This window comes from Methylobacterium sp. J-072 (assembly GCF_022829425.1).
Lineage (GTDB): Bacteria > Pseudomonadota > Alphaproteobacteria > Rhizobiales > Beijerinckiaceae > Methylobacterium.
Map to the genome: position 1 here is coordinate 1 of NZ_JAKSYK010000192.1, position 54832 is coordinate 54832.

Here is a 54832-nt window from a genome sequence, read left to right on the forward strand (position 1 = left end):
CCGCGGCCGGATCGCCCTCGACGGGATCGACCTCACCCGCCTGTCCCCCGACCGGCGCGCCCGTGCGGGGCTCGCCTACGTGCCCCAAGGCCGCGAGATCTTTCCCGACCTGACGGTCGCCGAGAACCTGCGGGTCGCAGCGCGGGCCCACGGGCTCGATCGCACTGACGCGATCGACGAGGCGGCCGCTCTGTTTCCGGCTTTGCGCGGCCTCTGGCACCGCCCGGGCGGCAACCTCTCGGGCGGCCAGCAGCAGCAGCTCGCCATCGCCCGGGCGCTGGCCACCCGGCCCCGCGCCCTCCTGCTCGACGAGCCGACAGAAGGCATCCAGCCGTCGATCGTCGCCGCCATCGAGACGGTGATCGCCGGCCTGAAGGGGCGGATCACGGTGCTGCTCGTGGAGCAGTATCTCGACTTCGCGCTCCGGGTGGCTGACGCGGTGGTGGTGCTGTCCCGGGGCAGCGTCGTCGAGCGCGGAGACGCCGGGTCGTTGAACCACGAAACCCTCACCCGTCACATCGTCGTCTGACAAAAACCCGAGGAGACGCCGTGCCCACCCATCACGAGATTCCCGCGACGCCCGAGACGATGGTGCTCGGCTACTTCGACGCGGCGCTGCCGCCGGTGCTCACGGTCGAGTCTGGCGACACCGTCACCATGCACTCGCATCCGGCGGGCGGGCGCGAGTCACTCCACCCCGACCCGGCCCGGGTGCCGGCCGACCTGCTCCATGCCCTCGACACGCTGGAGCGCGGCCCCGGACCGCACTTCGTCACCGGCCCGGTCCACGTGACAGGTGCCGAGCCCGGCGACATGCTGCAGATCGACATCCTCGATCTCAAGTTCCGCCTCGACTGGGGCTTCGTGGCGATCCTGCCGCTGCTCGGCACCCTGCCGGACGAGTTCACAGAGTACGAGACCATCCACGCCGACATCGACACGGCCAGCGGCCTCTGCCGCCTGCCCTGGGGGACGGAACTCCCCCTCGATCCGTTCTTCGGCATCATGGGCACCGCCCCGCCCGCCGTTTGGGGCCGGGTCGGCACGCCGGTGCCCCGCGCCTTTGGCGGCAACATGGATAACAAGGAGATGCGCGTCGGCACGACGCTATATCTGCCGGTTTTCAACCCCGGCGGCGGCTTCTATGCGGGCGACGGCCATGGCGTGCAAGGCGACGGCGAAGTCTGCATCACCGCCCTGGAGACCGGGCTCACCGGCACCTTCCGGCTCACCGTGCGCAAGGATCTTCCCGGCGCCTGGCCCTTCGCCGAGACCCCCACCGACCTGATGTCGATCGGCCTGCACGAGAGCCTTGACGAAGCGATGCGCCAGGCGGTGCGCGAAATGGTGCGCTTGGTCTGCGCCCGTACCAGCCTCACCCGCAACCAAGCCTACATGCTGTGCTCGCTGGCCGGAAACCTGCGCATCACCCAGACGGTGGACGGCAACAAGGGCGTACACATGCTTATGCCCAAGGCTGCTCTCGAGATGGCTGCATCCAAGTCTGTCTGAGGCTGCGGGATACGGCAGATCAGTTCGCGCTTCGCACGAAGGCGTAGCGGCCGACACAGGCTGCCGCGCCACGATGGCGCGGCCCTTGGGGTGGGGTTGGGCGTTCGGTCCCGGCCGTCCGGATCGGATCCGCCCGCAACGGCTGCAGGAGCAGGGCTGCCCGGAGCCGCTGCACCTCTGCCCGGAGGCCGGCATTCTCTCGCTCGACCTGATCGAGCCGGGCCACACCCGCGGGCTTCAGGCCGCCGAGCCGCCGGCGCCAGCGGTAGTAGGTGCCGAGTGAGACATGAGCGCTCGCACAAATCTCGGCGACCGGGATGCCGCGATCGGCCTCCGCAAGCAGGAACGCGATCTCCTCGTCAGTGTGCAGGGATCGGCGCATTCAAAATCTCTTAGTTCGGTGGTCCCGTATCGAACCTCGTGTTCGAAGCGAGCAAGAAGCGGACCGGCAGCAGGCCGCTGTGCCTGGCTCCAGCCTTGTCACGGATGCGGCGTCATGCCGGAGCTTGCGGCGGGCCACTGAGTTTTTGGGATCGGTCCAAGGCTGGACCGTTTTCTCCTCATTTCGTCCACAGTCAGTTACATCGCCTAAGCCTACGCCTTGGCTGCTTTGCATCCGACTTCGCTGCGCATCGCGGAGGGAAACCGATGTAGAGAAGCGAAACAGCTGACACAGCGCTGGAAATCGTTTGACCCTCAGCTGTGAGACCCAACCATCAATTCACAGTGGGCAGGGGAACCAGATCAAGCGAACATGGCGCCTATCTATCGATACCGTCGTTATGATATACGACGTCTATCGATAGGAGTGATGCGTGATGCGTCTCGAACTTTGGCATCAGAGCGTGTTTCTCGGCTCGACTGTTCGCTGCGGCGTGTGCGTCCACGCCTATGATGCGAACGGCGCGCCTGTCGGGACCTTCACGGATTCAGACGCTGCCGCTGCTGCGCTTCTCCGTCGCTCGCCGGTGGCGGCATGATCCTCCGTGGCATCGCTGAGGTCGCGGACGAGCTCGACCTCCCCCAGCATGTCCTTCGCTTCTGGGAAAAGGAGTTCGGACACCTGCGGCCGATGCGCAGTGGTCGCCGGCGGTATTATCGGCCGGAAGACGTCGATGCTCTTCGTGGGATCCGCGCGCTGCTGCATGACAGGGGTCTGACGCTCGACGGTCTACGCCGAGTGTTCCAGGAACGGGGGCCCACCTTCGTGCGCGCAGTCGGTCGCAGCCAGGTAGCTGGTGATCCCATTGACGCGCTGGCTGCGGGTCTCGCTTTCGCCCACCTCTCTCCAGAACGGCGTGACGCGCTGATCGAGACGCTGGCAGATCCCACTGCTTGTCGCGCCCTGGTCGACATGGCGGTCGCGCACGTTTCGCATCGAGGCGTCTCATGACGCCGAACCCGGCACCGCACTCGCCACCCCCTCTTCCGCCCGGGATAGGGTCAGGGCATTCGTTCATTCGGCCCGCGGATGCATGGGGGCCGTTCGCGTCTGACCTCGAACCCGGGGAGCGCGTGGCGCGCCTGCGCATACTGCGAGCCGTCACGCATTTGCTGCTCGGGCCCCGCGGTCTCGATCTCCAGGATGCCATCCGGGCCGCCGAGCAGCACCGTACGATGGGCCGCCTATCCGATGTGCTCAGCGAGATCGTCGCCCTGGCCGCCAAGGACCGGCGGAACGTCCTGGCCAGCTACGCCGCGGTGACTCGGCCGTGACCGGAGGAGCCCCGTCCAGACCTGACCGGATCATCGGCGAGATCCCAAAGAGCGCTCGCGAGAGCATCAGGGTGAGCCTGCGCGAGAAGGGCGGCACCCTCGGTTGCGATCCGCGCGTGGCCACTGCCGCCGTCGCCGGTCGTGGCCCTATGCGCGAGACGCCAAAGGGTATCAGGATACCGATCGCGCGTTTGGCCGATGTCATTTGCGTATTGGAGGAAGCCCGGCGACTCGCCGAGAAACTCTAGCAGTTAGAAGCTGGTGCCTGTGGGACCCGGCAAGAGCCACGGCCGGCGGTTGCGCTGCCCATTTAGTCGAGATCTCGATAAGTAAGCGCTCAAAGGTTTATTGCGCTCAGCCACACACATCGGGCATGTTCTTGGCGCGGACCTGCCGATAGTAGTCCCCGGGATGCCGCACAATTATTACTGATCTGTGCCGCATTGAAGGTTGCCACTTTTAGCTCCCGTCATAATGCTGTTTCGTTGCAGCTTGGGGCCGAGCGACAGCTATTAGGCGCCGGATCAGGAGCGCTTGAAGCGCCCGCGAAAAGCCGCCGTCTATCAGCCTATTGCCGGTTCAGAATTTCAATATGTCGCATATTTGAACTGTTTTCGATCTGATGCATTTAGCTGCTTATGCTGAGGAACATCCCATTCACCACGCGGGAATTGCAACCCCTGGGCGTATCCCGACACCTCTCGATCGTAGAGAGGGCCGAATATCCCTCAACCTTCACCGTTATTTCGCTCTCCTGTTTGTCCACGCTCGTACTGCTCGCTGCAGGTACTGCTTGGCTTGGATCGCCAGGTGATTGGCTTCCTCAAAAGGCTTTCGACAGCTCCGTCAGAACGGCTCCTTCGGCGATATTCCCATCATGGGTGGAGGTCCCACATCTCACAGGCCCTCTTGCTCAGCAGGATGATGCCACTGGTTTGATCACTGCGGACGGGCAAAGGTCATTTTTGGACCCCAACCCTTCCGACGCGACGGAGCAGCCGGTGTTTCTTGCTCCGCGCATCAATCCACGCGTTCCGCTCATTGGGCTCGCACCGCTTGATACTGCACGTCTGTCACGCGAACAGCTCCCGGCCTGGGATGAGCATACAGGACACTCCCCAGCCCATACGGAGACGCCCACCCCTCTCACTGAGGTGCCGCCGCTCAGCACGGGCATTCTGCAGCCGACAGAAATCCGAACCGAGATTGCCCAGACGCGAACAGGTCCGCCGAACTCAGCAATTATTACCGCTCCGCCGGCAGTCCCAGAGATAGCGCCTTCCCCGTCCGCGGTAGTCATGCGCCCGACATCGCAAGCCGAGGCATCTTCGTCGTCCAAGCTTGAAGAGGCTATCGGCCCGGGGGTTGCGCAGAAAGCAATCGATCAATCCGCGGAGGCCCAGCCGTCGCACCGAGATGTTTTAGTCCCATCGAAATTGAAGCTTGTCCCCACAAAGCAGGTCCGATCTTTCAGGCGGCCGCAGCCCGTGGCAACGATCAATCGGGGTAGAATCCCCTATCGCGATACCGAGGAGACAGCGAGCATCGTCAGCTCGTCGAGGCATACACGGTCCCGGATCGACGTAGGCGCTGTCCCATATAGCTCTACGCACCGCGTATCAGCTGGGAACACAAGCTTCACCGCTCCGATACCAGCCTCGTCTCCACAGTGGATGTTGCCCTCAGTTTTGGCGCGAACGCCTTAGCTCGCCGCAGCGATCCGCGGTTTATCATTTTGAAAACGGAGAGACGTGATGTTCAAGCTTTCAATCTGCGCGACTGCCATCGTATCATTCATCGCTATACCTGCATCGGCACAGGAGGCGCCTGCAGTGCCTAGCAACTCTCCTTCCTCTTGGGAGAAGCCTTGGCATTTGCTGCCGATGGGACCTGATTCGATGCCTTCCAATGAGCAAAACATCCTGTCGATGGTGCCAGGCACGGGACTGGTGATGGGTACATCTGCCGCGCTGGATAACATCGGACAACCTTTGGCCGCAGCGCCTGGGCGCAACCGTACTGTTGAGGCCTGCCGCAACACCATCATGAGCAAAGCGAGCAAGGACGGTATGAAGGATGTCGAGGCGGTCTCAGTCGGTGAAGACAAAGTGGACCGGAAGGGCGATTATTTTGCACCCGTCCGGTTTCGCATCACCTACGAGCAACCCATGATGTATGAGGTGCGCGAAGCAACGATGATTTGTATTGTGAGCCGCAAAGGCGAGATCGTTGACGCTTACGTTCCAGCCGCCGATGAAGCACCGAAGGCCTGGACGTCGCTCCACCCATGAGCCGCGTGTCGTAACCGCCATATCCCGTTGAGCTATTTCTTGCCGAGGCTTCGAATTGGCAGGACCCGGCGTAAAGGCGGACGAGCACCACTTACCAGGTATCACATGTGGGCGTTGGCCCTCGTCATGAGCCGCAGGTGATCCGTCATGGAAGTCAGCGACATGAAGAACCCGCCGTTCTGCGTGTTCACCTACCGTGGCGGCCAGCAGGTCCTGGCGGAGGATGTGGAGACCGAGATCGCCGCGCGTACCCGCTTCGCTTCGGCGATCGACCTCTGCAAGACGCGGGACGATGGCCACGCCCACCGCGTCGAACTGCGGGTCGGTTCAGACCTATTGGACTTCTGGCCTCCGAGCTCGAAAGACGCCGCTTGATCCGAGACACGGTTTCACGATACGTTCTCGTGTCGCCATCGGCCTAAGCCGACGCTGCGACATGCCATAGGGCCACCCGAGACAGGGTTGGCCGCGGGCCCTTCGATCCGGATCAACCGGTGGAGCCCGCCCGCATGTCGCCCGAGACCGCAATCAGACAGAAGCCCGGTCGCAAGAGCACCATCGCCACGCACCCGCAGCGTGAGGCGATCGAAGCCGCCTGTGCTGCCGATATCAGCCTTCGCAGGGTGGCCATTCGATTCAACGTCGGTATCATGGCCGTCCATCGTTATTGGAATGGCCTCGCCTTCGAATACCGAATGGCGCTTTCCGCCGTGGTGTCCAATCTGGACGATGCCCGGTGGCGCGAGGTGGCGACCGGTCTCGCAGCCATCGCCCGTCGCCATCCCGATGCCCGAGCCGATCTCGACGCATTGGTCCAGCGCATCAGTATGCCAATTGCCGCCTCGGACATTGGAGGCCGCGCTCATGCCGCATGAAGCCATCGCCGATCGCCCGAATGCCGAAAGGGATAGGGGGCCTCGATTAAGGAATCCAATCGAGGGAGCGGCAACCGCATGGGAAGCCTTTTCCCGAGAAACGCCGCGAAAAAAAATTCGCGGTGAAATAGCCCTGGGCCGCGCCTTCAATCGCGATCCGATGATCCTGGTCGGAGGCTTCTGATGGCCGCCGCCGAACAGCACGTCGACGAATACGTCTTCCGGTACACCACCGAGGGCGTGGATCAGTCGAAGGCGAAGGTCGATGCCCTCGGCACGTCGCTCGACAAGCTGACCACTTCGCAGGACCGGTCCGCGGCGAGCAACGATAAGGGCAGCGCCGCGAGTGATCGCGCGGCCCGGGCCACGGCCATGCGGGAGGCGGCGGCAGCCAAGGCGCAGCGGCAGCTGGACATGGAGGCCCGCGCCCTTGCGCAGGTGCAGATGGCGCAGGACGCGGTCGCCGCATCAGCCGGTGGCCTTACGGCCGCGCAGGAGCGGGCGGCATCCTCCGCGGCTGCTGTACAGAAGGCCGCTAACGACAATTCAGCCGCCCTCGGCAAGCAGAGCAGCGTTTATGCGGAGGTCGGGAAGGCTGCCGCCGCTCATCCGATCTTGGTGCTGGCCACCAGTGTGGCGGCGGCACGTGCCTTAGCCGGCCTCGCCACCTCAGCCGCTGGGTATCTGGGGATCGCATCGGCAGCCATTGCCGCCTTCGCTGAGGGCAGCACCGCGATGGGCGGCGCGGTGGCGGCTGGTGGCGCTCTGGCCGCGCGCGGGCTCGCCGTAGCAGGCGAGGCGGCGACTGTCGTAGCCGGCGGTCTGGCTGCCTACGCCGCGAAGGTGGAAGGAGCGACAACTGGTGTCGGCCTGCTCGTCGGCGCCCTTCGGCTCATCCCTCCCGCATTCGTGCCGATCGCCGCCGCCTTCGCCGCCTTCCAGCTGGCCTCCGCGGTCATCGGCAAGGCCTACGATGATCTTCAGAAGCTGATCGACCTCGGAACAAAAGCGCAAGCCCTCGACATCGGTGCACCGTTCCTGAAGAGCTTCGAAGCGGTCGGCTCGAAGATCGGAGCCACCACCGATCAGATCGATACGGCGATTTCGAAAGCGTCCAGCTTCCTGAAAATGAATTGGGGGCAGGACAACAACAGCCTGTCGAAGGTGTTCAACGACATCACGGCCACCGGCGCCGCGGGCGCGGATGGCCTGAAGTCGACTGCCCTAGCTGACACCGCGGCCACCACGCAGGATCGCATCAAGGCCGCCATCGCCGGGATGAAGGAGCTTGATGACCTGGGTCTTCACCTTGCGAGCATCCAGGTCGGTGAGAAGGTGTTCGGTCCCGAGTTCGTTGAGCGGCTCCGGATCAGCAATACGAGCGCGGAGCAGCTATCCACCGCCCTGGAAGCGGCCGCCGAGAAAGAGGTGCTTAAGCAGGAGCAGGTCGACCGCGCTCTCGCGCTTAACAAGAACATCTCGGACACGAAGCAAGCCATCGCGGATGCTTGGGCCGTGAACATCGATTTCAGCGCGGCCGCCACGCTGTTGAACCAGATCTGGCTCAGCATCCTCCAAGCCGTGCTGTCGGTTGTGCAGGCGATGAACACCGCGATCGAGGCGGCCGAAGCATTTGGAGCGAAGGTTCTATCAGCGGTCGGAGGGGCATTCAGCGCCGTGGCCGGTCAGGTATCCGGCCTACTTCAGCAGCTTGGTGTCATCTCCAAACAGTCGGAGCAGGCGAAGCAGGACGTCGTAGCTTCCCCGCCGACGACCACCGAGCCGAAGATCACCGGCCGGGATCTGGGCTACATCTCCACGGTCGTCGATGGCCGGAAGCCTGACACGGCCGGCGCCAAGCAGGCGAAGCAGGCCGCTCAGGAGGCGGTCTCCTCCTACGACACCCTGATCAAGCGCACCCAGGACCATATCGACGAGCTCAACCTCGAGGCGGATTCGGTCGGCAAGGACGCCGGTGCCGTCATCAAGCTGAAGCGCGCGCACGACCTCGCCCGGGCGGCTCAGAAGGACGGCACCGAGGTCACCGCGGAGATGCGCGCGGAGTGGGACAAGCTGGGGGACACCCTCGCCACCAGCACGATCAACCTGCAGAAGTCGAAGCTCGCCTTCGAGGGCATCAAGGACGGGCAGCGGGAGCTCGCGAGCGACTTCACCTCCTTCATCGAGGACATCACGGTCGGCGGCCAGAAGATGGACGAGGCGTTTAAGAGCCTCGCCAAGACGCTCAGCAGCAGCGCGCTGAAGGCCATCATCTCTGGCGAAGGTCCGCTGGCCGGCATCCTCGGGACGGCCTCGGACACCAGGGGGCAGCTCGGCGGCCTGCTGGGCGGCAATTTCAATCTCAGCAGCCTGTTCGGTGGCGGATCGAACGCGGCAGGCTCGCCGCTACCCGGCGCGCAGGGTCCGTCGCTGCCGAGCAGCAGCCTGTTCGGCGGGTTGTTCGATGGCGACAAGATCAGCAGCGCGCTCGGCCTCGGCGCAGAGTCCGGCATCGGCAAGGCGCTCGGCGACGCCCTGAAGCCACAAAAGGCCGGTGGCGGGATCCTGTCGTCGCAGCTCGGGCAGGGCCTCGTGTCGGTCGGAGCCGGTGCCTCCATTGGCTACTCGTCGCAGTCGCCGCTCATGGGCGCCCTCGGTGGTGGCCTCGCGGGGCTCGCCAGCGGCGACCCGATCCTGGCCATCGCCGGTGCAGGCGCCGGCGCGATCGGCAGCATTCCCTCCAGCAAGAAGGATCGGCGGCATGTCGCTCGTCAACGTCTTCGCGACCTCGCGTAGGGTCGTCGTCCTCACCGACACGTCGCTGTACGACGCGACAGGCCGGATCCTCGGCTTCGAGCAGAAGACCTTTGGCATCTCGTCCTGGACCGGCGCGCTCACCTTCCGCGGCAACGCCTGGGGCATCTGTGCCGGGTTGGAATTGGCCGAGCGCTACGGCAGCTTCGACGAGTTCATGGCACGCAGCCCCAGCGCGTTCGAACGTGATCACAAGGCTGCGCTCGCAGGTGGGCTCCTGTCGGGACAGACGTTGATCGAGATCCACGTCGCCGGTTGGTCAGAGCGAGAGGACCGCGCCCGCGCCTTTGTCCTACGCTCTCCCGGCGCCCTGGGGGACGAGGCCCCGCCCTATACCTGGGTCGAGATCGAAGGCGCGTGGCACGATGACTTCGACCTGATGGCGCTGAGCCGGTTGCACCGACAGGGTGCCGAACCGGAAGTCGACTGGACGCCCGAGACCTTCGAGGCGATCACGCACGGCATTCCCCTCGCGGAAGAGCAGCGCCGAAAGGGCGCAGCGGCCTGGACCGAGTTCGCCGGCAGGCACGTGATCGGCGGCGAGCTATGGCTGACGGTGGTCGACCGAGACGGCGCGCGCCTGGGCGTCATCTACGAATGGCCGGACGTTGCCGGCGAGCCGATCCAACCGGCGCCATTCGACGAGAGTCTGTGGCCCGAGGCGGTGCCGCTGGGCCTTCCTTGGTCCTACGCGATGTTCCTCGACGCGCTGAAGAGCGGTGCGCTGGACAATGAAACGTTCGAGATGAACGACGAGAAGATGGCGGCCCTGCAGCGCGCGTACGCCCCGGCAGTGAACATGACGCGAAAGCAGCGCCGTACAGCCCAGACGCAGGCCAGGAAAGTGCACGCCCATGCCCGCTGAGCGCACGGTGCTGCTCGTGTTCGCCGACGCCACCGAGCACGCCACCTTCAACCGGCTGTTGGCTGAGCGGCCCGAGCTGCAAGGCTTTGTGCAGGGTCAGATCGAAGCCGTCATCGAGAGCTTCGTGCCGAGGATGCACGCAGGTGCCTGGGGGCTGACGGTCGGCGAGATCGATCGGGCCATCGCGGTCACGTGCGCGGACGCCGATTGGCGCAACGCCACCGCACCGAAGGCGCAGCGCCTCGATGACGACGAGCGCCTCATGTGCCGGCTTGCCTACCAGGCCGCATGCCGGAGCGCGCGTAACGACTTCCTCGCCGCGCTGTCCGAGCACGAGCCCGCCGCGAAGGCGCTCATTGCGCTGGCCGCCTACGGCAGAGCCGTCGCTGACGGGATGGACACCCTGCGCGCCGCGATGCCGCCTCACGCCCTGGCAGCCCAACCGCCGGCCCACCGCCGGCTTCGGCCGGAAGACTTCGGAGCGCTGCCACAAGGGCGTCGCTCTGCCAGCATGCCTTGGGCGGACCGGGTTCGGCGAACTGCGGATCATCCGAGCCGCGGTGTCGGACGGATACACGGAACAGGCGAGCCGCCCGCAGCGGACGTCTAACGAGGCGCGCCGGCCGACGACGGCGCGTGTTAGCCCTGGCCGCTGCCCGACACGGCGGCCGGGGCTGCGCAGGAGGTGTCCGATGCTTATTGCCCTCGCTACAGCGGCCAGCGTCGCAGCGGTGTTCACGCTGGGCGGCTTCGCAATCACCCGGGCGGGCCAATACGCGGGCCAGGCCACCGTGATCCTATTCACAGTCGCGACGGGGCTTGGAATGCTGGCTCTGATCGGTGGGCTCGCCCAGCTCGATGCCCGCGGGCCAGCGGTCTCTCGCGCCGAGGCCCGCCCCGATTACGGGATGAGCTGGCGACCGCTGGCGCAAGGCCCTGCGGAACGCTGAAGGCTCGGCATTGACGCGCAGCACAGCGCGAGGTCGTAATCACCAGCGGATATTTAGCGAGCCCAGCGTCCGAGGCGCCGCTTCCACCGTTCGCCCGGTGCAAGGTTCGAGGCCGGCTTGATCTGGAGACCGCGAAGCGCTGGAGCCGTAGCCACCACAGGGTGATCCACATCCGCCTGAAAAGCAGCAGCGAGTTCAGGCGTCGGCACAGGCGCGACGTCGACAAGGTCTTCGAATGACGCGCACGGGGCGGGGGCGGTCTTCCGAGGCCGGCCGCGCGGACGCTTCATGCGGATCTCATCAGCGACCGGCACCAGCTCAACCTCGATCTCGGCCGCCTCGGGTACGATGAGGCTGGGCAGGACGCGACGCTGCTCTGGGACCGGTGCTGGCGGTTCGGGAGAGACGGCCGTGCTGAACCACGGCGAGGTGACTGCTGGCGGAGTCGAGCGCCGAGGGATGATGGTCGCATGCCGACGATCGGTGGACTTGATCTCGACGGTGAACGAGCGCCGTGAATCTCTGCGCATATGGATCCAAAATTGTCACGCCGATCCAATTCGGCTGTCGCGGCAGGCTGACCATACGACGCTTAACGAAGCGATACGGCCGCTCATGGAAGCGGCGGCGGATCGGACGAATCGCCGATCACTGTCTGGATTGAAGTGTGGGCAGCATTCGCTCGCCGCCCACGTCCTGGATCCGCCTGCAGTTTGGATCGATAGGCTGTAGGCGCCGAGCACCCTCACTCGGCCGCGACGGCCGCTGAAGCCTTCTTGCGGCCCTTGGTCGGCTTCGCTGCCGGCTCCGCAGCCTTCTTCGATCGGCCAGCCTTCTTCGGCGTCTCGGTGATGGTCTCGTCGGTGTGGGCAGTCTTCGCCGCTGCCTTCCGCCGCTGCTGACCCAGACCAAGGCTCTTGGCGAGCGCAGAGCGCTGCGCCGAGTAGCTCGCAGCCGTGGAGGGGTAATCCTTCGGCAGGCCGAAGCGCTCGCGGTACTGCTCGATCGTCATGCCGTTGCCGCTGAGGTGCCGCTTCAGCGTCTTGTAGGGCTTGCCGTCGATGAAGCTCACCAGTGCGTCGTCCTTCACGGACTTGCGGATCTGTGCAGGCGTAGGCTTCTCGACCGCCGATGTCTCCGGGGCGCCACCCTGGCCGAGCCCGGACAGAGCGGAGTAGACCCCGGAAAGCAGGGCCGGCAGTTCGGCGACCGGAACGCTGTTGTTCGACACGTATGCCGCCACGATATCGGCGCTCAGTTCGATATGGTTATTCTGCGGGGTGGGTGTATTCTCGGACACGTTGTGATCCTTTCATGCTCATGCACACAAACGATCCCAACCGCATTGAGAGTCAAGAGATCGGTACGCCATATCTGATCCAAGGCCCGTTTTATTCAGGCACTTTCCCAATTGGATCGCCAGAGAGCGTTTTTCCCATTTCTTGGTTTGCGCATTCTGCTGCGCCCAACGCTGAGGTTATTTTAACCCTGGCGATTTGTCGTTGCACAGCAGGCGCCACAGCTGGCGGCAGCGTCAGGTCGTTTGTCAGCGACGCTGCTGCGACTTCGCGCCGGTCGGTTTCTTCGACGACGTCAGGATCAACATTGGGCTGACCTTCATCGGCTCGCGCAAAAACTTTGCCTGATCTGCGTTTTTATTGCGAATGCTTGTTGACGCGAGAAGCATTCGCAAGTATTACTAAGTCATCGGCAGCGAGGAACCAAGCAGATGACCAAGTCCTTCCAGATCATCGACACCAAGCTCAACAAGATCGTCCTTACCAAGATCAGCGAACACGAGGCTCACAAGCGGGTCGATCTGCTCAACTCCTGCGGGATCGTCCGGTACAAGGCCCGAGCGATCTGATCGGAGGGGGCTTCGACCTCCAGCCCTTCTTCTGGAAGGGAGAGTGGCTTCCAGCTGCCTTTGCGATAGGCTGCGGATCGCGTGGGAGCCCAGCCATGAGCGAGCCGACCGAAGACGAGGTGCTGGCACGTGCCAAACGCACCTTCATCGAGAAGAACCGCGATGACCGGGCTTGGGACGAGGCTTTCACCGGTCGGGAAGCCCGCCAGGGCCACACCGTCGCCTGCCTGACGGAGCTTGAACGTCAGGAGTACCTTGAGCAGGCGCGCCATGAGCTTCGCACCAGTTCGCCGGCTGATCGAGCTGACCGCTGCAAGATAGGCAGCCGGGTGGTCGAGTAGCTGGGCGGAATTGGATGCAAACCGGCTACAGCCTACTGCCGGTAGCCAACACTCTGCTGGGACCAGTGCCGTGTCCGGTTTTTTTAATCAGCGTGCGACTATGGTCACTCTCGACGCCTCGCTGCCATACGAGACATCCGCCTTTCAGCCCCGCCGGCATCCGCCGCGTGTGGCTTTTTTCGTTCAATCGGTGGCGAGGCGCCGGTAGCTCTCGATGAACGCTTCGGCTGCCTCACGCGTCAGATCGGTGACAACGAGGCCCGGGGGCGTAGACAGTCCAATGGCCGTCCTTGTCCTCGGAAATGTTGATTTCGGCCATGGCGCCCCTCCTAGAAGCAGAGGAGCAAAGCGGTGATGACCTGACAGTTCCTTGAACGGTCCGGATCAGTGACCTTGGCGCGTCGGGAAATGCGGATCGAAGGTCTCAGTGCGAGCGCGATCCGAGCTCCCTTTCGCCCGAGGCCGCACAGGGAAATGCGGGTCGTAGAGATCGCGCGGTGCCTCGTTCAGCACAGGCTTCGTGGTCTGTGCGTCGGCCTGTACGGTCGCTGTGCTCATCGCCTGCAATCCAACGTTGTCCGGCGAACTGTATAGGCCGGCATCCGTTGAGGAGCTGTTGCTCGGTCGCCATAGGCACGGACCGAAACGCTCTCAATCCGCCCTGTTCGCTGGCGCGGGCTTTTTCAAGGTTGATGAGTTAGCGCTGGCGAACGCGCATTTGGCGACGACGCAGCGAGGGCGAGGTGTCCGTTCCATTCGCCGCCAGCTTGTGCGGGATCGAAATTTCTACTGTAGGAGTAGATCGACTCAGCAGAAACGGCACTGCCCTCGCGCAGGTTGAACTTCCGAGTTCGATTCGAGCCATGCTCGAGATTCTTTGCGGTTAGGCACGACGCGCAAAGTGAATTGATTTCCTTCCGACCCGCAAGCTGAATCTTCTTGTCGAATTTATCTTGCTGAAACTTTGCGGCTAGATTTTCGGGATGAGCCTGCGCATCAGCTTCAGTCGCAGGAGGCGGCAGTGTTTCGCGATTCGGCTGCAGATGTGCGAACCGTTCAACTGCCACTGCGGGTTGGCTGGCGATCATGCCAGCCAGGATGATGAAGCCGATTAATCGCATCCGAGCCTCCTGTGGAGGCAGGCTCGAGGCAAACTGGTAAACGGAAGTTTAAAGCTGGTGAGATCGGACGCCCCCCCCGTAAGCAGATCGGGGCGGGGCAGTGTCACGAGCAGCCAGACGAAGGAGGTTCGGTCAGCCGCGTGCAGCTCGCCAGCCCGCGGCCTTCGCCTCGTCCTCGCTGCAGAACATGCGCTCACCGGAGCGGGTGTCGATCACGGTGTGGTCGTAGTCCCGGGTCCCGGGCAGGTGATAGATCTTGTCGCCCTTCCGCGAGATGTTGCCCTTGATCGCGCAGGCGCTCTGCACAGGCACCGACGCGACGGCCGGCGGCCTCTCCATCTCCGGCCTGGTCTCGATGCCGCTGGCACGCTTGGCGCGCCGCCAGTCCGAGGGCGGGTCGAACGTGCCGGCCCAGAGCCCGCGCTTCCCAGCTCGCGCAGTCGCCTCGGCCGGAACGTAATCGCGGGAATAGCGCTGGTAGGCTGTGGCGAGGCCCTGCTGCACCATCCAGGCGTTCAAGTCCTCGGTGCCCTTCCGGCACACCGCGACGGTGCGCCCGTAGCGATCCGTGTCCCGCGGCTCGCAGGAGATCGGTCCTTCACCGATCCGGTCGGCCAGCGCCAGAGCCGCCCGCTGGCCGCAGCGATAGTCCTTGCCCGCCGCGTCCTGGCAGAGCTGGGCGCTCTCCGGCGCGTCAATGCCGAACAAGCGAATGCGGGTTCCGTGGATCACCACGGTGTCGCCGTCCGTGACGGAGGCGCGACCGGTGATGGGCTCGGCAGCCAGAGCGGGGCCGCTCAGCAGCAGGAGAGCGAGGAGGGTGTGGCGCATCCCGAAGCGATAGCCGATCCGCGGCTTCCGGCAACCGGTTCGAGAGCGCGATGCCGAGCCAAGGGCGGACGATCGAATGGCGGTGCGGATACTATGCTTCCGCAACGGGTTGCCCGTTATCGGCTGAATCGGAGAACCGTTTTGAAGAAGCTCCTTCTTGGCGCATGCGCCCTAGCCTTGTCATCTTTCGTACTCTCACAGACGACAGCGCCGGCTGATGCGCGCTCACGTCACATGAAGTCGGCCAAGCGGACGGGCATCCCCATCACGAACAACACCGGCGGGCGTGGCTCGTCGAGCTCGGCCGCTGGTGGCAATGCAGGTCAGCCTTCTCGCGGGTCACGTTCGACGGGTGGCAGCGGCGGTGGTGCCGGCAACGGTGGCGGCGGTTGAACAGCACAGGCTGCGCAGTTTAGCCACCGCGGGCTTCCATCGTGGTTGCCCGCCACATGCCACGTGAACGCCAGCCTCGAACTCCGCGGTGACACCTTTGTCCAAGGCTGAGAGCCCGCCCGATCTGTCATCGCAGCAGGCTCTCCTGCGCCTGCAATGCTGATACGGTCGACTCGTTGCCTGGCGTAACGCACCAGGGGACTCCTTGACCTTCGCCCGCCCGGTTCGCCGGCGCGGGCTTTTTCGTGGGCCATCGACGCTCAGTACTGAAATCGATTTACATTCAGGAGCTTTGCAGCTTAGTCAGCATGGCGCGGGTCAGCATTTTTTCTTTGAAGGCGCGCATAACAATGTACGGCCGAAGCATCGGACTGACCATTCTATAACGTATCCGCCTCTTCTCTCCCGTCCTCTGTAAAATCCCGCCGCGTCCAGCCTCGCTAAGCTCTTTCAAATGTCGAGCAAAATTGGGAATGTCGTAATCTTTACCGGTGATAAGTCGCAGTGGCTTTCTAACAGAAGCTGCCGTGAAATATCGGAGGTCATCGACTTCCGCCAACGAACAGGCTAGAACAACCTCCTTATAGATATGTCCAGGCTGCGGGCTTTTTGTAGCTTCGTAATAAGACGATTTGATTGAATGCTGCCATTGATCTAGGGCCTTATCTATGCCCGCACCTCCATCGTTGCCGCCGATCTCAAGGCTTTCTCTTCCGATCGCAGATCTAGCGCAATTTAAGCCGAGCAGATGCGCGATGTAAGGAAGGCCCTGCGATAGATCGACAATTTCGGCGAGAGCCGTATTCGTAATCGACATGCCAAGACGGCCGAGACCCCGATTTATGATCTCGGTAACCTCCTGATCTGACATGCGCGGCATAGGAATCTGAACGAGAGCGCGCTCGATCGAATGATGCTCGTGGATCAAGTCGTCCACAGAGTCTGCAACGCCAATGATTAAGACAGTGGCCGGGACAGAGTAGTCCGACAAGACCTTGATCGTATCCGCCATCAATTGAACAATGGTCGGGTCTTTCAAGCGATCGAATTCATCGAAAATCGCAACCACCGTTAGGCTCGTTGCGAGCTGGCTGAGAAGTCGCCTGACAATATCGGGCGTCAATTTCTCCGGCAGAGTATCGACAAGTTTTTGCGCCTCCTCAATGTCGCCGCCAACAAATCCTGCCTTTTGTCTTCTCGAAGTATATATCACTTCGCTAAATGCTTTTTTCCACAAGCTTGTGTAATCGTCCGATGCGTCACAATTAGTTCTCGAAAATAATAATTGTCCGCCGCCCAAGAAACTTGACAACACGTTCGATAGAGAAGTTTTCCCGACGCCGCGCTCTCCATAAAGCACGACATGATATCCACGCTGATTTACCGAGTCCAAGATTTGCCGGACCTGTTCAATCCGACCGGCAAAAAGGTCTTTTTCATTGATGGGCGCTCCGGGCGTGAACACCTGCCCTGCTTGGATGCCCAGCTGTACGAACTTCGAGTCGGCGGTCATGATTCACCTCGCTGCCCAGAGGTGTCTAGTATCAGCGCAAACCTGTCAAGTCGCGCCAGCCACGCTGTCTGACAGTGCCATGTACGATCAGGTTGCGTGTCGGTGCGCCTTCAAGCGGACCGCGGCGCGCCGAGACAAGCAAGGCCAGGAATGGGGCCCGCCGATCTGGGAGTTCGCGGCGAAGGGCGGTTAATCCCGCGCCTCGTTCGGGCCGAGCTCCGCGATCACCGTGCGCCCGGCCGCCGTCAGGAACCACGCCGGCTGCGACCGCCCAGGACCGCGCACGTGCCGTTCCTCGACCAGTCCCATCTCGGCGAGCATCGGTATGTAGGTCGGATAGGCCTCGTGCCGGAGACCCTGCGGATGGGCTGCGCAGGCCCGCAGCGCCAAGAGCGCGCGGCCGCGGATTGGAGCGTGCGGTTCGGTCGGCATCCGGTCAGCGGCCGTTGGTCAGCCTTGGCAGCAGCGCCGCCGCCACCATCAACGATAAGAGCATCAGCAGCGTGGCCACTTCGCGACGCTTGATGGGGCCATCGCCGAGGACGTCATCGAGCATGCCAGCAGCGGTCGAGCCGGCTGCCATGCTCGACAGCAGAACGGCGGCGATCAGGATCCAGCCGGAGAGGGTCTGAGGCATCCGTTCGAGCTACCGCGGTTGGTCCTGCGATTGTCGGGCGCGTTCGAGCGTCTTAGCATCCTCATGCGCGGCCATCAGCTCGATGCTGCTGGCCAGAGCGTCCGCAGCCTCACCGTGCTCCACTGCGCCGGCTGCCACCGTCCGGCAGAAGCGAGCCGCCTGCCTCAGCCCCTCGGAATGCGCAGTGTCCAACGCCGTCAGCACCGCGTTCAGCGTACCATCTCGCTCAGCCTCATCGCCCTTGAAGTGCGGAACCAGAAAGGCCACGAGGCGGACCTTCCATTCGTCTCGGGCTTCAGGCGTATCGTCGCTCATGACTTCACCGGTTGTGCGAGAAGGATCGCAGATCTGACCGCAGCTCGTCTGCTGCCCGGTCTTGCTGTCGGCTCCTTCAGAGTGGCCGTCGCATGCCGGTCCGCCTTAACGGCCGCGGTGACGTCCAGGACCCAGCCGGAAGGCAGCTCGAACGGTCCGGTGTTTGGATTGGCAAGCACCGCGTCGACCGCAGCATTCACTTGCGCATCCGTGACCTCCTTCGATTTAGAAAGGTCGGAGACGGTCAGGGTGGAAGCCATGATTGCCCCTACCGCGAGAGGGCAACGGCCGTCGAGGCGGCATAAGAGGTCCGTGTGGCTGGCCTCACGCGCCCAGGCGCTCTCTGAGCTCGCGTCCAGACCCAGGCCACACCGATCTCGTGTAGTCTCTGTCACCCGCGAACCCGAGGCAGACCCCGATGCATGAGGATCAGGACCGAGTCGTCGACCCAAACGGACCGCCGCCTTGGATCCACCTGCTCTCGCCGCAGCAACGCGACTGGCGGGCAAGGCAGCACATGATGGGCCGCAATCCCGACTCATACATTCTGGGACAGTTGGATGATGCCGGCGCTTGGCCGCCCAGAACCAAGCATCGCACCCGTCGCAAACCCCCGGCCCCTGGCCGTTCTTCTTGATTAAGATGACGCCGGCGGCTTCGAGGGTGGCTACCAGAGACGGAGCATGTAACCACCAGCCAGCACGACGACGGCGAGGGTTACGATCGAGAGGTAGAACCTCTTTGCCGCTTCGGTCCGAAGATTGGCACGGCGCTGATTGGTTCGAGGCCTGAAGGCAACGATCTTCGAATCCCACATGTGCTGGGTCAGGCTGTCGGGCAACCTACGCTTCGATCGTCCCATACGCATATGCCTGTCCTCTCACGAGCGCTTCGCCGTCTTCGGCTGCCCCGCTATTCGGCGGCTTTGGCAACATCATCCTCGATCGGATCGGGCTCCGCGCCCTCTGCGTCTTCGGTCTCGGGATCATCGCTTTCAGACGCCGCGGCTGGGGTGCCTGCCCGATAGAAATCGCCATGCCGGACCAGCTCGCCGCTGGTCGTCATCACGCTGAGGTACGTGGCCAAAGTGTTGGCTGCCACGTCCGTCAAGCGCTCCGTGATCTGGGCGTGCGTCAGGCCCTCGGTGCCGGCATCTTCCAGGAGCGCCTTCAGTCGACCCTTGGCAGAGTTGGCCCGGGGGCCTCGGGGCCCACGAGTGGCACGAGGTTGACCGTCTTCCGCGGGAGCGCGGCGGCGCTTCGGCTGGTCGTCGGCCAGCTCGTCCATCGCAGTGCCTTCAACGATCGATGCGAGCGACCGCTCGGCCATGCGAAGCTTCGTCAGCTCGCCGCTCACTCGCTCGTACTCGGCCTCAAGGGTCTCGCGCTGATGCCTCACGCTGGCCAGGGCCTTCGCGAGCGTATCGTCATTTGCCATCGGTGGATCGACTTCTTCGGTTTCGGGACGTGGATCTGCGGATGCGGTCGCGATGCGTATCAAGTGGCGCGCTCCAGATCCTCGCGGTGCTGCACATATCCACGGCTGATGGGCCCGTCGGTCACGGCAAGCGATGCCGTATTCATCTGCTGGCCCCGACGCGACGCTTAACGGCACCGAGGAACTGCGACAGGTGCCCCACGACCTCGTCGCCGACAGACGCGGCCGGGGAAGCGTCGGGTGTCTCCTCGGCTTGCTCGGCGCGCTTGGCGACTTCCATCAGAACTTGCTCCACTGCCGGCGGCCAGGGAGCCTGATTGTCCTGAAGCATCCGAGCGGCCCGGACCATCATGATGAACTGCTCCGGCGGGATCGTCGTCCCGGCGGCATGCTGCTCAAGGATGCGGTCGGCGATCGCTGTCGCGAGCCTAGCGACCTCGACCAGCTTGTCGGGCTCAGCGTGAGAGCCCTTCATTTCAGGTAGCCCTTCGCCTTGAGGTGCTCGGTGAGGGCTTCGCGGATCACATCTGGCCGGGATGGCTTCGGATCAGGCTGATCCGCAATCCATGCGTCCAGGGGAACGAGTTGCTCCTCATGGCACCGAACGACGACAGCAGTGCCTCGCCCCGTGGTCTTGGGGCGACCGCGCACTTTTGGGATATCCCGAATTGACGAGCTCATGCTTTCAGGATATCACGAAATTCGGCCCGACGGGAAGGTGGAAGCTCCCGCGCCGGGCCTGACCCTGCAACGCCGTCCGGAAAGACCGTCACATGGCTACCCATAATCCTACAGCACCGGCTCGCGCCGGTGAACGCCCACGCTCGCCTTCTCAGCCTTTCACCGACATCCCGGACTTCAGCCAGCCAGTCCCAATTCGTCGGCCGGTCGCGATCGGCACAGTCCGCGAGCTTCCGAGCGAACGCCGTTCCCCAATCCTGCCGAACGAGCCGATGCCTGGCGCCATTGAGCCGTGGGAGGCCGTGGCTCCTGTTCGCCCCGACACGGCGCACGTCCGTGCCCGGCGCTTCCTGGATCTCGCTGGCGAGGCGCTGGCCGCTACCCTCATCATCGCCGGGGGCGTGTTCGCCTACGGCTACCTCCCTCTCGCGTGAGGAGGGGGCCATGAGCAAATCCTCCTCCAGGAAGGCACCAGCTGGCCCGCGGACGTCCCTGCGCGAGCGGGCTGCCGACGTAGATGCCTCGGCCGCCCGCGTTCTGAGACGGAAGGCCGAGGAGCCGGCTGCGTCTCAATCCATGCCGTTGGCTAAGACGCAGGCTGACGCGGTGGAACTGAGCGGCCTCAACATCTCCCAGCTCAGCAACCTCTTCGACGTGTTTGAGGCAATCCACCACCAGTGGCTGGCGGTAGGCTGTCAGCCATTCTCAGAAATCCATGACCCAATCGTCGGCGTGCGCCCCAATGCAGCTGGCAATCTCGCAGAGCAGGAAGCCTCGCGTGCGGCTCTAATTCGCGACCGCATCGCCGATGAGGTGCGCCTGCGAAAGCCGCAGGACGATTGGCAGCGCGACGAAGCTCTGAGCCTGCGTATCAAAGATGCGATCTTATGCGAGGGGGCGATCCGGGATCGCGATCTCCTCATGGAAGCCGTGAAGGCCTGGGGCTGAGCATGAGCAACGTTGTCCTCTTTCCCACCAGCCGACGAGTGACGGCCAAAGCCATTCCGCGAGAGGAGTTCGAGCAGCTCGCGGAGCTCGCGCTCGATGTCGTAGAGCGGATCGTCGCCTTGCTGGATCAGCACGATGACGATCCGGATACCGAGGATGGCGCCGACGCCGAGCCGTCCCTGGGCGCGCCCGAGGGGTACGTCTCATAGCTTCCGTGGTTTCGGGGCGGCGACCGCGACAGTGAGCTCGATTGCGGCCCAAACCCAACGTGACAGTCGTCGATTCGCCGAGGCCATTTCGCTTGCCGGAATTCAACCCAGCCACCTACCCTGCGCACTGAACACGCATGGAACGACGGCATGGCGATCAGCATCCGGTACTTCATCTTCGAGGAGGCCGGCAGCCTGCGAAGCGTACCGCGGCGGATCAGTGAAGGCTTATGGCAGGGGGAGGATACCTTGCCCGATTATGCCAGCACCCGTCAGCGCGTAGCCGAGATCGTGGTCGAGAACGACGATGGGAAGCCGGCGCGCATTCTGGATGCGAAGGGCTGCTTTTGGGAATTTGACGAAGCGGGCAAGCTCGTCATCGAACCGATCGATTTCTCCTGGGCGTTCGAAAATCCAGGCCGATCGAAGGCCACCGTGGTTGACCTGCGTCCGAAGCTCGAACGGAAGAAGTGGGAGGCCAAGCATCGTTGGACGGTAACCAGCGAGGAGCTCGATCGGATCAGCGCCGCGCTCTGGCCGTGGGCTGCGGCGGAAATCGAGGAGGCGCGACCCGTCAAAGGCACCGCCGCGAAAGTGCCTCCGCTCACCCACGATGGCGAGCGGGCCCTTACCAAGATCCAGGGGGCCCTCGGCACGATCGGCTATGAGCTCGAACAGCTCTCGGAGCCAGCGCTGAAGGGTCTCGCTCATGAGCTGCGCCGCTACGCCAGGATCTATGACGGAGAGAGGATCCTGTACGAGGCGTTCGCCTTTGAGGTCGACCGTCTGAAGGAGATCCGGGTTCGGCAGCGAACCGGCAAGGGTGGCTGGTACGCCTTCGTTCGGATCATGCGGTGGGATGAGGCGCGCACGCAAGCCGAGGAGATCGATACGATCGAGGAGCGCTGCGAGGGGAAGAAGGCCGCCCTTGAGGCTGCTCGGCGCCTGCTGGCCGAGAATGCGCACCGGCTGGGCGATGGGATCACGGTCGAAGCCGACGTGGCGACCGAACTGGATTGGGTGCCGAAGAAAGTTTCGGCCGATCTGCGGGGGGAGCGGTAAGCTCTCCACCGCGCTATGCGAGCCAACCCACAGGATTGAAGACGAGCCACCCCGGGTGAACCCCCAGAGGAAATTGGCGTCTCGGAATTTCGTCCTGACCCTGCCGAAATGCTCAATGATTTGAGTAGTTTGTAATGGTCGGAGTGGCCGGACTTGAACCGACGACCCCCTGTCCCCCAGACAGGTGCGCTACCGGGCTGCGCTACACTCCGACGCCACATGGGCCCGGGGCTCTTAGCCGTCGCGCTCCGCCCGCGCAAGCCCTTCACGCCGGATCGGCGGCGCTGGCCCTCTCCGGCCAGGGCGGTTACGGGGAGCATCCGCATCGCGCCAAAACGATCGCGCCACGCCATCGAGGATCATGACGGACCGACCGATCGCCTTCGATCTCACGCGCCTCGTCACGCGGCTGCGCCATGCGAGCCCGTCGGGGATCGACCGGGTCGATCTCGCCTATGCGCGCCACTGTCTGGGTCGGCCGGGGCCGGGCGTCGGCGTGGTCTCGACGGCGTATGGGCCGCGGGTGCTCGACCGCGAGCACGCGCTGGCCATCGTCGAAGCCGTGGCGGCGGGCTGGGTCGAGGATCGGGATGCGCTCGCGGATCCGGTCTATCGCGGGCTGGCGGCGCGGCTCGGCGCCCCGGTGACATCCGCCCCGTCCGCGCAGGCATCGCGGGCTGAGGGCACGCAGCGCCGCCGGATCCAGGCGCGGACGGCGGCCGATATCGCCCTGCGCGGCCGCCCGCTCTCGGCCCTGCCCCGGGATGCGCTTTACCTGCACACCTCGCATCTGCGCCTCGACAATCCCGGTCGGTTCGATTGGCTCTACGACCGGCGGGACGTGCGCGCGGCGTTCTTCGTCCACGACCTCATCCCGATCACGCATCCCGAATACGGGCGCGCCGGCGAGGCCGACCGACACCGGGTCCGGATGCGCACCATCGGCCGGCATGCGGCCGCGATTCTCGTCAATTCCGCCGATACCGGCGCACGCACCCTTAATCACTTGGCTGCCGAGGGGTTCGGCCGGCCGCCGGTGGCGGTGGGGCATCTCGGGGTCGAGCCGGCCTTCGGGCGCACGGGGCCGCGATTCCAGCCGGACCGCCCGACCTTCCTGGTCTGCGGCACGATCGAGTCGCGCAAGAATCACCTGCTGCTGTTCCAGTTGTGGCGCGTCCTGGCCGAGCGGCACGGAGCGGCGGCGCCGCGCCTAGTGGTGGTCGGGCGCCGGGGCTGGGAGGCCGAGAGCGCCATCGACATGCTCGAACGCTGCCCCGGCGTGCGCGCCCACGCGGTCGAGGTCACGGGCCTCTCGACGCACGGCCTCGCCGCGCTGACCCGCAGCTGCACCGCCCTGCTGATGCCCTCGTTCACGGAGGGCTACGGCATCCCGATCGTCGAGGCGGCGGCCTCCGGCCTGCCGGTGGTGGCCTCGGACATCCCGGTCCACAGAGAGATCGCCGGCGGCTTCGCCCTGTTCCGTGATCCCTTCGATGGCCCGGGCTGGTTGGACGCGATCGAGGCGCTCGCCCGGCCGGACGCGCCGCTCCGGGCCGAGCTCGCCGGGCGTCTCGACGGCTATGGGCCGCCGGGCTGGGACGCCCATTTCGCGGCCGTCGGCCCGACGCTCGCGGCGATCTGACCGGATCGTCGGAACCGCCGCGAGTTGCGCCGCTCCGGCCTGACGAATAAGGGAAAGCGTCAGCCCTTAGGGCCGGCCCCGGGTTGGGCGGAACGGAGATCCTGTCGATGCAGGTGGTCGATCTCGATCGCGAGACGGTCAAGCGCGGGTTGAGCGATGGCACAATGCTGATCATCGACGTGCGCGAGGACCACGAATACGAGGCTGGACACATTCCCGGCGCCGTTTCGCATCCGCTCTCCACGTTCGATCCGCAGGCTGTGGCCGCTCTGATCGCCGCGGATGGGCGCCGCCCGGTCCTGTCGTGCGGCTCCGGCGTCCGCTCGGTCCACGCCCTGGTGGCGGCCCAGAAGGCCGGTCTCGACATCGCCGAGCACTACAAGGGCGGCTTCAAGGATTGGTCCGCCGCCGGCGAAGCAATCGAGTAGCCGTATAAAACAATCCGCCCTTTTCGGGCCGCGATGTGCGCTCTCGCACAATGGGTAAGTGGGCGCGCGGGTTACGGCGCGTCTGCCAAGGACTCATCGTCAAGCTCGGTTCGACCGCCGGGTCGGCCAACGGACAGCAGGACCCGATGCGCAGCCGGCTTTCCAGCCTCCTCCCCGTGCTCTCCGGTCTCGCCGCCGGCTTCCTCGTTGCGGGTCCCCTCGCACCGATCGCGCATGCCCAGGCACCGGGCGGTCCGCCACCGAAGGTCACCGTCGCTAAGCCGGTGGTCCGCGAGATCGTCGAGCAGGACCAGTATACCGGCCGCTTCGACGCGATCGATTACGTCGAGGTCCGGGCCCGGGTCACCGGATATCTGGAAAAGATCAACTTCACCGACGGCCAGACGGTGAAGAAGGGCGATCTGCTGTTCGTGATCGACCGGCGCCCCTACAAGGCGGCCTTGGAGCAGGCCCAGGCCGCCCTGGCCTCCGCCAAGGCGCGCCAATCCTTCTCGCAGACCGATCTCGAGCGCGCCCAGACCCTGTCGCGGAGCGGCAACATCTCCGAGCAGGTCACCGACCAGCGCCGGCAGGCCTCGCTGACCGCCCAGGCCGATGTCGACAGCGCCCAGGCGGCGCTGAACAACGCGCAGCTCAACTACGACTTCAGCGAGGTGAAGGCGCCGGTCAACGGCCGGATTAGCCGGCGGCTGGTCACCGAGGGCAACATCGTCAGCGCCGACCAGACGATGCTGACCACGATCGTGTCGCTCGACCCGATCTGGTTCAGCTTTACCGTCGATGAGAAGTCGTTCCTCAAGTATCAGAGCAGCCTCGGCATCGGCATGGGCCAGACCCAGCAGGGCAAGGGCGTGCCGATCCTGATCTCGCTCTCCGGCGAGGCGAAGCCGACCCGCAAGGGCACCCTCGACTTCGTCGACAACCGCGTCGACAACGCCACCGGCACGATCCTGCTGCGCGCCACCGTTCCGAACGCCGACCTGTTCATCAAGCCCGGCCTGTTCGGCATCGTGGCGATGCCGGCCACCAAGCCGTTCCAGGGCGTGATGATCCCCGACGAGGCGGTCGCCGCCAACCAGGACAAGCGCATCGTCTACGTGCTCGGGCCCGACAACGTGATCCAGCAGAAGGACGTGGTGCTCGGCCCGAAGGTCGATGGCTACCGGGTGATCCGCAGCGGCCTGAAGGGCGACGAGACCCTGGTGGTCAATGGCATCGCCCGCGTCCGCCCGGGGGCCAAGGTCGCCCCGGAGACGATCGAGCTGCCCCCGAGCAAGACGTGAGCCCGACCGGCTCGACACGATCGCATTCGTGCGCGCCGCGCCGCGTGCGCCGCACCGACGACGCAGGGCCCCGACCGGGAGACCGGCGGGCCTCAGAGGTTTGACCGATGCGTTTCGCCCACTTCTTCGTCGATAGGCCGATCTTCGCGTCGGTCACGTCGATCGTCTTCCTGATCCTCGGCTTCGTGGCCTACGAGACCCTGCCGGTCTCGCAATATCCCGAGATCGTGCCGCCGACCGTGACCGTGCGCGCCTCCTATCCGGGCGCCAACGCCGAGACCGTGGCCGCCACCATCGCGACGCCGATCGAGCAGGAGGTCAACGGCGTCGACAACATGTTGTACATGACGTCGTTGTCGACCAACGACGGCAACATGCTGCTGACCGTGACCTTCAAGGTCGGCACCAACCTCGATATCGCCAACGTGCTGGTACAGAACCGGCTCTCGGTGGCCCAGCCGCGCCTGCCGCCGGACGTGCGCAACCTCGGCGTCACCGTGCGCAAGGCCTCGCCCGACCTGATGCTGGTCGTGCACCTGCTCTCGCCGAACAAGACCTACGACCAGAACTACCTCGCCAACTACATCTACCTGAACATCCGCGACGAGCTGCTGCGCCTCGACGGCGTCGGCGACATCACGGTGTTCGGCGGTAACGAATACGCCGAGCGGATCTGGGTCGATCCGAACAAACTCGCCGCCTACGGCCTGTCGGTCACCGACGTCACCACGGCCCTCCAGGAGCAGAACGTCCAGGTGGCGGCCGGCCAGCTCAACGGTCCGCCCGCGGCCAAGAGCGAGGCGTTCCAGCTCGTCGTCCAGTCGCAAGCGCGCTTCAAGACTCCGGAACAGTTCGCCGAGGTGATCATCAAGGCCCAGGACGGGCGCCTCGTCCGGATCAAGGACATCGCCCGCGTCGAGATGGGCCAGAAGGACTACACGACCAACTCCTACCTCAACGACACGCCCGCGGTGGGCATCGGCGCGTTCCAGCGGCCTGGCACCAACGCCCTCGAGGCGGCGACCTCGGTCAAGCAGGTGATGGAGACCGTCAAGAAGAACTTCCCGCCGGACGTCGAGTACCGCATCGCCTACAACCCGACCGAGTTCATCGAGGAATCGATCCAGGAGGTCTACAAGACCCTGTTCGAGGCAGTCGGCCTCGTGGTCATCGTGGTGCTGGTGTTCCTCCAGAGCTGGCGCACCGCCCTGATCCCGGTCATCGCGATTCCCGTGTCGCTGATCGGCACCTTCGCGGCGATGGCGGCGTTCGGCTTCTCGCTCAACAACCTGACCCTGTTCGGGCTGGTGCTCGCCATCGGCATCGTGGTCGACGACGCCATCGTGGTGGTGGAGAACGTCGAGCGCAACATGGCCGAGGGGCTCTCGGCCGGCGATGCCGCGCACAAGACCATGGACGAGGTCGGTGGCGCGGTCATCGCCATCGCGCTCGTGCTGGCGGCGGTGTTCGTGCCGACCGCGTTCATCCCGGGCATCTCGGGCCAGTTCTACAAGCAGTTCGCACTCACGATCGCGGCCTCGACCCTGATCTCCGCGTTCAACTCGCTGACCCTGTCCCCGGCGCTCTGTAAGCTGCTGCTCGTGCCGCACCATGCGCGCAAAGAGCCGAAGTTCTTCCTGGCCCGGTTCCTGAACTGGCTCGCCAACGGCTTCAACCGCGCCTTCGACGCCACGTCGAACGCCTACGGCCGCACGATCCGCGTCCTGACCGGCGGGTTCGTCGGGCTGGCGGCGATGCTGCTGATCTACGCAGCGGTGATCGCCGGCACCCTGCACCTCGCCCAGACGACGCCCACAGGCTTCATCCCGGACCAGGACCAGGGCTATCTGATCGGCGTCGTCCAGCTGCCCTCCGGCTCCTCGCTCGATCGCACCACCGACGTGATCCTGCGGGCCGCCAAGCAGGCCAGGACGGTGCCCGGCGTCGCCAACGCGGTGATCATCGCGGGCTTCGACGGAGCGACCTTCACCAACACCACCAATGCCGGCGTGATGTTCCTCACCCTCACGGGTGCGAAGGAGCGCGCCGGCGAGGGTCGCAGCGCCGGGGTGATCACCGGCGAGGTGCTCAAGGCCACCTCGGACATCCAGGAAGCCCGGGTGATCGTGATCCCGCCGCCGCCGGTGCGCGGTCTCGGCAACGGCGGCGGTTTCAAGATGCAGATCGAGAGCCGTCAATCCTCGGAGATCGGTCCGCTGATGGCCGCGGCCGGCGAGGTGATCGCCCAGGCGAACCAGAGCGCCGACGTGCAGCGCGTGTTTACGACCTTCGACAACGCGACGCCGCAGCTCTTCCTCGACATCGACCGCACCATCGCGCGGATGCTGAACGTGCCGCTCGCCAACGTGTTCTCGTCGGTGCAGGCCGATCTCGGCGGCACCTACGTGAACGACTTCAACACGCTCGGGCGCATCTACCAAGTGCGCCTGCAGGGCGATGCCGCCTTCCGCTCGTCGATCCAGGACATCTCGCAGATCAAGGTGCGCTCCTCCACGGGGGCGCTGGTGCCGATGGGCACCCTCGCCTCGGTGCGCGACGTCACCGGCCCGCAGATCGTGCAGCGGTTCAACCTGTACTACTCGGTCCCCATCCAGGGCGTGGCCAAGCCCGGCGTCTCGACCGGACAGGCCCTGACCGCCATGGAGGACATCGCCAAGAAGGTGCTGCCCGACGGCTACGCCTACGACTGGACCGAGATCGCCTTTCAGCAGAAGGCCGCGAGCGGCACCGCGGGCGCCGTCTTCGCCCTGGGCGTGCTGCTGGTCTTCCTGGTGCTGGCCGCGCAGTACGAATCCTGGGCGCTGCCGCTGGCGATCTTGCTGGTGGTGCCCACCGGCGTGCTCGCGGCGCTCGCCGGGGTGCAGTTCCGGGGGCAGGACAACAATATTCTGACCCAGATCGGCCTGATCGTGCTGATCGGCTTGGCTGCCAAGAACGCGATCCTGATTGTCGAGTTCGCGCACGATATCGAGCAGCGCGAGCATCGGGGTCCGGTCGAGGCGGCGGTGGAAGCCTGCCGTCTGCGCCTGCGCCCGATCCTGATGACCGCCTTCGCGTTCATCCTCGGCACCCTGCCGCTGGTGATCGCCACCGGCCCCGGCGCAGAGATGCGCCAGGCCCTGGGCACGGCCGTGTTCTTCGGGATGATCGGCGCGACCTTCTTCGGCCTGTTCCTCACCCCGGTCTTCTACGTGGTGATCCGCCACCTCTCGCTCTGGCTCGGCCGCCTGCGCGGCAAGTCTACGCACGGCGACCATGGCGGGGCGGCTCCCGCCCACGGCTGAGGCGGGTCGTCTGTCGATCGAAAGACACGCGCATGCCTGGAGCCGCGCCCGACCCTGACCGGTCGGGCGCGGCTTCGTTTTGCGAAGGCCTGCCGACTTCGGTGTAGAAGCTTGCCATGCACGTCCTCGGCCGCCTCTTCCTCGGAGCCTTCGCTCTCCTGCTCGCCGTCCCGGCCGGCGCCGCGATCCTCGTGCTGGCGCTCTTGGTCGATCCGACTGCCAATGCCTGGCTCACCGGCGGGGCGCTCGCGGGCGTCGATATGGCGCTCTCCGACCTGTCCGCCGGGCTCCCGCCGGAGGGGCTGGTCATCCTGATTGCCGGTCTCGCCCAGGCGCTGTTCGTCCTGCTGTTCGTGCCCCCCGCCCTGGTCGGTTTCGCCGGCGAGATTTTTTCGCGCCGCGGCTTCGTTTGGTACGGCGCCGGTGGCGGCATCCTGACCGCCGCCCTCCCCTGGCTCGCCCGCGGCGCCGCGCGTTCGGAAGCGAGCCCGGGGCTTCTGGCCGCCGAGGCGCGGCTGACGCTGATCCTGTTCGTCGTCGGCGCCAGCGCCGGCCTGGTCTACTGGCTGGTCGCCGGGCGCAGCGCCGGGTTCTCGCGAGCCGATCAACATGCCGCAGGCGCATGAGCGTTTGGTCCGGTGTCGGACCGTCCGCGCTTGGCCGCGGGCGCCTCTGCGCGGTAGAGGAAAGCCGTCACGAAGCGGATTCCGATGCTCGCCCTGCGCTCCCTCGCCTTCAACGCCTGCTTCTACGCGGTGACGACGCTGCTGGCGCTCGGTGGCCTGCCCACGCTGGTCTCCCGCCGCGCGGTGCTGCGGCTGGCCCGGCTCTGGGGCCGGATGACCCTATGGCTGCTGCGCGTGGTCGCCGGCATGCGGGTCGAGTTCCGCGGCCTCGAGAACATCCCGAAGGGGCCGCTGCTGATCGCGGCCAAGCACCAGTCCGCCCTGGAGACCCTGGCGCTCTGCACGGTGTTCCCGGAATTCGCCTATATCCTCAAGCGCGAGCTGCTCCTGATCCCGCTGATTGGCTGGTACCTGTCCCGCAGCGGCATGGTGGCGATCGACCGCTCCAAGGGCGCCCGGGCGATGAGCCTGATGAATGCGGCCGCGGCCGACGCTATCCGGGATGGCCGCCAGCTCATCATTTTCCCTGAAGGAACCCGCCGCGCGGTCGGGGCTCCGCCGGCCTACAAGCAGGGCCTGTCGCATCTCTACACGGCGTTGAACGTACCGTGCCTGCCGGTGGCGCTGAACACCGGCGCGTTCTGGGCTCGCAACAGCCTCATCCGCCGACCCGGCACGGCCGTGATCCACTTCCTCAAGCCGATCCCCCCGGGTTTGGGCCGCCAGGAATTCCAGGCACTCGCCCAGGAGCGCCTGGAGGCGGCCTCGAACGCCCTTCTGGAGGGCGGCCTGAAGGGTTTCGCGTCTGAGAGCGCTTCGTCATCGGCCACGGAAGCGCCGGCCGGCGCCGCACCGCGCCGCTGAGTTTTTTCGGAGCCGCACCGGCCGTTATCGCGGGCTGCCGCATCGCCCGGCAGCCAGAGCGGCTGCTTGTGGATAACTCGCCCCATCACCACATTCTTCCTCAGGAATGTTGTGCTTGACGCCTGTGGATATCGCGCGGTAGGTTGGAACAAATGGCGAACAGAAGAGCCCTGTCCTGGTCGGCCGCGCTTCGCGACCTGAAGGACGATCGCACGCGGAGACAGGATGTGCGTGAAGAACGCCTCAAGACCACGGCCGGCCTGCGCGGCACGCCGGCCCTCCCTCTCTCGGCCTGGCGCGGGCATTCGGGCCGGCGCTACGTGGTCGGGGTCCATCCGGCCGGCGCTTTCGACCTCGACGAGATGGCGGAGGCCGTGGTGATCGCCGTGCGGCGCGACGAGACCGGCATCGCCGAGATGGTCTCGGTGGCGACCTCGAAGGAGAGCCCGCGCGACCATCTCCGGCGGACCTGGCTCGACCGGGTGCGGAGCAGCGGCGCCACCGAGCTGCACGTGCATCGCCTCGCCGAGGGCGAAGCCGAGCGGGCGGCGATCGTCAGCGACCTGCAGTTCGACACGATCGAGCCGGCCCAGGTCTGATCCTAGACCTGACCCGGATATCGGGTCTCTCGAGGCGGATCGGTCGCCGCGCGGTCGATCGATCCCGACGTTGCCCCAGTTTTGCCCCGTGCATGGCCTCAAGGCGGGGCCTGCAGGCCCCTGGATCGGGGCGGATGGTGGGGAGCGGGACGCATGACGCAGGATCGGACGCGAGCAGACGGCGATGCGCAGGCTTCGCTGGCGCGGACCGCGCGGCGTCTGCGGCTCGGGCTGTTCCTGCCCTACATCGTCCTCGCGCTGATCGTGGTCGCCTGGTCGGCCGGCTGGTTCTGGATCCGGGGACGCGGGGCAACCGAAATCGATGGCTGGATCGCCCGGGAGGCGGCCGCCGGCCGCACTTGGACCTGCGCCGACCGATCGCTGACCGGCTATCCGTTCCGGATCGAGCTGCGCTGCAGCGCCGTCACCCTGGATCGATCCGACGGCCGGTTCCGCCTCGGCCCGTCGACCGCGGTGGCACAGGTCTACCAGCCGCGTCTGATCCTGTTCGAGAGCGCGGGCCCCTTCCATGTCGAGCAGGGCGCGCTGACCGGCGACGCCACCTGGAGCAAGCTCCAGGGCAGCGTCCACGGCGAATCGGAGGGATTCACGCGGGCCTCGCTGGTGGTGGACGGCCCGAACGTCACCGTCGCCGGCGCCGATCCGGGGCCGATCGCGGTGGCGGGCCAGCATCTCGAGCTGCATGCGCGGCCGACCCCCGGCCGCTTCGACTCCGAGGGCGCAGTCGACGTGAGCCTGCGGCTCGCCCAGGCTGCGGTGCCGCAGCTCGACGCGCTCACCGGCAACCCCGCCCCCGCCGACCTGTCGCTCGACGCCACCGTGACCCAGGCGACCGTCCTGCGCACCGGGCCGGTACCGCGGGAACTCGAGCGCTGGCGCCGGGCCGGCGGCACCCTCGACCTGACGGCCCTGTCGCTGGCCAAGGGCGCCCAGCGCGTCCAGGCGAAGGGTGCGCTCGCCCTCGACGAGGCGCACCGCCCGGTCGGGCAGTTCGACCTGCGGGCGGCCGGGGCCGATGCCTTGATCGGTAGCGTCGTCGGCCAGCGCTTCGGATCCGAGAAGGGTGCCCTGGTCGGCCAGCTCGTCGGCGGCCTCCTGGGCCTGGGCCGGCGGCCCGAACCGGAGGATGGGTCGGCGGATGCGGCGCCGCTTAAATCCCTGCCGCCGCTGAAGCTCGTGAACGGGCGGATCGTTTTCAGCGGGTTCCCGATCCCGAACCTCTACCTGCCGATCCTGTACTAGATCGGCTACAAGGCGCCTATGTCCGCTCCGATCCCTCCGGCCCGCGTCAAGATTTGCGGGCTCAGCACGCCGGAAACCCTCGAAGCCGCGCTGAAGGCTGGCGCGGATTGGATCGGGTTCGTGCACTTCCCCCGCAGTCCCCGCCACGTAGACTTCGCGGGCGCGTCGCGTTTATCGGCGCAGGCTAGCGGCCGGGCCGAACGCGTCGTCCTGCTCGTCGATCCCGACGATGCGTTGGTTCGGGCGGCGGTCGAGGCGGTGGTCCCGGACCTGATCCAGCTGCACGGGCGCGAGAGCCCCGAGCGGGTGGCAGCGATCCGGGCGCTGGCCGGACGGCCGGTGATGAAGGCGATCGGTGTGGCGACCCGGGCCGACCTGGAGCCGATCGCCGCCTATGGGGCGGTGGCCGACCGGATCCTGCTGGATGCCAAGCCGCCCGCCGGTGCCGCGCTCCCTGGGGGCAACGGTCACCGGTTCGACTGGGCGATCCTGGCTGAAGCCGATCTGCCGGCGGGGACCATGCTGTCCGGGGGGCTCGACGCCGGCAATGTTCGGAACGCCCTCACCCGCACCGGGCTTCGCGCCGTGGACGTGTCGTCGGGTGTCGAATCGGCGCCCGGCCTCAAGGACCCAGAAAAAATCGCGGCCTTCGTGGCCGCGGTGCGGGCGGCCCGCTGAACCTGTCCGCTCAGCGCGGCGCCGGCAATGCGGTCCGGTTGGTGTTGGGCACCGTGTAAGCGGTCCCCTGCGTCTCACTCTCAGGCGCGTAAGCGCGCAGGCGGCTGGCTTCGCGCTCGTAGTGCGTGGCTTCGCGGCGATGGTAGCGCACGTTCGCCCGGGTCTTGCCCTGGCCGAGCCAGGTGAACACGCCGCCGACCACAATGCCCAGAGCCACCGCGCCGAACAGGATCGCATAGAGCGGCAGGTCGACGCTGAACACCGGAGCGTCCGCGTTGAACGGGTCGAAGGACAGCGGGACGGGCGCCCGGTTGGCGACCGCCAGCAGGATCACCAGGGCGGCGATCGGCAGCAGCACGAGGCTCTTCAGGAAACGGATCATCGCGCTCACAGACCTCTTCCTACTCGGCGGCCGACGCGCTCTCGCCGATGCCCGCGGCGTTGAGGCGCTGGCGCATCTCCTTCCCGGTCTTGAACACGGGAATCGCCTTCTCGGACACGGCAACGGCCGCGCCGGTGCGCGGGTTGCGTCCCTTGCGCGCTTCCCGACGCTTCACCGAGAAGGCGCCGAAGCCGCGCAGCTCGACCCGGTCGCCCCGGGCCAGTGCGTCCGAGATGGTGTCGAGGATCGCGTTGACCAGGATCTCGACGTCGCGCTGGTAGAGATGCGGGTTCTGCTCGGCGATCTTGAGGACGAGCTCCGACTTGATCATGGCGTCTGGTCTTCTCGGGGGATCGGGGCGGGCTTCGGGTGCGAGGGCGCTCAGGGTTCCGGGCGCCACAGGACGAGGAGGCCACCGCCCGCGGTCTCAGCCTGGCTGCCAACGGCCCGCAGCCGCCCGGCGAGCCCGTCGAGGCCCAGGAGGTCCGCGCCGATGCCGGCGGCCGACCAGAGCGAGAAATCGCTGTCCTTGCTGGGCTTCCAGTCCTTGATCGGTAGGTCCTTCGGCACGCCCCGGTTCGCCTCCAGCCAGGCCACGGCCTGGCGCTCGCCGCCGAGCTCGTCCACCAGCTTAAGCGGCACGCTCTGGCGGCCGCTGAACACCCGCCCGTCCGAGACGGCGGTGAGCTGGCCGGCATCCATGCCGCGGCGCTCGGCCACCAAGCCCTTGAACCAGGCATAGGTGTCGCCGACCACGGCGGCCAGGGCGGCGCGCGCCTCCGGGGTGGTGGGGGTGAAGCCCGAGGGCTCGGCCTTGAGCGGCGAGGATTTCACCGACTCGACCTTGACCCCAACCTTGTCGAGCAGGCCCGACAGGTCCGGGTACTGGAACAGCACGCCGATCGACCCGACCAGGCTGGTCTCGCGGGCGACGATGTGGTCGGCCGCGATGGCGGTGATGTAGGCGCCCGAGGCCGCGGTGCCGTCCACGAAGGCCACGATCGGCTTCTTGGCGGCGAGCGCCCGCAGGTTGCGGAAGATCTCTTCCGAGCCCGTGGTGGTACCCCCCGGCGAGTTGATCGAGACGACCACGCCCTTCACGGCGTCGGAGTCGCCGACCCGCTGCATCAGCTTGGCGGTCGACTCGCTGCCGGCGATGAAGCCCGAGACGGAGATGCGGGCGATCTGCGGGCGCACCGCGAAGGCGCCGTCGGCGCCGGCCCGGACCCGGTAACCGAGGGCGCCCACCGCCACGATCAGGCCGCCGATCCCGAGCACCCGCCACAGGGACAGCCTGCGGCGCAGGCGCCGGCGGTCGATCAGCAGTTCGGCGTCGGCTGCCATGCGGTCGCTTCCCTTCGCCTCCCCGGATCGGCCCCGTAACGGGGTGCGGGGGCGAGGCCCCGCGCCGGGCAAGTCCTTGGTTTCCTTTGCCTCGCGCGGCCGGAGCCGCCCGAGGCCGGTGTTCTAGAGCATTTTCCGCGGGCCTGGATATGGGCCGCGCGAAGAAAATGCGGCGCCCCCGGGCGGACCCTCCAGCCGGACGGTCTCCGAGCGCTCCGTGCGGTGACGATCCGGCCAGCTCGGAAGGATGGGCCTCTCGGATGGCGGTGGTCCCGATCGGTCCCGTCCCGGTCGCTGGCTGCCGCACCAGAGACGCTTATGAAGCGCCCGGCGCGAACAGGGCGACAACACTGTGGGGCGTGTCATTGCCGAAGAACCGCGCAAGATTCGCCGCGGCGAGGGTGGCGGCTTCGGTGCTGCGGGGAAACAGGTCTCGCTCGTAGGTGGTGAGCGCGGCGTCGCTGTCCTCGGGGGTCGCGATCAGCGCCCTGGCGAGTGCTACGCCGTCGGTCAGGGCGAGATTTGCCCCCTCACCCGAGAACGGCGACATGAGGTGTGCGGCATCGCCGAGAAGCGTGACGCCGGGGAGGTGCTCCCAGCGATGATCGACCGGCAGCGCGTGGATGAGCCGCAGGATCGGATCCGTGTCGCTGTGCCCGACGAGGGCGGTGAGGTGCGGCGCCCATCCCGCGAACGGCTCCGCGATGCGGGCGAGAGTCCCGCGCGCGTCCCGGACATCGAAAGCGGCGAACCAGTCTGCCGGCTTCCGCAAGGCCGCGTAGACATGGAGCGTGCCATCGGCATACCGGTGCGCGAGAATGCCTCTGCCCGGGGCAAGGGCCATCAGCGTGCCGCTGCCGATCGCATCCGCGCTGTCACTGTGTCGCGCTACCCCGTCGTACAGGCTCGTCTCGACGAACGCGATGCCGGTATAGTCAGGCCGCGCCTCCGAAAGGAGCGGGCGGACCTTCGACCATGCGCCGTCCGCACCCACCAGCAGGTCGGACGCGACGGTCGCGCCGTTTGCGAAGGCAATCACCTGTCGTCCCTCGGCGCGGGCGGTGACGGAAACCACCCTGCGATCCCATTTGATCGTTCCGGGCGGCAGCGAAGCGATCAGCATCCGTCGAAGGTCACCGCGATCGATCTCCGGGCGGCTGCCCAGAAGATTACCGGGGCTGTCGAACAGGACAGCGCCATCCGCGCCAACGATGCGCTTCGCGTCCTCTCCGGGGCGGATGAGGCCGAGGAAGCTGTCGAACAGCCCGGCGGCTTTTAGCGCGGCCTGGCCGGTGTGTTCATGAAGGTCGAGCAGACCGCCCTGGGCCCGCGCCTCCGCGGACGGTTCGGCTTCGTAGATCGTGGCCGCGATACCGTGGAGATGGAGAATACGAGCCAGCACGAGACCGCCGAGGCCCGCGCCGATGATGGCAATCGTCTGTCGCATGGGTGCGCTCCTGCGACCGCAGATTCACAGCGCCTGACATCGTCAGGCTGCTCTTCCGGAGACGCTGGCCGAACCGCATGGGTCCTGCAGTCGGCGTGTGCGCGACGACCCGAAACCGAGCCGTCGTTTTTCGCGACAATATTCAGATTACATCGCCGGCCAAGGTCGGACAACCAGCTTCGATCCGCTCAAGGCCGAGCTTTGCCCGCGTCGCCTTCGCGGGGCCCGGGACGATGCGGTTCGCTTCGCCGAGGCACAAAGAAAAACCCGCGCGGGACAGGTGTCCCGCGCGGGCTTTTTGGGATCGATACGAAGCCGCCGCCCGGCCGAACCGGGCGGCGAAACCGTCGGTCTCACTCGTCGTCGGTGCGGGCCTTCTTGAAGGCGGCGCCGAGGATGTCGCCGAGCGAGGCGCCGGAATCGGCGGAGCCGAACTGGGCCATCGCCTCCTTCTCCTCGGCCACTTCCAGGGCCTTGATCGAGACCTGGACGCGGTGGGCCTTGCGGTCGAACTGCACGACCCGGGCATCGAACTTCTCGCCGGCGGCGAAACGCTCGGGGCGCTGGTCGCCGCGGTCGCGGGCGAGTTCGGCGCGGCGGACGAAGGTGGTCATGTCGGTGTCGACGATCTTCACCTCGACGCCCGAATCCTTCACCTCGACGACTTCGCAGGTGACGATCTGACCCTTCTTGATCTCGCCGGCCTCGGCGAAGGGGTCACCGCCGAGCTGCTTCACGCCCAGCGAGATCCGCTCCTTCTCGACGTCGACGTCGAGAACCTGGGCGCGGACCATGTCGCCCTTCTTGAACTCCTCGATGACCTGCTCGCCGGGACGGTTCCAGTCGAGATCCGACAGGTGGACCATGCCGTCGACATCGCCCTCGAGGCCGATGAACAGGCCGAACTCGGTCTTGTTCTTGACCTCGCCCTCGACCTCGGAGCCGACCGGGTGCTTCTCGGAGAAGGCCTCCCAGGGGTTCTGCAGGGTCTGCTTGAGGCCGAGCGAGATGCGGCGCTTGACCGGATCGACCTCCAGGATCTGAACCTCGACCTCCTGGGAGGTGGAGACGATCTTGCCCGGATGGACGTTCTTCTTGGTCCAGCTCATCTCGGAGACGTGGATCAGGCCCTCGATCCCCGGCTCCAGCTCCACGAAGGCGCCGTAATCGGTGATGTTGGTCACGCGGCCCTTGAGCTTGGCGCCCTCCGGGTAGCGGGCGGCGATGCCCTCCCACGGATCGGCGAGCAGCTGCTTGATGCCGAGCGAGATGCGGTGCGTCTCGTGGTTGATCTTGATGATCTTGACCTTGACCGTCTGGCCGATGGTCACAACCTCAGACGGATGGTTCACGCGGCGCCACGCCATGTCGGTGACGTGCAGCAGGCCGTCGATGCCGCCGAGATCGACGAAGGCGCCGTACTCGGTGATGTTCTTGACGACGCCGTCGATGACCTGACCTTCCTCAAGGTTGGCCACCAGCTCCGAGCGCTGCTCGGCGCGGCTCTCTTCGAGCACGGTGCGGCGCGACACGACGATGTTGCCGCGGCGGCGATCCATCTTGAGGATCTGGAACGGCTGCGGGGTGCCGAGCAGCGGGGTGACGTCGCGGACCGGGCGGATATCGACCTGCGAGCGCGGCAGGAACGCCACGGCGCCGTCGAGGTCGACGGTGTAGCCGCCCTTGACCTGGTTGAAGATCGTGCCGGTGACGCGGTCGTTGTTCTCGAACGACTTCTCGAGCTTGACCCAGCTCTCCTCGCGGCGTGCCTTGTCGCGCGAGATGACGGCTTCGCCCAGCGCGTTCTCGATCCGGTCGACGTAGACCTCGACCTCGTCGCCGACCTTCAGCTCGCCTTCGCGGCCCGGGCCGGTGAATTCCTTGAGTGCGACACGGCCTTCCGTCTTGGCGCCAATGTCGATGACGGCCACGTCCTTCTCGATCGCGACGACGCGACCCTTGACGACGGACCCTTCGGTGATCTCGTGCTCGAGGAAGCTTTCCTCGAGGAGGGCGGCGAAATCATCGCGGCTCGGGCCACGCCCCAGAGCGGTACCTGCGGTCATTCTCTCTCCTGAACGGCCTCCAGCGGAGGCCCGTTGCGTCGGCGGCTCGCGTTGCACGCACCCCCGGTTCGCCGCGGCCGCTCCCGAAAATCTTGGGGGAGAGGCGACCGGTCCCGCGGGATCCGGCTTGCCGACGCGTCGATACGGATGACGAGGGCGATCCAGCCGGCGACGCGGCGGGCACACGAAATCGAGCGCGCGCGAGCGGAGTCCGGGAGGACGCGCGCTCCATACAGCATCGGCTTAACGACTTCAACCGAGGGCGTTTCTCGGCGCAGGGCGGGACTTGGGGGGCGTGATGTCAGGACGGGACGGCTTGGCGGGCTGCCGATACGGTTTTCGACCGGGCGCTCCGCGTTGCCTCGGCTCCCGTGTTGACGCCAACGGATTTGCTCCGATGCCGAATGCGGCGCGGGTCCCCTCGCCCCGCTTGCGGGGAGAGGCCCACACGGACCTCGTCGTCCGTGTGGGAAGCGCAGGCGAAGCCGGAGTGGCGGTGAGGGGGCTTGAACGGATGAGGCTCGTCCTGACTCGCCCCCTCACCCTCGGCTGCCGCCTCGCCGCGCCGACGACAAGGTCGTCGCGGCCCTCTCCCCGCAAGCGGGGCGAGGGGATCACAGGGCGAAGCGACGGCGCTCAAGACAGTTAGGAAGCCCCCACCCTGCTGCCCGATCAGGCGGCCCGCGCCAGGACGGCCTGCTCGTCACCGACTTCGTCGGTGTGCACGTCGAACTGCACCAGATAAGCAGTCCCGAAACTGGTGGTCAGCGCGCAATCCGTGGCGTCGCGCCCGCGGGCCATGACGATCCGGGCGATCCGCGGCTGGTTGTGCCGGGCGTCGAACGTGTACCAGCGCCCGCCCTCGGGGCCTTCCAGGTAGACCTCGAACCAGGCCGAAAAATCCATCGGTGCCGGGTCCTTCGGCACGCCGATGTCGCCGAGATAGCCGGTGGCGTAGCGGGCCGGGATGTTCATGCAGCGGCACAGGGTGATCGCGAGATGGGCGAAATCTCGGCAGACGCCGACCTGCTGGGTGTAACCGTCGAAGGCCGTGCGGGTGGCGTCGGCCTGCTGGTAGTCGAACCGGAGGCGGTTGTGGGCGAAGTCGACGATCGCTTGAACCCGCGCCCAGCCCTCCAGCGTGGAGCCGAACAGCGACCAGGCGATGCCCGACAGCTTGTCGGTGTCGCAGTAGCGCGAGCCGAGCAGGTACATCAGCACGTCGTCCGGCAGGTCTTGAACCGGGATCTGGCGCGCCTCGGGCGCCTGTACGTCCGGCAGGCCGCTATCCGCGATGGTGAAGTCGGCCGCCATGGTGATCCGGCCGCCGGGGGCGACGATGCGGGTGCAGACATTGCCGAAGGCGTCGACATGCTGGCGCGCCGCAACCGGCGGGTCGAAGGTGATCACCTCCGGGGTGACGAGGTCGCTCCGGCGCTCGGGGCGCACGTTGAGGAGCAGGTTCATCGGCGTCGGGCCGAGCGTGTCGAAGGCGATGGTGAAGCCGGTGCGGACGTGCATTGGGAGAAACCGTGGACGAAGCCAGCACGGAGCGGTGCTGTCGGGTGGCGCATATAGTAATGGAGGCTAAAAGACTCAGGTCGGCCAGTGGTTCCGATTTGTGTATCAGTCGTCGAACCTCCCGGTGCTCGAATTTTCGGCACCCCTAGCCTCCAGCGTGATCGCGCCGCCGGTCGTGCGCGTCTGCCGTGCAGCCCTGCCGTGCCCGGCGCCATGTTGCATCGCACAGGGCAGCCTCGTATCGCTGCCGCCGAACAGACCCGCGGAACGGCCCGGCATTGCTGCGCGAGACCGTCCCGCCGCCGGACGAACGCGACCCATGACCCTCGACAAGCTTTCCCTGCCCAAGGACAAGATCCGGGTCCTGCTGCTCGAAGGCATCAGCGACAGCGCCGTCGCGCTGATGCAGGCCGCCGGCTACACCAACCTGACCCGGCTGCCGAAGGCCCTCGACCGCGACGCCCTGCACGAGGCGCTCCAGGGCGTGCACATGCTCGGCATCCGCTCGCGCACCCAGCTCGACGCGGCGGCCTTCGAGGCGGCGGACCGGCTGCTCGCGGTGGGCTGTTTTTCGGTCGGTACCAATCAGGTCGATCTGGAGGCGGCGCGCCATCGCGGCATCCCGGTGTTCAACGCGCCGTTCTCCAACACCCGCTCGGTGGCGGAGCTGACCATCGGCGAGATCGTGATGCTGCTGCGCCGGATCGTGCCGCGCTCGGTCGGCGCTCATGCCGGCCACTGGGACAAGTCGGCGGCGGGTTCCCTGGAGGTCCGCGGCAAGACGCTCGGCATCGTCGGCTACGGCAATATCGGCACGCAGCTCTCGACGCTCGCCGAGGCGATGGGCATGCGGGTGCTGTTCTACGACCACACCGACAAGCTGCGCCACGGCAACACCGAGCCGACCAAGACCCTGCACGATCTGCTCGGCCAGTGCGACGTGATCTCGCTCCACGTCCCCGAGACGGAGGCCACCGCCAACATGATTGGCGAGGCCGAGATCCGGGCGATGAAGCCCGGCGCCTTCCTGATCAACAACGCCCGCGGCACGGTGGTCGACCTCGACGCCCTCGCGGCTTCCCTGCGCGACGGCCATCTCAAGGGCGCGGCCATCGACGTGTTCCCGGTGGAGCCCGGCTCCAACGCCGAGCCGTTCGTCAGCCCACTCCAGGGCATCGAGAACGTGATCCTCACGCCGCATATCGGCGGCTCGACTGAAGAGGCCCAGGAGCGGATCGGCGCCGAGGTCGCCCGCAAGCTGGTCGACTATTCCGATATCGGCTCGACGGTGGGCGCGGTGAATTTTCCGCAGGTGCAATTGCCGGCGCGGCCGACGGGCACGCGCTTCATCCACGTCCAGCGCAACCTGCCGGGCATGCTCGGGCGGCTCAACGACGTGTTCTCCCGCGGCCACGTCAACATCGCCGCGCAGTTCTACCAGACCGATGGCGAGGTCGGGTACGTGGTGCTGGAGACCGACGCCACCGACGCGGATGCCGAGGCGCTGCTCACCGAGATCCGCGCCATCCCGGGCACGATCCGGGCGCGCCTGCTCTACGAGCGCCGCTGAGCCGGGGCGATTTCGCCGTGGTCGCATCGAACGCGGGCTCTGTTGCCGCGTTCGCCTTGCGCGGCGGCGCCGGGCGCTGTTCAAGTCATGCCCGGCCGCTTTACTGATGGATCGGCCGATCGGCGGAGGATGTGCGGTGACGAAGCGTATTGGATGCGGATTGGCCGGCCTCGTGCTCGGTCTGGCCGGGACGATCTCGGTCGTCTCCGATGCGTCCGCGGATTGCCTGCGCCGGATCTACAACCGCTCGACCTACGTGCTGGTCGCGCGCCAGGACGGCGGGCCGCCCGCGACCCTGCTGCCGGGCCAGTCCCTGCCGGTGCGGCTGTCGCGGCCGGGCCAGATCGCCATCTCGGCCTATTGCGGGCTTCCGGAGGCCGGTGGCAGCCCGGTCACGCAGGCGAGCTTCGATTACGAGGCCGTGCTCGACCGTTGCTTCGTCCGGTTCGGGAGCGACGAGTTCTTTGCGTCCCAGCTTGGCCGAGGCTTCTTCGGCACGCAGGAGACCGCACCGTTCACGGTCAACAATCCGAAACAGGGCGATATCGTGCTGGGCCCCTCGTCCCTGCCCGCCTGCCCGGTGCCGGGCGCGGTGCTCAGCCGGCGCGGCTGAGCGAGCATCGTCCCGAAAGCCGGAAACCGCCTTTCGGGCTGATGCTCTAGGTCTCTGGCTCGCATCATCTTTTTCTGAAAGCCGGAAACCACCTTTCGGGATGATGCTCTAGAGAAAATGCCGGAAGACGACCCGCCGGTCCTCGGGGGCGCCGGGCGGAGGTGACGCCGCCGGCGCCAGGAACGGGCTGGCGAGGCGCAGCGCGATCAGGCTGAGGGCCGCGAGCGCCGGGGCGACGTATCGGAACGGGCGAGCGAACATGAGCGCCTCCGTCGCGGCGTAGCCGACCCAGGCGATGACCTGCGTGCAGACCTGCAGCGTGAGCAGAACATCGCATTGCTGCGCGGGATGCGGCGTGTCGAAGCGCACATGGGTAACGTTAAGCCGGCTTACCGATGCCGGCGGATCTCGGGGCGCACATGCCTGACGATCCGATCCACCCGCGGGTTACGGACCTCCGATTGCGTCCGCGGCGTCGCTAGCGCCCGCAGGTGCACGCTCCTATGGTGGCCCTCTGCGGGAGTTTCGCCGCGCACGCCGCGACTTTGCTCCCCTGCGCCGAACCAACAGCGTGAACGAGGACGCGCGTATGCTGACCCAGACTGGCAACTCGATCCTGCGGGGGGATCTCGGCGTCGAGGAGACCATCGAATCCGACAACATCGTCCGGTGGGATGGCGATCGGCTCTATGTCGAGCAGGACGTGTTCCACAACGGCCAGCTCGTGCACCGCAAGTACCGGCGCACGGTGACCGAGCCCGTGGCCCAGGCGCTCTGGGCGATCATCAACCGCGCCAAGCAGTGAGTTTTGGCGGGTCGGGTTTCGCGCGGAACGCCGCCCTACACGCTACTCGATGAGCGCCGCAGGTTCAGGTCGAGGGACTTTTCCAGAATGCGACGGGCCCCCTCTTCCTAGTGGGGCCCGTGGCTTTACCCCTTCGCCGGATGCGGCGCGGGTCCCCTCTCCCGTGCGGGAGAGGGACAGGGTGAGGGATGCGAGTTTTCCGGAAAGACCTGGTCCCTCACCCCAACCCTCTCCCGCACGGGAGAGGGGGCGCGTTGGGGCTGGCAAAAACCGATCCATCAATCACTGAGGCCGCCAGGGCGACCGGCCCGCGCCGTCTGCCCGTGGTTGCGTGATCGGCCGCGGCGGCAGCCCGTGCTGCCCATAGACTCGCGGCGCCATGCACCAGCGCCTCAGATCGCAAGTACCGGCCCGCAACGGGAGCCGGCCCTACTGGTCCTACGCCGCCACTGCGTTCAGGGGCGCGGCGGCCGAGAGCTGCTCGGTCTGAAGCGCGTCGAGGCGGCTATGGGCGTTGTCGAAGGCGCTCCGGAGCGTCGCGCTCGCGTCTTCCACAGCGACCAGCACCGCCAGCTTCTGGCTCGTGGCGCGATCGGCGATGCTGCGGGCGGCGGAGAGCAGGGACTGCTCCAGGCTCTGGAACTCGGCCGCGGCTTCCTTACCCGTCTCCCGGGTGGCCGCCGCCAAGCGCTCCAGCGCCGCCTCGAGGGCATGACGCAGGACAAGCGTGCGCACGCGCTCCTGAAGGAGCGCCCTCTCGTCGAGTTTCATCAGATTGGGTCCGCGACTGGGAACGCGGGCAAGATCTCACACTTCCCCGGACCCCGCAGCCACCTTTTTGCAACAGCGCAATACTGTTTCTCGATCCGCGGGGTGTTGCGCCAGGATCTGGATGGTTGCTGAACTTTGGGATGAACTGCCGTTTGTCCGACGAATTACAAGAGTTAAGGCGTTGTTTGCCCTGTTGACGGGTCTTTCGACTTCAATCCCGTGGGCATCGATGCGCGTTTCGAGCCGCGGATTCAAATGGAAGGTGGATATTCGTGACCTGTCACAACCGCGCGAGGGCGGTGTCGACCGGATTGCAGGAGGCCGCCATCGCACGATCCCTGAACGTGGCGGACCCGTGGATCGCTTCGCTGCGCGCGATGACGGTCGTGGTTGGGACGGATCCGTCGAAGAGCCGTCAGTACGGCGTCCCGGTCTGCCGCTGCGCGCGCAGGGCCTCGGCGTACCAGGTCAGCTCGTCGAGAAACTTGGCGGTCGCCGTCTCGATCCAGGCCTCCGTGGAGGTGCCATCCGCGTCCAGCACCTTTTGAAGGCGCGGGATCGGCAGGAGCGAGGGGATGCTGGGCATGCCGAGTTCGGCGAGCATCGCCCGGAGGGGCATCGCCGCGCGGACCCCGCCGAACTGACCGGCCGAGTAGCAGCAGATCGCCGAGGGGCGCCAGTAATACTCTTCGAGGAAGTGGTCGAGGGTGTTCGACAAGGCCGGCGGGACGCCGTGATTGTACTCGGCCGAGACCACCAGGAAGGCATCGGCGCCGCGGTAGAGTTTGGCGAGCCGCTCCAGCGGCTCCGGGGCGGTACCGGCCGGGTATTCCTTGTACATGCGGTCGAGGAGCGGAAGGCCGAGCTCGGCGGGATCGACCAGCGGGGCGACATGGCCGCGCGCCTCGAGCCGGGCGATCAGGAACCGCGCCGCCCGGAGGCCGATGCGGTCCGCGCGGACGCTGCCGAGGATGACCGGGACGGTGAGAGGCATGGCGATCTCCGATCAGCGCGATCAGGTCTTCGAGGTGGTCGTGAGCGCGGTGGCGGCCAGCCCCACCGGTCCGGTGGTCGCGTAGGCGGCGATCGCCTTCGTGACCTGCTGAAGCAACGATTGCAGGCCGTCCTCGATCCCGCTGAACGGGTTCGCGTCGCCGGTCGCGGTGCCGGAGGACGCCGCTGCGGCCGTGCTGTCGCCGGCGGTCGGGTTCGCGCCCGTGGCGTTCGCGGCATCGGTCGCCACCGGACGGGCGTGATGGCCGTGATGATGATGGACCGGCGCGGGATTCTGCGAGTCCTGGCCGTCCTCCGCGCCGGGATCGGCGGTGGCTTGTTCGGTGACGCTCGACGCGCTGCCGGGCGGCGCGAACCCGCCCTGGGCGGTGATCTGGCTGTAATCGGACTGCACCTGCAGCAGCGAGGCCATCAGATCGCTCGACAGGGCCGGGCCGGAGGCGGTGCTGCCGGAGGTCGTGGTCGCGCCCGACGACGGGCTTGCCCCCTGGCCGGCGACCGCGAAGGCGCTCGCATCGGTCTGCTGCGCCGACGCCGCCCGCGTCTGCCGCAGGGCGCTGATGAGGTCCCTCTGAAGACTGCTGCTCGTGACCGAACCGACCGACATGATACGCCCTCGCGAAGTCCTTCGGTGAGAGCAGGCACGGCGCGTTCCAGAATTTTGTCTTTGATTTCAAGGGCCGGGGCGGCGATCGGGCCGGCAGGATCGGCCGCGCGGCAAATTTTGCCGGTGTTGGGGCGGTGTCTTGGCGTTCACGACCGGTTAGCGGCGCATCCCCTTCTCCTTGCGGGCTCGCGGCTTCGCAGAACGCGGGCCGGATAATTCTCGGCTGCAGGAGAAGTCGCTCCGAGGCGGACACGCGCCCTCCCCCCCCCCCCCCCCCCCCCGGGGCGGGGGGCCCCCCAGGGGGGGTCGGGGGCCCCCCCCCCCCCCCCTCCGCGGGGGGGGGTGGCCCCCGGAGGGGGTCGGGAGCCCCCCCCCCCCCCCCTCTGCGGGGGAGGGTGGCCCCCGAAGGGGGTCGGGAGAGGGGAGCGACGGCGCAGAACAGGGCTTTGCCCGTCATGCAGGTCGCGCCTTGTCCTGAACCCGGGTTCCCCTCTCCCGACCCGGCCTAACGGCCGGCCCACCCTCCCCCGCAGAGGGGGGAGGGAGGCGCGCTTGTGGTTGGCCTTGGTCCTCATCCGGGAGCGATGTGTGACCCGATTGTCCGCACGGGAAGCAGGCCCCTCGCGGCCTGCTGGCTCGGTGCGGGCACGGCCTTACCCCGGCCGATCCTCATGCGATCCTTATAAGTTCGCCCGCTTCTCCGTCTCGCACCCTAACGCGGTTCAAGCCCACAATCCGGGTCGGCCGGGATCGGTCGCGGCACGGCCGCGCCGCCCGCAGAACCGACGCGGATTCATCATGCTCGATCTCATCTTCATCGCCGCGGGGCTGGCCTTCTTCGCCCTGAGCGAGGGCTACGCCCTGCTCTGCGACCGCTTCTGAGGTGGCCGCCATGAGCCTCGACCTCACCCTCGGCGCCCTCACGACCCTCGGGCTGCTCGGCTACCTCACCTACGCCCTCGTCCGCCCCGAGCGGTTCTGAGCGGCTCGGACGGATACTTCCCATGACCCTCAACGGCTGGATGCAGATCGCGCTGTACTGCGCGGTCGTCTTGGCGCTGGTGAAGCCCCTCGGGCTTTACATGACGCGCGTCTTCAACGGCGAGCGCACCTGGCTCTCGCCGATCCTGGCGCCGGTGGAGCGCGGCTTCTACCGCGCCGCCGGCATCGACCCACGGCAGGAGCAGCACTGGCTCGCCTATGCCGGCGGCGTGATCCTGTTCCACCTGCTCGGCTTCGCCCTGCTTTACGCGATCCTGCGGCTGCAGGCGCTCCTGCCGCTGAACCCGGCCGAGCAAGCCGCTGTGGCGCCGGACCTCGCCTTCAACACGGCGACGAGCTTCGTCACCAACACCAACTGGCAATCCTACGGCGGCGAGACCACGCTCTCGTATCTCGCCCAGATGCTCGGGCTGACGCACCAGAACTTCCTGTCGGCTGCCACCGGCATCGCCGTGGCCGTGGCGCTGATCCGCGGCTTCGCGCGGGCCTCCTCCGGCACGATCGGCTCGTTCTGGGTCGATGTCACCCGGGCCACCCTCTACGTGCTGGTGCCGCTCTGCATCCCCTACGCTCTGTTCCTGGTCTGGCAGGGCGTGCCGCAGACGCTCGGCGCCTCGATCGACGCGACCACCCTGGAGGGGGCCAAGCAGAGTATCGCGATCGGCCCGGTGGCGAGCCAGGTGGCGATCAAGATGCTCGGCACCAATGGCGGCGGCTTCTTCAACGCCAACGCCGCGCACCCGTTCGAGAACCCGACGGCGCTGTCGAACTTCGTCCAGATGGTCTCGATCTTCGCGATCGGCGCCGCGCTCACCAACGTGTTCGGCCGCATGGTCGGGGACGAGCGCCAGGGCTGGGCGATCCTCGGCGCCATGGGGATCCTGTTCCTGGCGGGCGTCTTCATCACCTACTGGGCCGAGGCGCAGGGCAGTTCCGTGCTCAACGGCCTCGGATTCGCCGGCGGCAATCTCGAAGGCAAGGAGATCCGCTTCGGGATCAGTGCCTCGGCCCTGTTCGCGGTCGTCACGACTGCGGCCTCCTGCGGCGCGGTCAACGCCATGCACGACAGCTTCACGGCGCTCGGCGGCATGATCCCGCTGATCAACATGCAGCTCGGCGAGATCGTCATCGGCGGCGTCGGGGCCGGCCTCTACGGCATGCTGGTCTTCGTGATCGTGGCGATCTTCGTGGCCGGCCTGATGGTCGGGCGCACCCCCGAATACCTCGGCAAGAAGATCGAGGCGCGGGAGGTGAAGATGGCGATGCTCGGCATCCTGTGCCTGCCGCTGATGATGCTCGGCGGAACCGCGCTGGCCACCGTGCTGCCGGCAGGCCTCGCCGGGCCGGCCAATGCCGGGCCGCACGGCTTCACCGAGATCCTCTACGCCTACACCTCGGCGGCGGCCAACAACGGCTCGGCCTTCGGCGGGCTCACGGCCAACACCCTGTTCTACAACAGCACGCTGGGCCTCGCGATGCTGGTCGGCCGGTTCTTCGTGAAGATCCCGGTGCTCGCCATCGCGGGTTCGCTCGCCGCCAAGAAGACCCTGCCGGCCTCGGCCGGCACCTTCCCGACCCATGGCGGGCTGTTCATCGGGCTCTTGGTCGGCGTGATCCTGATCGTCGGCGGGCTGACCTTCTTCCCGTCCCTAGCGCTGGGGCCGGTGGTCGAGCACCTCGCCGGCGCCGCCGGCCAGACCTTCGCGACAGGAGGCTGAGATGCCGCGCACCCTGCCGACCCGGCGGATGCCGCGCCATCACCTGATGCTGCACCGGGCGCCACCGCCCCGGCACCGGGCCGGCGCGCCGCCGCCGCGGACCTCCGATCTCGTTCTGGCGCTGCTCGGCGTCCTGCTGCTCGCGTCCCTGGCGCTGATGGCGGCTTGGGCGCTCACCGCTGGCACCTCGGCCCCCTGACATCCCGAGGCGCGCCCGCGCCTCCCCGCCCCGCTTCGGACACCCGCTCCATGTCCCGTCAGACCGCTTCCCTGTTCAGCCTCGCCCTCGTCGGACCGGCCCTCGTCGGCTCCGTGAAAAAACTCGATCCGCGCGCGATGATCCGCAGCCCGGTCCTGTTCGTGGTCGAGGTCGTGGCCGCGCTCACCACCGTGCTGTTCCTCCGCGACGTCGCCACCGGCGCCGGCGACCTGCTGTTCTCCGGCCAGATCATCCTGTGGCTGTGGTTCACCCTGGTCTTCGCCAACTTCGCCGAGGCCCTGGCCGAGGGCCGCGGCAAGGCCCAGGCCGACAGCCTGCGGCGCACCCGCACCGAGACGATGGCCAAGCGCCTCACCGGCCCGGGCGAGCGCTACGAGACCGTCCCGGGCACCAGCCTCAAGGTCGGCGACGTGGTGCTGGTCGAAGCCGGCGACCTGATCCCCTCCGACGGCGAGGTCATCCAGGGCGTCGCCTCGGTCAACGAGGCGGCAATCACCGGCGAATCCGCCCCCGTGATCCGCGAATCCGGCGGCGACCGCTCGGCGGTGACCGGCGGCACGCAGGTGCTCTCCGATCAGATCCGGGTGCGGATCACCGCGGCCGCCGGCTCGACCTTCGTCGACCGGATGATCGCCCTGGTCGAGGGCGCGTCCCGGCAGAAGACCCCGAACGAGATCGCCCTCAACATCCTGCTCGCCGGGCTGACCCTGGTCTTCGTGTTCGCGGTGGCCTCGATCCCGAGCTTCGCGTCCTATGCCGGCGGCGCGATCCCGCTGATCGTGCTGGTCGCGCTGTTCGTCACCCTGATCCCGACGACGATCGGCGCCCTGCTCTCGGCCATCGGCATCGCCGGCATGGACCGGCTGGTGCGCTTCAACGTGCTCGCCTTGTCGGGCCGGGCGGTCGAGGCGGCGGGCGACGTCGATACGCTGCTCCTGGACAAGACAGGCACGATCACCCTGGGCAACCGCCAGGCTACGGAGTTCCGGCCGGTCGCCGAGGTGAGTGCGGCCGATCTCGCCGACGCGGCCCAGCTCGCCTCGCTCGCCGACGAGACGCCGGAGGGCCGCTCGATCGTGGTGCTTGCCAAGGAGGCCTACGGCATCCGGGCCCGGGACATGGCGGGCCTCAATGCCAGCTTCGTGCCGTTCACCGCCCAGTCGCGCATGAGCGGCGTCGATCTCGACGGCGTCTCGATCCGCAAGGGCGCGGTCGAGGCGGTGATCGCCTCGGTCTCTGTGCAGCCGATGGCAAGCCGGGGCTCGAACGCGGCGCTGGCCTACCAGCCGGAGGCGGAGCCCGACTCCGTCGCCGAGATCCGCGCCATCGCCGAGACGATCGCCAAGGCCGGCGGCACGCCGCTGGCGGTGGCCCGGGACGGCCGGCTGCTCGGTGTCGTCTACCTGAAAGACATCGTGAAGGGCGGCATCCGCGAGCGCTTCGCGGAGCTGCGCCGGATGGGCATCCGCACGGTGATGATCACCGGCGACAACCCGATGACCGCCGCCGCCATCGCCGCGGAGGCCGGCGTCGACGACTTCCTCGCCCAGGCCACCCCGGAGGACAAGCTGGCGCTGATCCGCGCCGAGCAGGCCCAGGGCAAGCTCGTCGCCATGTGCGGCGACGGCACCAACGACGCCCCGGCGCTGGCCCAGGCCGATGTCGGCGTCGCGATGAACACCGGCACGGTGGCGGCCCGCGAGGCCGGCAACATGGTCGATCTCGATTCCGACCCGACCAAGCTCATCGAGATCGTCGGCATCGGCAAGCAATTGCTGATGACCCGGGGGGCGCTGACCACCTTCTCCATCGCCAACGACGTGGCGAAGTACTTTGCGATCATCCCGGCGATGTTCCTTGGGCTCTACCCGCAGCTCCAGACGCTCAACGTCATGGGCCTCGCGTCGCCGCAGAGCGCGATTCTGTCGGCGATCATCTTCAACGCCCTGATCATCGTGGCGCTGATCCCGCTGGCCCTGCGGGGCGTGACCTACCGCGCCGTGGGCGCCGCCGCGCTGCTGCGCCGGAACCTGCTGATCTACGGGCTCGGCGGCGTCCTGGTGCCGTTCGCCGGCATCAAGGCCATCGACCTCGCCGTCAACGCCCTGCACCTCGTCTGAACCGACCCGCAAGAGACCCGCCATGCTCAGCCAGCTTCGCCCCGCCCTGGTCCTGCTCACCGTCCTGACGGCGATCACCGGCCTCGCCTACCCGCTCGCCGTGACCGGCCTCGCCGGCCTGATCTTCCCGGCGCGTGCCGCCGGCAGCCTGATCGAGCGCGACGGCCATGTCGTCGGCTCAAGCCTGATCGGCCAGAACTTCACCGGCGCCACCTACTTCCATGGCCGGCCCTCGGCCACGAGCGCCGCCGACCCGACCGACCCGTCGAAGACCGTGCCGGCGCCCTACAACGCGTCCAATTCCGCGGGCTCCAATCTCGGCCCGACCAGCGCCGCGCTGGCCGAGCGGGTCAGGGGCGACCGCGACGCGCTGCAGGCGGAGAATCCCGGCCACCCGGTCCCGGTGGACCTCGTCACCACCAGCGGGTCGGGCCTCGATCCGGACATCTCGCCCGACGCCGCCCTGTTCCAGGTGCCCCGGGTCGCCAAGGCCCGCAACCTGCCCGAGGATCGGGTTCGCCGGCTCGTCGCCGAGCAGACCGAGGGCCGCACGCTCGGGCTGCTCGGCGAGACGCGGGTCAACGTGCTGGCGTTGAACCTTGCGCTGGATGGTCTGGGTGCGCGTTGAGGGACCATCATGGGCGGCTCTTCCACGCCAAGACAGATCCATCGGTTGGGCCGCTTGGTATTTGCAGGCTGCCCACGATGGTATGTTGATCGGCGGACCGCCGACCCAGGGCCTTTGCCGATCGCCACGCGTTCGCTTGCGCCGATCCGGGATCCGCTTCGGTCACGCAGACGCGAGAGACGTCATGAGCGACCTTGTGCAAAGAAAGGCGGATGTGATCGCCTTCTATGAGCTGATGTTCAACGCGTGTCAGCCGCGCGAGGCAATCGAGCGTTATGCGGGTGCTGCGTACATCCAGCACAATCCGCATGTGGCGACCGGGAAAGACGGGTTCATTGCGTATTTCGAACGCATGGCGCGGGAATGGCCGGGTAAGCGCGTCGCGATCAAGCGCGCCATCGCCGAGGGTGACTTCGTCGTCCTGCACTGCCATCAGCACTGGCCGGGCGGCGATGACTACGCGACCATGGATCTCTTCCGGCTCGATGATGACGGAAAGATCGTCGAGCATTGGGACGTCCTGCAAGTCCTGCCGGAGACCTCCGCCAACCCGAATGGCATGTTTTGACCGGGAGGCGCGTCCGTCCAGCCCGCGATCCGCATCGCGCAAAAGGTTGACGCGTGCGAGAATGACGGGTCCGCCATACGGCCGGATGCGGACCTCGCGATTGCCAAGCTGACCGCGGTCACCCCCGAAAAAACCATGTCCGAGACCGGCCGCGATCCGACCCGCCCCACCCCCGAGGCGCTGCTCGAAGCGGCCCGCCGGGACTCGCGCACCCGCGGCCGGCTGAAGGTGTTTCTGGGCGCCGCCCCCGGGGTCGGCAAGACCTACGAGATGCTCACCATCGGCCGAGCCAGGGCCAGGGCCGGCATCGACGTGGTGGCCGGCATCGTCGAGACTCACGGCCGGGCCGAGACCGAGGCCCTGCTCGACGGTTTCACGGTCATTCCGCGCCGCGCCGTGCCCTATCACGGCACCACGCTCGACGAGATGGATCTCGACGCCCTCCTGGCCCGCAGGCCGGCGCTGGCGCTCGTCGACGAACTCGCCCACACCAACGCGCCGGGCTCGCGCCACCCGAAGCGCTACCAGGATGTCGAGGAGCTGCTCGATGCCGGCATCGACGTCTACACGACGCTCAACATCCAGCATGTCGAGAGCCTCAACGACGTGGTCGCGCAGATCACCCGCATCCGCGTCCGCGAGACCGTGCCGGACGGCATCCTGGACCGGGCGGACGATATCGAGGTGGTCGACCTCAACCCGGACGACCTGATCCAGCGCCTGAAGGACGGCAAGGTCTACGTCCCGACCAACGCCGAGCGCGCCCTGAAACACTACTTTTCCCGCGGCAACCTCACGGCCCTGCGCGAGCTCGCCCTGCGCCGCACCGCCGACCGGGTCGACGACGAGCTGCTCAGCCACATGCAGGCCAATGCCATCGCGGGGCCCTGGAGCGCCGGCGAGCGGGTACTGGTCTGCATCAGCGCGGATCCGCGCTCGGCCGGCCTCGTGCGCTACGCCAAGCGCGTCGCCGACCGGCTGCACGCCCCCTGGACGGCGCTGTTCATCGAGGCGCCACGCGCGGGCAGCCGCAGCGAGGCGGAGCGCGACCGGATCGCCGAGACCCTGCGGCTCGCCGACCGGCTCGGGGGCGACGCCGTCACCCTGCCCGGCGGCCGGCGCGTCGCCGACGACATCCTGGCCTATGCCCGCTCGGCCAACGTCAACCACATCGTGGTCGGCAAGGCGGCGCGCTCCTGGCTGTTCGAGCTGGTGAACGGCTCGGTGGTCCACGACCTCGTGCGCCGCAGCGGCAATATCAGCGTCCACGTGGTGCCGGGCGAGGCCGTGCCGGCGGAGGCTCCGTCGCGCCGGCCGGTGGCCACCGCCGCCCCGGCCGCGACTGTCGCCCCAGGCCCCTACCTGATGGCGCTGCTGGCGACCGCGGCGGCGCTCGGCGCGGCGCTGCTGCTCCAGCCCTATACCGGCCTCGAGAATGCCGACCTGATGCTGCTGACCGGCGTGGTCGCGGTGGCGGTGCGCTGGGGCCTCGGGCCGTCGCTTGCGGCGGTGGTGTCGGCCTCGCTCGCCTACAACTTCTTCTTCCTGCCGCCGGTCTACACCTTCACCATCGCCGACCCGACCAACGTCGCGGCCTTCCTGCTGTTCACCCTGGTCGCCGTGCTGGTCTCGAACCTCGCCGCCCGCGCCCGCCGGATCGCCATGGTGAGCCAGGGGCGGGCCAAGTCCACCGAGCGGCTGTTCGGGTTCTCGCGCAAGCTCGCGGGCTGCGGCACCCTCGACGACGTGCTCTGGGCGACCTGCGCGCAGGTGGCCGCCATGCTGAGGGTCCGGGTGGTCCTGCTGCTGCCGGACGGCAAGGCCGTTACCGTGCGGGCCGGCTACCCGCCGGAGGACAGGCTGGACGCCGCCGATCTCGCGGCGGCCCAATGGGCCTTCGACAACGACCGCCCGGCCGGGCGCGGCGCCGACACGTTGCCGGGCGCCAAGCGGCTGTTCCTGCCGATGCGGACCGGCCGCGGCACGATCGGGGTGATCGGTCTCGACGCGGACGGCGCCGGGCCGATCCTGACCCCCGAGGGACGGCGCCTGCTCGACGCGCTCGCCGATATGGGCGCGCTGGCCATCGAGCGGGTGCGGCTGGTGGAGGATCTCGACCGGGCCGAGCGCGCCGCCGAGACCGACCGCCTGCGCCAGGCCCTCCTGACCTCGATCAGCCACGACCTGCGGACCCCCCTGGCCTCGGTGCTCGGGGCGGCCAGCACCCTGCGCGACCTTGACGCCGACCTGCCTCCCGAGGCGAAGGCCGACCTGTTGGCGACGATCATCGCCGAATCCGAGCGGCTGAACCGCTTCATCGCCAACCTGCTCGACATGACCCGCCTGGAAGCCGGCGCCGTCGCCCCGAACCTCGCACCGCAGGACGTCGCCGAGACCGTCGACACCGCGCTACGCCGGGTCGAGGCGGTGCTCTCCGACCATCGCGTCGCGGTCGATCTGGCCCCCGACCTGCCGGTGCTCCGGCTCGACCCAGTCCTGTTCGAGCAGGTGCTGGTCAACCTGCTCGACAACGCCGCCAAATACGCCCCGGCGGGCTCGACGGTCACGGTCCGGGCCCTCCGGGAGGGCGGCCGGGTGCGCCTCGACATCCTGGATGAGGGCGACGGCCTGCCGGAGACGGACGTCGAGCGGGTGTTCGACAAGTTCTACCGGGTGCGCAAGAGCGACCGGGTCCGGGCCGGCACCGGGCTGGGGCTCGCCATCGCCCGCGGCTTCATCGAGGCCATGGGCGGCACCGTCACCGCCGCCAACCGGCGCGACCGCAGCGGCGCCGTCTTCACCGTGACGCTGCCGGTTCCGGCCCGGACCGCGCCGAAGGACATCGCCGCATGAGCCCGACCATCCTGGTCATCGACGACGAGCCGCCGATCCGGAAGCTGCTGCGCACGGGGCTCTCCACGCAGGGCTACGCCATCCTGGAGGCGCCCAACGCCGCCGCCGCCCTGGAGGTGCTGGGCCGCGACCGAGTCGATCTCGTCATCCTAGATCTCGGCCTGCCGGACATGCGCGGCCACGACCTGCTGCGCACGATCCGGGCGCGCCATCCGGAGCTGCCCGTGGTGGTGCTGTCGAGCCGCACCGACGAGGGCGGCAAGGTCGAGGCGCTGGATCTCGGCGCCGACGATTACGTCACCAAGCCCTTCGGCATGGCCGAGCTGCTCGCCCGCCTGCGCGCCGCCCTGCGCCACCAACTCGCCGTCCAGGGCGAGCGCCCGATCTTTCGGGTCGACCGGCTCTCAATCGACCTGGTCCGGCGCATCGTGAAGGTCGACGAGGCCGAGGTGAAATTGACCCCACGGGAATACGATTTCCTGCGCGTGCTGGTGAT

60 protein-coding genes and 1 tRNA gene (1 of these 61 cut by a window edge) are annotated in these 54832 nt (G+C 67.1%); 39 read left to right on the forward strand and 22 right to left on the reverse strand.

What is annotated here, in order from left to right; genetic code table 11:
- Together MKK67_RS23720 and MKK67_RS23725 are read left to right on the forward strand one after the other, a co-directional pair.
- Window positions 1-529: ATP-binding cassette domain-containing protein (locus MKK67_RS23720; RefSeq protein ID WP_243970110.1), on the forward strand; the 529-nt coding region annotated here is incomplete at its 5' end.
- Window positions 530-549: 20 nt separating this feature from the next.
- The gene (locus tag MKK67_RS23725) at window positions 550-1512 is read left to right on the forward strand and encodes an acetamidase/formamidase family protein (RefSeq protein ID WP_243970112.1); all 963 of its coding nucleotides are present in this window, start codon (window positions 550-552) and stop codon (window positions 1510-1512) included.
- A 19-nt stretch (window positions 1513-1531) separates the two neighbouring features.
- Here the strand turns inward: MKK67_RS23725 and MKK67_RS23730 are convergent, their stop codons facing one another.
- Entirely contained in the window at window positions 1532-1894 is a 363-nt protein-coding gene (locus MKK67_RS23730) for a transposase (RefSeq protein WP_243970114.1), read from the reverse strand.
- A 594-nt stretch (window positions 1895-2488) separates the two neighbouring features.
- On the opposite strand from MKK67_RS23730, the gene MKK67_RS23735 reads away from it, so the two are divergent.
- From MKK67_RS23735 to MKK67_RS23785, 11 genes are all read left to right on the forward strand, one after another.
- Window positions 2489-2905 (forward strand): MerR family transcriptional regulator, encoded by a 417-nt coding sequence (locus tag MKK67_RS23735; protein WP_243970116.1) that lies wholly within the window; start codon window positions 2489-2491, stop codon window positions 2903-2905.
- Between the two features lie 158 nt (window positions 2906-3063).
- Complete coding sequence (locus tag MKK67_RS23740; RefSeq protein WP_243970118.1) at window positions 3064-3228, forward strand: hypothetical protein; 165 nt, start codon at window positions 3064-3066, stop codon at window positions 3226-3228.
- A gap of 71 nt (window positions 3229-3299) precedes the next feature.
- Window positions 3300-3476 carry a hypothetical protein gene (locus tag MKK67_RS23745; RefSeq protein WP_243970120.1) on the forward strand — a complete coding sequence of 59 codons (177 nt, stop codon included), beginning with the start codon at window positions 3300-3302 and terminating at the stop codon, window positions 3474-3476.
- Between the two features lie 1506 nt (window positions 3477-4982).
- Entirely contained in the window at window positions 4983-5519 is a 537-nt protein-coding gene (locus MKK67_RS23750; RefSeq protein ID WP_243970122.1) for a hypothetical protein, read from the forward strand.
- A gap of 147 nt (window positions 5520-5666) precedes the next feature.
- Complete coding sequence (locus MKK67_RS23755) at window positions 5667-5894, forward strand: hypothetical protein (protein WP_243970124.1); 228 nt, start codon at window positions 5667-5669, stop codon at window positions 5892-5894.
- A gap of 134 nt (window positions 5895-6028) precedes the next feature.
- Window positions 6029-6394, forward strand: coding sequence for a hypothetical protein (locus MKK67_RS23760; RefSeq protein WP_243970126.1), 366 nt, complete (start codon window positions 6029-6031; stop codon window positions 6392-6394).
- The gene (locus tag MKK67_RS23765) at window positions 6384-6578 is read left to right on the forward strand and encodes a hypothetical protein (RefSeq protein WP_243970128.1); all 195 of its coding nucleotides are present in this window, start codon (window positions 6384-6386) and stop codon (window positions 6576-6578) included. Before MKK67_RS23760 ends, MKK67_RS23765 begins: the two co-directional genes overlap by 11 nt.
- Complete coding sequence (locus MKK67_RS23770; RefSeq protein ID WP_243970130.1) at window positions 6578-9190, forward strand: hypothetical protein; 2613 nt, start codon at window positions 6578-6580, stop codon at window positions 9188-9190. The genes MKK67_RS23765 and MKK67_RS23770 overlap by 1 nt, the downstream gene beginning before the upstream one ends.
- Window positions 9156-10073: a hypothetical protein gene (locus MKK67_RS23775; RefSeq protein ID WP_243970133.1), complete on the forward strand. Its 918-nt coding sequence runs from the start codon at window positions 9156-9158 to the stop codon at window positions 10071-10073. Before MKK67_RS23770 ends, MKK67_RS23775 begins: the two co-directional genes overlap by 35 nt.
- Window positions 10063-10683 carry a hypothetical protein gene (locus MKK67_RS23780; protein ID WP_243970135.1) on the forward strand — a complete coding sequence of 207 codons (621 nt, stop codon included), beginning with the start codon at window positions 10063-10065 and terminating at the stop codon, window positions 10681-10683. Before MKK67_RS23775 ends, MKK67_RS23780 begins: the two co-directional genes overlap by 11 nt.
- Window positions 10684-10765: 82 nt before the next feature.
- Window positions 10766-11023 (forward strand): hypothetical protein, encoded by a 258-nt coding sequence (locus MKK67_RS23785; RefSeq protein ID WP_243970138.1) that lies wholly within the window; start codon window positions 10766-10768, stop codon window positions 11021-11023.
- 745 nt (window positions 11024-11768) lie between these two features.
- On the opposite strand, the gene MKK67_RS23790 is transcribed toward MKK67_RS23785, so the two are convergent.
- Entirely contained in the window at window positions 11769-12323 is a 555-nt protein-coding gene (locus tag MKK67_RS23790) for a MucR family transcriptional regulator (protein WP_243970140.1), read from the reverse strand.
- A gap of 429 nt (window positions 12324-12752) precedes the next feature.
- Between MKK67_RS23790 and MKK67_RS23795 the strand changes: the two genes are divergently transcribed.
- On the forward strand, window positions 12753-12890 hold the full coding sequence (locus tag MKK67_RS23795; protein WP_243970143.1) for a hypothetical protein: 138 nt from the start codon (window positions 12753-12755) through the stop codon (window positions 12888-12890).
- 95 nt (window positions 12891-12985) lie between these two features.
- Window positions 12986-13231 carry a hypothetical protein gene (locus tag MKK67_RS23800; RefSeq protein WP_243970145.1) on the forward strand — a complete coding sequence of 82 codons (246 nt, stop codon included), beginning with the start codon at window positions 12986-12988 and terminating at the stop codon, window positions 13229-13231.
- A 683-nt stretch (window positions 13232-13914) separates the two neighbouring features.
- Here the strand turns inward: MKK67_RS23800 and MKK67_RS23805 are convergent.
- The 9 genes from MKK67_RS23805 to MKK67_RS23850 form a co-directional block, all read right to left on the reverse strand.
- Window positions 13915-14352, reverse strand: coding sequence for a hypothetical protein (locus MKK67_RS23805; RefSeq protein ID WP_243970147.1), 438 nt, complete (start codon window positions 14350-14352; stop codon window positions 13915-13917).
- A 132-nt stretch (window positions 14353-14484) separates the two neighbouring features.
- Window positions 14485-15183 carry a thermonuclease family protein gene (locus tag MKK67_RS23810; protein ID WP_243970149.1) on the reverse strand — a complete coding sequence of 233 codons (699 nt, stop codon included), beginning with the start codon at window positions 15181-15183 and terminating at the stop codon, window positions 14485-14487.
- Window positions 15184-15859: 676 nt separating this feature from the next.
- Entirely contained in the window at window positions 15860-17089 is a 1230-nt protein-coding gene (locus MKK67_RS23820; protein WP_243970151.1) for an AAA family ATPase, read from the reverse strand.
- 189 nt (window positions 17090-17278) lie between these two features.
- Complete coding sequence (locus MKK67_RS23825) at window positions 17279-17521, reverse strand: hypothetical protein (protein WP_243970153.1); 243 nt, start codon at window positions 17519-17521, stop codon at window positions 17279-17281.
- Window positions 17522-17525: 4 nt separating this feature from the next.
- Complete coding sequence (locus MKK67_RS23830) at window positions 17526-17726, reverse strand: hypothetical protein (RefSeq protein ID WP_243970155.1); 201 nt, start codon at window positions 17724-17726, stop codon at window positions 17526-17528.
- Window positions 17727-17735: 9 nt separating this feature from the next.
- Complete coding sequence (locus tag MKK67_RS23835; protein ID WP_243970157.1) at window positions 17736-18041, reverse strand: hypothetical protein; 306 nt, start codon at window positions 18039-18041, stop codon at window positions 17736-17738.
- The gene (locus MKK67_RS23840) at window positions 18038-18301 is read right to left on the reverse strand and encodes a hypothetical protein (RefSeq protein ID WP_243970159.1); all 264 of its coding nucleotides are present in this window, start codon (window positions 18299-18301) and stop codon (window positions 18038-18040) included. The genes MKK67_RS23835 and MKK67_RS23840 overlap by 4 nt, the downstream gene beginning before the upstream one ends.
- Window positions 18302-18953: 652 nt before the next feature.
- A complete protein-coding gene (locus MKK67_RS23845) occupies window positions 18954-19478 on the reverse strand; it encodes a hypothetical protein (RefSeq protein WP_243970537.1) in 525 nt (174 codons plus the stop codon).
- Between the two features lie 142 nt (window positions 19479-19620).
- Entirely contained in the window at window positions 19621-19953 is a 333-nt protein-coding gene (locus MKK67_RS23850) for a hypothetical protein (protein ID WP_243970161.1), read from the reverse strand.
- A 478-nt stretch (window positions 19954-20431) separates the two neighbouring features.
- Between MKK67_RS23850 and MKK67_RS23855 the strand changes: the two genes are divergently transcribed.
- The 4 genes from MKK67_RS23855 (at window position 20432) to MKK67_RS23870 (ending at window position 22378) form a co-directional block, all read left to right on the forward strand.
- A complete protein-coding gene (locus MKK67_RS23855) occupies window positions 20432-20593 on the forward strand; it encodes a hypothetical protein (protein WP_243970163.1) in 162 nt (53 codons plus the stop codon).
- 10 nt (window positions 20594-20603) lie between these two features.
- Window positions 20604-21107, forward strand: a complete 504-nt coding sequence (locus MKK67_RS23860; RefSeq protein WP_243970165.1) for a hypothetical protein — start codon at window positions 20604-20606, stop codon at window positions 21105-21107.
- A gap of 2 nt (window positions 21108-21109) precedes the next feature.
- Window positions 21110-21316 (forward strand): hypothetical protein, encoded by a 207-nt coding sequence (locus MKK67_RS23865; protein WP_243970167.1) that lies wholly within the window; start codon window positions 21110-21112, stop codon window positions 21314-21316.
- A 150-nt stretch (window positions 21317-21466) separates the two neighbouring features.
- Window positions 21467-22378: a hypothetical protein gene (locus tag MKK67_RS23870; protein WP_243970169.1), complete on the forward strand. Its 912-nt coding sequence runs from the start codon at window positions 21467-21469 to the stop codon at window positions 22376-22378.
- Window positions 22379-22513: 135 nt separating this feature from the next.
- Here MKK67_RS23870 and MKK67_RS23875 read toward each other — a convergent pair.
- A tRNA-Pro gene (locus tag MKK67_RS23875) sits at window positions 22514-22590 on the reverse strand.
- Window positions 22591-22739: 149 nt separating this feature from the next.
- Between MKK67_RS23875 and MKK67_RS23880 the strand changes: the two genes are divergently transcribed.
- The 9 genes from MKK67_RS23880 (at window position 22740) to MKK67_RS23920 (ending at window position 33087) form a co-directional block, all read left to right on the forward strand.
- Window positions 22740-24020: a glycosyltransferase family 4 protein gene (locus MKK67_RS23880; protein WP_243970171.1), complete on the forward strand. Its 1281-nt coding sequence runs from the start codon at window positions 22740-22742 to the stop codon at window positions 24018-24020.
- Between the two features lie 107 nt (window positions 24021-24127).
- A complete protein-coding gene (locus MKK67_RS23885) occupies window positions 24128-24448 on the forward strand; it encodes a rhodanese-like domain-containing protein (protein WP_243970174.1) in 321 nt (106 codons plus the stop codon).
- A gap of 146 nt (window positions 24449-24594) precedes the next feature.
- On the forward strand, window positions 24595-25752 hold the full coding sequence (locus MKK67_RS23890) for an efflux RND transporter periplasmic adaptor subunit (RefSeq protein WP_243970176.1): 1158 nt from the start codon (window positions 24595-24597) through the stop codon (window positions 25750-25752).
- Window positions 25753-25859: 107 nt separating this feature from the next.
- Entirely contained in the window at window positions 25860-29057 is a 3198-nt protein-coding gene (locus tag MKK67_RS23895; protein ID WP_243970178.1) for an efflux RND transporter permease subunit, read from the forward strand.
- Window positions 29058-29173: 116 nt separating this feature from the next.
- Window positions 29174-29683, forward strand: coding sequence for a hypothetical protein (locus MKK67_RS23900; RefSeq protein ID WP_243970180.1), 510 nt, complete (start codon window positions 29174-29176; stop codon window positions 29681-29683).
- 84 nt (window positions 29684-29767) lie between these two features.
- Window positions 29768-30547: a lysophospholipid acyltransferase family protein gene (locus MKK67_RS23905; RefSeq protein ID WP_243970182.1), complete on the forward strand. Its 780-nt coding sequence runs from the start codon at window positions 29768-29770 to the stop codon at window positions 30545-30547.
- Window positions 30548-30699: 152 nt separating this feature from the next.
- Window positions 30700-31146, forward strand: coding sequence for a hypothetical protein (locus MKK67_RS23910; RefSeq protein ID WP_243970184.1), 447 nt, complete (start codon window positions 30700-30702; stop codon window positions 31144-31146).
- 153 nt (window positions 31147-31299) lie between these two features.
- Window positions 31300-32409 carry a DUF2125 domain-containing protein gene (locus MKK67_RS23915; protein ID WP_243970186.1) on the forward strand — a complete coding sequence of 370 codons (1110 nt, stop codon included), beginning with the start codon at window positions 31300-31302 and terminating at the stop codon, window positions 32407-32409.
- An 18-nt stretch (window positions 32410-32427) separates the two neighbouring features.
- On the forward strand, window positions 32428-33087 hold the full coding sequence (locus tag MKK67_RS23920) for a phosphoribosylanthranilate isomerase (RefSeq protein ID WP_243970189.1): 660 nt from the start codon (window positions 32428-32430) through the stop codon (window positions 33085-33087).
- 10 nt (window positions 33088-33097) lie between these two features.
- Here the strand turns inward: MKK67_RS23920 and MKK67_RS23925 are convergent, their stop codons facing one another.
- The 6 genes from MKK67_RS23925 to MKK67_RS23950 form a co-directional block, all read right to left on the reverse strand.
- A complete protein-coding gene (locus tag MKK67_RS23925; protein ID WP_243970540.1) occupies window positions 33098-33469 on the reverse strand; it encodes a LapA family protein in 372 nt (123 codons plus the stop codon).
- 19 nt (window positions 33470-33488) lie between these two features.
- The gene (locus MKK67_RS23930) at window positions 33489-33800 is read right to left on the reverse strand and encodes an integration host factor subunit beta (RefSeq protein ID WP_007559930.1); all 312 of its coding nucleotides are present in this window, start codon (window positions 33798-33800) and stop codon (window positions 33489-33491) included.
- Window positions 33801-33850: 50 nt separating this feature from the next.
- Window positions 33851-34813, reverse strand: a complete 963-nt coding sequence (gene sppA / locus MKK67_RS23935; protein WP_243970191.1) for a signal peptide peptidase SppA — start codon at window positions 34811-34813, stop codon at window positions 33851-33853.
- A 316-nt stretch (window positions 34814-35129) separates the two neighbouring features.
- Window positions 35130-36260 (reverse strand): FAD-dependent oxidoreductase, encoded by a 1131-nt coding sequence (locus tag MKK67_RS23940; RefSeq protein WP_243970193.1) that lies wholly within the window; start codon window positions 36258-36260, stop codon window positions 35130-35132.
- 353 nt (window positions 36261-36613) lie between these two features.
- Window positions 36614-38326 (reverse strand): 30S ribosomal protein S1, encoded by a 1713-nt coding sequence (rpsA, locus tag MKK67_RS23945; RefSeq protein ID WP_147853718.1) that lies wholly within the window; start codon window positions 38324-38326, stop codon window positions 36614-36616.
- Between the two features lie 672 nt (window positions 38327-38998).
- On the reverse strand, window positions 38999-39847 hold the full coding sequence (locus MKK67_RS23950; RefSeq protein WP_243970195.1) for a transglutaminase-like domain-containing protein: 849 nt from the start codon (window positions 39845-39847) through the stop codon (window positions 38999-39001).
- Window positions 39848-40166: 319 nt separating this feature from the next.
- Here MKK67_RS23950 and serA point away from each other — a divergent pair, with 319 nt between their 5' ends.
- Together serA and MKK67_RS23960 are read left to right on the forward strand one after the other, a co-directional pair.
- The gene (gene serA, locus MKK67_RS23955) at window positions 40167-41417 is read left to right on the forward strand and encodes a phosphoglycerate dehydrogenase (RefSeq protein WP_243970197.1); all 1251 of its coding nucleotides are present in this window, start codon (window positions 40167-40169) and stop codon (window positions 41415-41417) included.
- 136 nt (window positions 41418-41553) lie between these two features.
- Window positions 41554-42030: a hypothetical protein gene (locus MKK67_RS23960; protein WP_243970199.1), complete on the forward strand. Its 477-nt coding sequence runs from the start codon at window positions 41554-41556 to the stop codon at window positions 42028-42030.
- A 108-nt stretch (window positions 42031-42138) separates the two neighbouring features.
- Here MKK67_RS23960 and MKK67_RS23965 read toward each other — a convergent pair whose 3' ends face one another.
- Window positions 42139-42399 carry a hypothetical protein gene (locus MKK67_RS23965; RefSeq protein ID WP_243970201.1) on the reverse strand — a complete coding sequence of 87 codons (261 nt, stop codon included), beginning with the start codon at window positions 42397-42399 and terminating at the stop codon, window positions 42139-42141.
- 220 nt (window positions 42400-42619) lie between these two features.
- On the opposite strand from MKK67_RS23965, the gene MKK67_RS23970 reads away from it, so the two are divergent.
- A complete protein-coding gene (locus MKK67_RS23970) occupies window positions 42620-42835 on the forward strand; it encodes a hypothetical protein (protein WP_092042182.1) in 216 nt (71 codons plus the stop codon).
- 438 nt (window positions 42836-43273) lie between these two features.
- Here the strand turns inward: MKK67_RS23970 and MKK67_RS23975 are convergent, their stop codons facing one another.
- The 3 genes from MKK67_RS23975 to MKK67_RS23985 form a co-directional block, all read right to left on the reverse strand.
- Entirely contained in the window at window positions 43274-43606 is a 333-nt protein-coding gene (locus MKK67_RS23975; protein ID WP_243970203.1) for a hypothetical protein, read from the reverse strand.
- Window positions 43607-44021: 415 nt separating this feature from the next.
- On the reverse strand, window positions 44022-44600 hold the full coding sequence (locus MKK67_RS23980) for an NADPH-dependent FMN reductase (RefSeq protein ID WP_243970205.1): 579 nt from the start codon (window positions 44598-44600) through the stop codon (window positions 44022-44024).
- Window positions 44601-44621: 21 nt separating this feature from the next.
- Window positions 44622-45227 carry a cell wall anchor protein gene (locus MKK67_RS23985; protein ID WP_243970207.1) on the reverse strand — a complete coding sequence of 202 codons (606 nt, stop codon included), beginning with the start codon at window positions 45225-45227 and terminating at the stop codon, window positions 44622-44624.
- A gap of 892 nt (window positions 45228-46119) precedes the next feature.
- On the opposite strand from MKK67_RS23985, the gene MKK67_RS23990 reads away from it, so the two are divergent.
- The 8 genes from MKK67_RS23990 to MKK67_RS24025 form a co-directional block, all read left to right on the forward strand.
- Window positions 46120-46209 carry a K(+)-transporting ATPase subunit F gene (locus tag MKK67_RS23990; protein ID WP_007559906.1) on the forward strand — a complete coding sequence of 30 codons (90 nt, stop codon included), beginning with the start codon at window positions 46120-46122 and terminating at the stop codon, window positions 46207-46209.
- Window positions 46210-46231: 22 nt separating this feature from the next.
- Entirely contained in the window at window positions 46232-47947 is a 1716-nt protein-coding gene (gene kdpA / locus MKK67_RS23995; protein WP_243970209.1) for a potassium-transporting ATPase subunit KdpA, read from the forward strand.
- 1 nt (window position 47948) lies between these two features.
- Window positions 47949-48146 carry a hypothetical protein gene (locus tag MKK67_RS24000; RefSeq protein WP_243970211.1) on the forward strand — a complete coding sequence of 66 codons (198 nt, stop codon included), beginning with the start codon at window positions 47949-47951 and terminating at the stop codon, window positions 48144-48146.
- Between the two features lie 50 nt (window positions 48147-48196).
- Window positions 48197-50287, forward strand: a complete 2091-nt coding sequence (gene kdpB / locus MKK67_RS24005; protein ID WP_243970213.1) for a potassium-transporting ATPase subunit KdpB — start codon at window positions 48197-48199, stop codon at window positions 50285-50287.
- 22 nt (window positions 50288-50309) lie between these two features.
- A complete protein-coding gene (locus MKK67_RS24010; RefSeq protein WP_243970215.1) occupies window positions 50310-50915 on the forward strand; it encodes a K(+)-transporting ATPase subunit C in 606 nt (201 codons plus the stop codon).
- A gap of 184 nt (window positions 50916-51099) precedes the next feature.
- Complete coding sequence (locus MKK67_RS24015) at window positions 51100-51483, forward strand: nuclear transport factor 2 family protein (protein ID WP_243970217.1); 384 nt, start codon at window positions 51100-51102, stop codon at window positions 51481-51483.
- A 135-nt stretch (window positions 51484-51618) separates the two neighbouring features.
- A complete protein-coding gene (locus MKK67_RS24020; RefSeq protein WP_243970218.1) occupies window positions 51619-54336 on the forward strand; it encodes a sensor histidine kinase in 2718 nt (905 codons plus the stop codon).
- On the forward strand, window positions 54333-54832 hold the 5' portion of the coding sequence (locus MKK67_RS24025; RefSeq protein WP_243970220.1) for a response regulator. Its footprint extends 223 nt past the window's final position; the window shows 500 of its 723 coding nt (coding positions 1-500); it begins with the start codon at window positions 54333-54335; its stop codon lies off the right edge, out of view. Before MKK67_RS24020 ends, MKK67_RS24025 begins: the two co-directional genes overlap by 4 nt.

Excerpts from the sequence above, each read along its gene's own strand:
- MKK67_RS23730 (WP_243970114.1), bottom strand. The coding sequence starts at position 1,894 with ATGCGCCGATCCCTGCACACTGACGAGGAGATCGCGTTCCTGCTTGCG.
- MKK67_RS23735 (WP_243970116.1), top strand. The coding sequence starts at position 2,489 with ATGATCCTCCGTGGCATCGCTGAGGTCGCGGACGAGCTCGACCTCCCC.
- MKK67_RS23750 (WP_243970122.1), top strand. The coding sequence starts at position 4,983 with ATGTTCAAGCTTTCAATCTGCGCGACTGCCATCGTATCATTCATCGCT.
- MKK67_RS23755 (WP_243970124.1), top strand. The coding sequence starts at position 5,667 with ATGGAAGTCAGCGACATGAAGAACCCGCCGTTCTGCGTGTTCACCTAC.
- MKK67_RS23760 (WP_243970126.1), top strand. The coding sequence starts at position 6,029 with ATGTCGCCCGAGACCGCAATCAGACAGAAGCCCGGTCGCAAGAGCACC.
- MKK67_RS23765 (WP_243970128.1), top strand. The coding sequence starts at position 6,384 with ATGCCGCATGAAGCCATCGCCGATCGCCCGAATGCCGAAAGGGATAGG.
- MKK67_RS23770 (WP_243970130.1), top strand. The coding sequence starts at position 6,578 with ATGGCCGCCGCCGAACAGCACGTCGACGAATACGTCTTCCGGTACACC.
- MKK67_RS23775 (WP_243970133.1), top strand. The coding sequence starts at position 9,156 with ATGTCGCTCGTCAACGTCTTCGCGACCTCGCGTAGGGTCGTCGTCCTC.
- MKK67_RS23780 (WP_243970135.1), top strand. The coding sequence starts at position 10,063 with ATGCCCGCTGAGCGCACGGTGCTGCTCGTGTTCGCCGACGCCACCGAG.
- MKK67_RS23785 (WP_243970138.1), top strand. The coding sequence starts at position 10,766 with ATGCTTATTGCCCTCGCTACAGCGGCCAGCGTCGCAGCGGTGTTCACG.
- MKK67_RS23795 (WP_243970143.1), top strand. The coding sequence starts at position 12,753 with ATGACCAAGTCCTTCCAGATCATCGACACCAAGCTCAACAAGATCGTC.
- MKK67_RS23800 (WP_243970145.1), top strand. The coding sequence starts at position 12,986 with ATGAGCGAGCCGACCGAAGACGAGGTGCTGGCACGTGCCAAACGCACC.
- MKK67_RS23805 (WP_243970147.1), bottom strand. The coding sequence starts at position 14,352 with ATGCGATTAATCGGCTTCATCATCCTGGCTGGCATGATCGCCAGCCAA.
- MKK67_RS23810 (WP_243970149.1), bottom strand. The coding sequence starts at position 15,183 with ATGCGCCACACCCTCCTCGCTCTCCTGCTGCTGAGCGGCCCCGCTCTG.
- MKK67_RS23820 (WP_243970151.1), bottom strand. The coding sequence starts at position 17,089 with ATGACCGCCGACTCGAAGTTCGTACAGCTGGGCATCCAAGCAGGGCAG.
- MKK67_RS23825 (WP_243970153.1), bottom strand. The coding sequence starts at position 17,521 with ATGCCGACCGAACCGCACGCTCCAATCCGCGGCCGCGCGCTCTTGGCG.
- MKK67_RS23830 (WP_243970155.1), bottom strand. The coding sequence starts at position 17,726 with ATGCCTCAGACCCTCTCCGGCTGGATCCTGATCGCCGCCGTTCTGCTG.
- MKK67_RS23835 (WP_243970157.1), bottom strand. The coding sequence starts at position 18,041 with ATGAGCGACGATACGCCTGAAGCCCGAGACGAATGGAAGGTCCGCCTC.
- MKK67_RS23840 (WP_243970159.1), bottom strand. The coding sequence starts at position 18,301 with ATGGCTTCCACCCTGACCGTCTCCGACCTTTCTAAATCGAAGGAGGTC.
- MKK67_RS23845 (WP_243970537.1), bottom strand. The coding sequence starts at position 19,478 with ATGGCAAATGACGATACGCTCGCGAAGGCCCTGGCCAGCGTGAGGCAT.
- MKK67_RS23850 (WP_243970161.1), bottom strand. The coding sequence starts at position 19,953 with ATGAAGGGCTCTCACGCTGAGCCCGACAAGCTGGTCGAGGTCGCTAGG.
- MKK67_RS23855 (WP_243970163.1), top strand. The coding sequence starts at position 20,432 with ATGCCTGGCGCCATTGAGCCGTGGGAGGCCGTGGCTCCTGTTCGCCCC.
- MKK67_RS23860 (WP_243970165.1), top strand. The coding sequence starts at position 20,604 with ATGAGCAAATCCTCCTCCAGGAAGGCACCAGCTGGCCCGCGGACGTCC.
- MKK67_RS23865 (WP_243970167.1), top strand. The coding sequence starts at position 21,110 with ATGAGCAACGTTGTCCTCTTTCCCACCAGCCGACGAGTGACGGCCAAA.
- MKK67_RS23870 (WP_243970169.1), top strand. The coding sequence starts at position 21,467 with ATGGCGATCAGCATCCGGTACTTCATCTTCGAGGAGGCCGGCAGCCTG.
- MKK67_RS23880 (WP_243970171.1), top strand. The coding sequence starts at position 22,740 with ATGACGGACCGACCGATCGCCTTCGATCTCACGCGCCTCGTCACGCGG.
- MKK67_RS23885 (WP_243970174.1), top strand. The coding sequence starts at position 24,128 with ATGCAGGTGGTCGATCTCGATCGCGAGACGGTCAAGCGCGGGTTGAGC.
- MKK67_RS23890 (WP_243970176.1), top strand. The coding sequence starts at position 24,595 with ATGCGCAGCCGGCTTTCCAGCCTCCTCCCCGTGCTCTCCGGTCTCGCC.
- MKK67_RS23895 (WP_243970178.1), top strand. The coding sequence starts at position 25,860 with ATGCGTTTCGCCCACTTCTTCGTCGATAGGCCGATCTTCGCGTCGGTC.
- MKK67_RS23900 (WP_243970180.1), top strand. The coding sequence starts at position 29,174 with ATGCACGTCCTCGGCCGCCTCTTCCTCGGAGCCTTCGCTCTCCTGCTC.
- MKK67_RS23905 (WP_243970182.1), top strand. The coding sequence starts at position 29,768 with ATGCTCGCCCTGCGCTCCCTCGCCTTCAACGCCTGCTTCTACGCGGTG.
- MKK67_RS23910 (WP_243970184.1), top strand. The coding sequence starts at position 30,700 with ATGGCGAACAGAAGAGCCCTGTCCTGGTCGGCCGCGCTTCGCGACCTG.
- MKK67_RS23915 (WP_243970186.1), top strand. The coding sequence starts at position 31,300 with ATGACGCAGGATCGGACGCGAGCAGACGGCGATGCGCAGGCTTCGCTG.
- MKK67_RS23920 (WP_243970189.1), top strand. The coding sequence starts at position 32,428 with ATGTCCGCTCCGATCCCTCCGGCCCGCGTCAAGATTTGCGGGCTCAGC.
- MKK67_RS23925 (WP_243970540.1), bottom strand. The coding sequence starts at position 33,469 with ATGATCCGTTTCCTGAAGAGCCTCGTGCTGCTGCCGATCGCCGCCCTG.
- MKK67_RS23930 (WP_007559930.1), bottom strand. The coding sequence starts at position 33,800 with ATGATCAAGTCGGAGCTCGTCCTCAAGATCGCCGAGCAGAACCCGCAT.
- sppA (WP_243970191.1), bottom strand. The coding sequence starts at position 34,813 with ATGGCAGCCGACGCCGAACTGCTGATCGACCGCCGGCGCCTGCGCCGC.
- MKK67_RS23940 (WP_243970193.1), bottom strand. The coding sequence starts at position 36,260 with ATGCGACAGACGATTGCCATCATCGGCGCGGGCCTCGGCGGTCTCGTG.
- rpsA (WP_147853718.1), bottom strand. The coding sequence starts at position 38,326 with ATGACCGCAGGTACCGCTCTGGGGCGTGGCCCGAGCCGCGATGATTTC.
- MKK67_RS23950 (WP_243970195.1), bottom strand. The coding sequence starts at position 39,847 with ATGCACGTCCGCACCGGCTTCACCATCGCCTTCGACACGCTCGGCCCG.
- serA (WP_243970197.1), top strand. The coding sequence starts at position 40,167 with ATGACCCTCGACAAGCTTTCCCTGCCCAAGGACAAGATCCGGGTCCTG.
- MKK67_RS23970 (WP_092042182.1), top strand. The coding sequence starts at position 42,620 with ATGCTGACCCAGACTGGCAACTCGATCCTGCGGGGGGATCTCGGCGTC.
- MKK67_RS23975 (WP_243970203.1), bottom strand. The coding sequence starts at position 43,606 with ATGAAACTCGACGAGAGGGCGCTCCTTCAGGAGCGCGTGCGCACGCTT.
- MKK67_RS23980 (WP_243970205.1), bottom strand. The coding sequence starts at position 44,600 with ATGCCTCTCACCGTCCCGGTCATCCTCGGCAGCGTCCGCGCGGACCGC.
- MKK67_RS23985 (WP_243970207.1), bottom strand. The coding sequence starts at position 45,227 with ATGTCGGTCGGTTCGGTCACGAGCAGCAGTCTTCAGAGGGACCTCATC.
- MKK67_RS23990 (WP_007559906.1), top strand. The coding sequence starts at position 46,120 with ATGAGCCTCGACCTCACCCTCGGCGCCCTCACGACCCTCGGGCTGCTC.
- kdpA (WP_243970209.1), top strand. The coding sequence starts at position 46,232 with ATGACCCTCAACGGCTGGATGCAGATCGCGCTGTACTGCGCGGTCGTC.
- MKK67_RS24000 (WP_243970211.1), top strand. The coding sequence starts at position 47,949 with ATGCCGCGCACCCTGCCGACCCGGCGGATGCCGCGCCATCACCTGATG.
- kdpB (WP_243970213.1), top strand. The coding sequence starts at position 48,197 with ATGTCCCGTCAGACCGCTTCCCTGTTCAGCCTCGCCCTCGTCGGACCG.
- MKK67_RS24010 (WP_243970215.1), top strand. The coding sequence starts at position 50,310 with ATGCTCAGCCAGCTTCGCCCCGCCCTGGTCCTGCTCACCGTCCTGACG.
- MKK67_RS24015 (WP_243970217.1), top strand. The coding sequence starts at position 51,100 with ATGAGCGACCTTGTGCAAAGAAAGGCGGATGTGATCGCCTTCTATGAG.
- MKK67_RS24020 (WP_243970218.1), top strand. The coding sequence starts at position 51,619 with ATGTCCGAGACCGGCCGCGATCCGACCCGCCCCACCCCCGAGGCGCTG.